Origin of the sequence: Helicobacter salomonis (genome assembly GCF_017979425.1) — a bacterium.
Lineage (GTDB): Bacteria > Campylobacterota > Campylobacteria > Campylobacterales > Helicobacteraceae > Helicobacter > Helicobacter salomonis.
In genome coordinates, this window is record NZ_JAERIS010000001.1 from 1 (window position 1) to 57,671 (window position 57,671).

General features: G+C 45.9%; 57 protein-coding genes (1 of these 57 running past the window's edge). 34 read left to right on the forward strand and 23 right to left on the reverse strand.

What is annotated here, in order from left to right:
- Nucleotides 1–370: 370 nt before the first annotated feature.
- From arsR to KCO92_RS00045, 9 genes are all read left to right on the forward strand, one after another.
- A complete protein-coding gene (arsR, locus tag KCO92_RS00005; protein WP_104695081.1) occupies nucleotides 371–1,054 on the forward strand; it encodes an acid response regulator transcription factor ArsR in 684 nt (227 codons plus the stop codon).
- Between the two features lie 6 nt (nucleotides 1,055–1,060).
- Nucleotides 1,061–2,320, forward strand: coding sequence for an ArsS family sensor histidine kinase (locus tag KCO92_RS00010; protein ID WP_104695080.1), 1,260 nt, complete (start codon nucleotides 1,061–1,063; stop codon nucleotides 2,318–2,320).
- 9 nt (nucleotides 2,321–2,329) lie between these two features.
- Nucleotides 2,330–3,295: a porphobilinogen synthase gene (gene hemB, locus KCO92_RS00015; RefSeq protein ID WP_104695079.1), complete on the forward strand. Its 966-nt coding sequence runs from the start codon at nucleotides 2,330–2,332 to the stop codon at nucleotides 3,293–3,295.
- A 9-nt stretch (nucleotides 3,296–3,304) separates the two neighbouring features.
- Complete coding sequence (locus KCO92_RS00020) at nucleotides 3,305–4,027, forward strand: YebC/PmpR family DNA-binding transcriptional regulator (protein ID WP_104695078.1); 723 nt, start codon at nucleotides 3,305–3,307, stop codon at nucleotides 4,025–4,027.
- A 43-nt stretch (nucleotides 4,028–4,070) separates the two neighbouring features.
- Nucleotides 4,071–5,168: a citrate/2-methylcitrate synthase gene (locus tag KCO92_RS00025; protein ID WP_104695077.1), complete on the forward strand. Its 1,098-nt coding sequence runs from the start codon at nucleotides 4,071–4,073 to the stop codon at nucleotides 5,166–5,168.
- Nucleotides 5,169–5,579: 411 nt separating this feature from the next.
- Nucleotides 5,580–6,377 carry an HrcA family transcriptional regulator gene (locus KCO92_RS00030; RefSeq protein ID WP_104695076.1) on the forward strand — a complete coding sequence of 266 codons (798 nt, stop codon included), beginning with the start codon at nucleotides 5,580–5,582 and terminating at the stop codon, nucleotides 6,375–6,377.
- 13 nt (nucleotides 6,378–6,390) lie between these two features.
- Entirely contained in the window at nucleotides 6,391–6,912 is a 522-nt protein-coding gene (gene grpE, locus KCO92_RS00035) for a nucleotide exchange factor GrpE (RefSeq protein WP_104695075.1), read from the forward strand.
- 21 nt (nucleotides 6,913–6,933) lie between these two features.
- Nucleotides 6,934–8,808, forward strand: coding sequence for a molecular chaperone DnaK (gene dnaK / locus KCO92_RS00040; RefSeq protein WP_104695074.1), 1,875 nt, complete (start codon nucleotides 6,934–6,936; stop codon nucleotides 8,806–8,808).
- Between the two features lie 386 nt (nucleotides 8,809–9,194).
- Entirely contained in the window at nucleotides 9,195–10,310 is a 1,116-nt protein-coding gene (locus KCO92_RS00045; RefSeq protein WP_104695095.1) for a YbfB/YjiJ family MFS transporter, read from the forward strand.
- A 6-nt stretch (nucleotides 10,311–10,316) separates the two neighbouring features.
- Here the strand turns inward: KCO92_RS00045 and gyrB are convergent, their stop codons facing one another.
- Genes gyrB through tig form a run of 7 tightly spaced genes read right to left on the reverse strand, consistent with a single transcriptional unit; the run spans nucleotide 10,317 to nucleotide 19,977 of the window.
- Complete coding sequence (gyrB, locus tag KCO92_RS00050) at nucleotides 10,317–12,620, reverse strand: DNA topoisomerase (ATP-hydrolyzing) subunit B (protein WP_104695073.1); 2,304 nt, start codon at nucleotides 12,618–12,620, stop codon at nucleotides 10,317–10,319.
- A 49-nt stretch (nucleotides 12,621–12,669) separates the two neighbouring features.
- Complete coding sequence (dnaA, locus tag KCO92_RS00055; RefSeq protein ID WP_104695072.1) at nucleotides 12,670–13,965, reverse strand: chromosomal replication initiator protein DnaA; 1,296 nt, start codon at nucleotides 13,963–13,965, stop codon at nucleotides 12,670–12,672.
- Between the two features lie 9 nt (nucleotides 13,966–13,974).
- Nucleotides 13,975–16,020, reverse strand: a complete 2,046-nt coding sequence (locus tag KCO92_RS00060; RefSeq protein WP_104695071.1) for a heavy metal translocating P-type ATPase — start codon at nucleotides 16,018–16,020, stop codon at nucleotides 13,975–13,977.
- Nucleotides 16,021–16,023: 3 nt separating this feature from the next.
- Nucleotides 16,024–17,547, reverse strand: coding sequence for a YifB family Mg chelatase-like AAA ATPase (locus tag KCO92_RS00065; RefSeq protein WP_104695070.1), 1,524 nt, complete (start codon nucleotides 17,545–17,547; stop codon nucleotides 16,024–16,026).
- Nucleotides 17,547–18,068 (reverse strand): peptide deformylase, encoded by a 522-nt coding sequence (gene def / locus KCO92_RS00070; RefSeq protein WP_104695069.1) that lies wholly within the window; start codon nucleotides 18,066–18,068, stop codon nucleotides 17,547–17,549. The genes KCO92_RS00065 and def overlap by 1 nt, the downstream gene beginning before the upstream one ends.
- Nucleotides 18,069–18,662: an ATP-dependent Clp endopeptidase proteolytic subunit ClpP gene (clpP, locus tag KCO92_RS00075; RefSeq protein WP_104695068.1), complete on the reverse strand. Its 594-nt coding sequence runs from the start codon at nucleotides 18,660–18,662 to the stop codon at nucleotides 18,069–18,071.
- A gap of 13 nt (nucleotides 18,663–18,675) precedes the next feature.
- Entirely contained in the window at nucleotides 18,676–19,977 is a 1,302-nt protein-coding gene (tig, locus tag KCO92_RS00080; protein WP_104695067.1) for a trigger factor, read from the reverse strand.
- A gap of 84 nt (nucleotides 19,978–20,061) precedes the next feature.
- Between tig and fliI the strand changes: the two genes are divergently transcribed.
- From fliI to fliY, 14 genes are all read left to right on the forward strand, one after another.
- Entirely contained in the window at nucleotides 20,062–21,375 is a 1,314-nt protein-coding gene (gene fliI, locus KCO92_RS00085) for a flagellar protein export ATPase FliI (protein ID WP_104695066.1), read from the forward strand.
- Nucleotides 21,376–21,462: 87 nt separating this feature from the next.
- The gene (locus tag KCO92_RS00090) at nucleotides 21,463–22,629 is read left to right on the forward strand and encodes a NifS family cysteine desulfurase (RefSeq protein WP_104695065.1); all 1,167 of its coding nucleotides are present in this window, start codon (nucleotides 21,463–21,465) and stop codon (nucleotides 22,627–22,629) included.
- Between the two features lie 15 nt (nucleotides 22,630–22,644).
- Entirely contained in the window at nucleotides 22,645–23,625 is a 981-nt protein-coding gene (locus KCO92_RS00095; protein WP_104695064.1) for an iron-sulfur cluster assembly scaffold protein, read from the forward strand.
- Nucleotides 23,626–23,704: 79 nt separating this feature from the next.
- The gene (locus tag KCO92_RS00100; RefSeq protein WP_104695063.1) at nucleotides 23,705–24,523 is read left to right on the forward strand and encodes an HpaA family protein; all 819 of its coding nucleotides are present in this window, start codon (nucleotides 23,705–23,707) and stop codon (nucleotides 24,521–24,523) included.
- Nucleotides 24,524–24,547: 24 nt separating this feature from the next.
- Nucleotides 24,548–26,188, forward strand: a complete 1,641-nt coding sequence (locus KCO92_RS00105; protein WP_104695062.1) for a methyl-accepting chemotaxis protein — start codon at nucleotides 24,548–24,550, stop codon at nucleotides 26,186–26,188.
- Nucleotides 26,189–26,227: 39 nt separating this feature from the next.
- The gene (aroQ, locus tag KCO92_RS00110; protein WP_104695061.1) at nucleotides 26,228–26,734 is read left to right on the forward strand and encodes a type II 3-dehydroquinate dehydratase; all 507 of its coding nucleotides are present in this window, start codon (nucleotides 26,228–26,230) and stop codon (nucleotides 26,732–26,734) included.
- The gene (locus tag KCO92_RS00115; RefSeq protein WP_104695060.1) at nucleotides 26,731–27,759 is read left to right on the forward strand and encodes an aminopeptidase P family protein; all 1,029 of its coding nucleotides are present in this window, start codon (nucleotides 26,731–26,733) and stop codon (nucleotides 27,757–27,759) included. The genes aroQ and KCO92_RS00115 overlap by 4 nt, the downstream gene beginning before the upstream one ends.
- 7 nt (nucleotides 27,760–27,766) lie before the next feature.
- On the forward strand, nucleotides 27,767–28,249 hold the full coding sequence (gene folK / locus KCO92_RS00120) for a 2-amino-4-hydroxy-6-hydroxymethyldihydropteridine diphosphokinase (protein ID WP_104695059.1): 483 nt from the start codon (nucleotides 27,767–27,769) through the stop codon (nucleotides 28,247–28,249).
- Nucleotides 28,246–29,583 carry a flagellar biosynthesis GTPase FlhF gene (gene flhF / locus KCO92_RS00125; protein ID WP_104695058.1) on the forward strand — a complete coding sequence of 446 codons (1,338 nt, stop codon included), beginning with the start codon at nucleotides 28,246–28,248 and terminating at the stop codon, nucleotides 29,581–29,583. Before folK ends, flhF begins: the two co-directional genes overlap by 4 nt.
- The gene (locus tag KCO92_RS00130) at nucleotides 29,580–30,452 is read left to right on the forward strand and encodes a MinD/ParA family protein (protein ID WP_104695057.1); all 873 of its coding nucleotides are present in this window, start codon (nucleotides 29,580–29,582) and stop codon (nucleotides 30,450–30,452) included. Before flhF ends, KCO92_RS00130 begins: the two co-directional genes overlap by 4 nt.
- A 9-nt stretch (nucleotides 30,453–30,461) precedes the next feature.
- Entirely contained in the window at nucleotides 30,462–30,773 is a 312-nt protein-coding gene (locus KCO92_RS00135) for a hypothetical protein (RefSeq protein ID WP_104695056.1), read from the forward strand.
- Entirely contained in the window at nucleotides 30,763–31,473 is a 711-nt protein-coding gene (locus tag KCO92_RS00140; protein ID WP_104695055.1) for an RNA polymerase sigma factor FliA, read from the forward strand. Before KCO92_RS00135 ends, KCO92_RS00140 begins: the two co-directional genes overlap by 11 nt.
- Nucleotides 31,466–32,527 carry a flagellar motor switch protein FliM gene (gene fliM / locus KCO92_RS00145; protein WP_104695054.1) on the forward strand — a complete coding sequence of 354 codons (1,062 nt, stop codon included), beginning with the start codon at nucleotides 31,466–31,468 and terminating at the stop codon, nucleotides 32,525–32,527. The genes KCO92_RS00140 and fliM overlap by 8 nt, the downstream gene beginning before the upstream one ends.
- Nucleotides 32,524–33,405 (forward strand): flagellar motor switch protein FliY, encoded by an 882-nt coding sequence (gene fliY / locus KCO92_RS00150; RefSeq protein ID WP_104695053.1) that lies wholly within the window; start codon nucleotides 32,524–32,526, stop codon nucleotides 33,403–33,405. Before fliM ends, fliY begins: the two co-directional genes overlap by 4 nt.
- Nucleotides 33,406–33,555: 150 nt before the next feature.
- Here fliY and KCO92_RS00155 read toward each other — a convergent pair whose 3' ends face one another.
- The 4 genes from KCO92_RS00155 to KCO92_RS00170 are packed head-to-tail and all read right to left on the reverse strand — an operon-like array spanning nucleotide 33,556 to nucleotide 36,671.
- Nucleotides 33,556–33,810, reverse strand: coding sequence for a hypothetical protein (locus KCO92_RS00155; RefSeq protein ID WP_104695052.1), 255 nt, complete (start codon nucleotides 33,808–33,810; stop codon nucleotides 33,556–33,558).
- A complete protein-coding gene (gene fliS / locus KCO92_RS00160) occupies nucleotides 33,779–34,162 on the reverse strand; it encodes a flagellar export chaperone FliS (RefSeq protein WP_104695051.1) in 384 nt (127 codons plus the stop codon). Before fliS ends, KCO92_RS00155 begins: the two co-directional genes overlap by 32 nt.
- Nucleotides 34,163–34,191: 29 nt before the next feature.
- Nucleotides 34,192–36,255, reverse strand: a complete 2,064-nt coding sequence (fliD, locus tag KCO92_RS00165) for a flagellar filament capping protein FliD (protein ID WP_104695050.1) — start codon at nucleotides 36,253–36,255, stop codon at nucleotides 34,192–34,194.
- Between the two features lie 26 nt (nucleotides 36,256–36,281).
- Nucleotides 36,282–36,671, reverse strand: coding sequence for a flagellar protein FlaG (locus KCO92_RS00170; protein ID WP_104695049.1), 390 nt, complete (start codon nucleotides 36,669–36,671; stop codon nucleotides 36,282–36,284).
- A gap of 203 nt (nucleotides 36,672–36,874) precedes the next feature.
- Here KCO92_RS00170 and KCO92_RS00175 point away from each other — a divergent pair, with 203 nt between their 5' ends.
- Nucleotides 36,875–38,269, forward strand: a complete 1,395-nt coding sequence (locus KCO92_RS00175) for an outer membrane protein (protein ID WP_104695048.1) — start codon at nucleotides 36,875–36,877, stop codon at nucleotides 38,267–38,269.
- 93 nt (nucleotides 38,270–38,362) lie between these two features.
- Here the strand turns inward: KCO92_RS00175 and KCO92_RS00180 are convergent, their stop codons facing one another.
- The 10 genes from KCO92_RS00180 to fliW form a co-directional block, all read right to left on the reverse strand.
- Nucleotides 38,363–39,163 carry an NYN domain-containing protein gene (locus KCO92_RS00180; protein WP_158653011.1) on the reverse strand — a complete coding sequence of 267 codons (801 nt, stop codon included), beginning with the start codon at nucleotides 39,161–39,163 and terminating at the stop codon, nucleotides 38,363–38,365.
- Nucleotides 39,164–39,174: 11 nt separating this feature from the next.
- Nucleotides 39,175–40,293 carry a molecular chaperone DnaJ gene (dnaJ, locus tag KCO92_RS00185; RefSeq protein WP_104695047.1) on the reverse strand — a complete coding sequence of 373 codons (1,119 nt, stop codon included), beginning with the start codon at nucleotides 40,291–40,293 and terminating at the stop codon, nucleotides 39,175–39,177.
- A 109-nt stretch (nucleotides 40,294–40,402) separates the two neighbouring features.
- Entirely contained in the window at nucleotides 40,403–42,052 is a 1,650-nt protein-coding gene (locus KCO92_RS00190; RefSeq protein WP_104695046.1) for an L-lactate permease, read from the reverse strand.
- 85 nt (nucleotides 42,053–42,137) lie between these two features.
- On the reverse strand, nucleotides 42,138–43,763 hold the full coding sequence (locus KCO92_RS00195; RefSeq protein ID WP_210647440.1) for an outer membrane protein: 1,626 nt from the start codon (nucleotides 43,761–43,763) through the stop codon (nucleotides 42,138–42,140).
- A 9-nt stretch (nucleotides 43,764–43,772) separates the two neighbouring features.
- Nucleotides 43,773–44,006 (reverse strand): hypothetical protein, encoded by a 234-nt coding sequence (locus KCO92_RS00200; protein WP_104695045.1) that lies wholly within the window; start codon nucleotides 44,004–44,006, stop codon nucleotides 43,773–43,775.
- Nucleotides 44,007–44,095: 89 nt separating this feature from the next.
- The gene (locus KCO92_RS00205) at nucleotides 44,096–44,671 is read right to left on the reverse strand and encodes a thiamine phosphate synthase (protein WP_104695044.1); all 576 of its coding nucleotides are present in this window, start codon (nucleotides 44,669–44,671) and stop codon (nucleotides 44,096–44,098) included.
- Nucleotides 44,668–44,889 carry a hypothetical protein gene (locus tag KCO92_RS00210; protein WP_104695043.1) on the reverse strand — a complete coding sequence of 74 codons (222 nt, stop codon included), beginning with the start codon at nucleotides 44,887–44,889 and terminating at the stop codon, nucleotides 44,668–44,670. The genes KCO92_RS00205 and KCO92_RS00210 overlap by 4 nt, the downstream gene beginning before the upstream one ends.
- A 3-nt stretch (nucleotides 44,890–44,892) precedes the next feature.
- Nucleotides 44,893–45,573 carry a F0F1 ATP synthase subunit A gene (locus KCO92_RS00215; RefSeq protein WP_104695042.1) on the reverse strand — a complete coding sequence of 227 codons (681 nt, stop codon included), beginning with the start codon at nucleotides 45,571–45,573 and terminating at the stop codon, nucleotides 44,893–44,895.
- 3 nt (nucleotides 45,574–45,576) lie between these two features.
- Nucleotides 45,577–46,401, reverse strand: a complete 825-nt coding sequence (proC, locus tag KCO92_RS00220; protein WP_233709779.1) for a pyrroline-5-carboxylate reductase — start codon at nucleotides 46,399–46,401, stop codon at nucleotides 45,577–45,579.
- Nucleotides 46,398–46,796 carry a flagellar assembly protein FliW gene (gene fliW / locus KCO92_RS00225; protein ID WP_104695041.1) on the reverse strand — a complete coding sequence of 133 codons (399 nt, stop codon included), beginning with the start codon at nucleotides 46,794–46,796 and terminating at the stop codon, nucleotides 46,398–46,400. The genes proC and fliW overlap by 4 nt, the downstream gene beginning before the upstream one ends.
- A gap of 122 nt (nucleotides 46,797–46,918) precedes the next feature.
- Here fliW and bamD point away from each other — a divergent pair, with 122 nt between their 5' ends.
- The 10 genes from bamD (at nucleotide 46,919) to KCO92_RS00275 (ending at nucleotide 56,694) form a co-directional block, all read left to right on the forward strand.
- Nucleotides 46,919–47,560 (forward strand): outer membrane protein assembly factor BamD, encoded by a 642-nt coding sequence (bamD, locus tag KCO92_RS00230; protein WP_104695040.1) that lies wholly within the window; start codon nucleotides 46,919–46,921, stop codon nucleotides 47,558–47,560.
- Between the two features lie 8 nt (nucleotides 47,561–47,568).
- Nucleotides 47,569–49,995, forward strand: coding sequence for an endopeptidase La (lon, locus tag KCO92_RS00235; protein ID WP_199766149.1), 2,427 nt, complete (start codon nucleotides 47,569–47,571; stop codon nucleotides 49,993–49,995).
- Nucleotides 49,995–50,828, forward strand: coding sequence for a prephenate dehydrogenase (locus KCO92_RS00240; protein WP_104695038.1), 834 nt, complete (start codon nucleotides 49,995–49,997; stop codon nucleotides 50,826–50,828). Before lon ends, KCO92_RS00240 begins: the two co-directional genes overlap by 1 nt.
- Nucleotides 50,829–50,836: 8 nt before the next feature.
- Nucleotides 50,837–51,103: a flagellar biosynthesis protein FliQ gene (gene fliQ / locus KCO92_RS00245; RefSeq protein WP_013469567.1), complete on the forward strand. Its 267-nt coding sequence runs from the start codon at nucleotides 50,837–50,839 to the stop codon at nucleotides 51,101–51,103.
- The gene (locus KCO92_RS00250) at nucleotides 51,104–51,868 is read left to right on the forward strand and encodes a UDP-N-acetylmuramate dehydrogenase (protein WP_104695037.1); all 765 of its coding nucleotides are present in this window, start codon (nucleotides 51,104–51,106) and stop codon (nucleotides 51,866–51,868) included.
- Between the two features lie 182 nt (nucleotides 51,869–52,050).
- Nucleotides 52,051–53,010, forward strand: coding sequence for a glutarate dioxygenase GlaH (gene glaH / locus KCO92_RS00255; RefSeq protein ID WP_104695036.1), 960 nt, complete (start codon nucleotides 52,051–52,053; stop codon nucleotides 53,008–53,010).
- 3 nt (nucleotides 53,011–53,013) lie between these two features.
- Nucleotides 53,014–54,216, forward strand: a complete 1,203-nt coding sequence (gene lhgO, locus KCO92_RS00260; RefSeq protein ID WP_104695035.1) for an L-2-hydroxyglutarate oxidase — start codon at nucleotides 53,014–53,016, stop codon at nucleotides 54,214–54,216.
- A 77-nt stretch (nucleotides 54,217–54,293) separates the two neighbouring features.
- A complete protein-coding gene (locus KCO92_RS00265; protein WP_104695034.1) occupies nucleotides 54,294–54,785 on the forward strand; it encodes a PAS domain-containing protein in 492 nt (163 codons plus the stop codon).
- A gap of 9 nt (nucleotides 54,786–54,794) precedes the next feature.
- Nucleotides 54,795–55,934 carry a methyl-accepting chemotaxis protein gene (locus KCO92_RS00270; protein ID WP_104695033.1) on the forward strand — a complete coding sequence of 380 codons (1,140 nt, stop codon included), beginning with the start codon at nucleotides 54,795–54,797 and terminating at the stop codon, nucleotides 55,932–55,934.
- Between the two features lie 40 nt (nucleotides 55,935–55,974).
- On the forward strand, nucleotides 55,975–56,694 hold the full coding sequence (locus KCO92_RS00275) for a hypothetical protein (protein ID WP_104695032.1): 720 nt from the start codon (nucleotides 55,975–55,977) through the stop codon (nucleotides 56,692–56,694).
- Between the two features lie 93 nt (nucleotides 56,695–56,787).
- On the opposite strand, the gene coaE is transcribed toward KCO92_RS00275, so the two are convergent.
- Together coaE and KCO92_RS00285 are read right to left on the reverse strand one after the other, a co-directional pair.
- The gene (gene coaE, locus KCO92_RS00280) at nucleotides 56,788–57,429 is read right to left on the reverse strand and encodes a dephospho-CoA kinase (RefSeq protein ID WP_411710201.1); all 642 of its coding nucleotides are present in this window, start codon (nucleotides 57,427–57,429) and stop codon (nucleotides 56,788–56,790) included.
- Nucleotides 57,405–57,671 carry the final stretch of a spermine/spermidine synthase domain-containing protein gene (locus tag KCO92_RS00285; RefSeq protein WP_104695031.1) on the reverse strand. Its footprint extends 453 nt past the window's final position, so only the last 267 of its 720 coding nucleotides appear in the window; its start codon lies beyond the right edge, outside the window — the gene reads right to left on this strand; the stop codon is at nucleotides 57,405–57,407. Before KCO92_RS00285 ends, coaE begins: the two co-directional genes overlap by 25 nt.

Sequence of the window (57,671 nt, forward strand, 5' to 3'; positions counted from 1 at the left end):
GTATGGCTACATACTGGATATAGCTAGTTATGGATTGTTGAAACAAGAAGTCCAGTCGTCTTTGGTGGGTGGTTCACAGAATGTAGACCACTGGCAACACCCAACCATGGTTTTGCTGGAGTGATGCGTACATGTTCTAAAACGCAAGTTTTGTGTTATAATCGTGGACAATGGGTTGTGTTGGGAGTGGGTTGACTGGGGTTGCATGGTTCGTGGGTTATGCTTGTTGGATGGTTAGATGTCGGCTTTGTGTTGCAGGTTCTCTCTTGGCGGTGCTGGTGCAGGAGTCTCTTGTTTTGGAGGTTCTCGGAGTGTGTAAGTGGTGTGCGGGTGCGCTGGTAGCCACACCAACTTCCTTAAAGGTGTGTTGATGATCAAAATCCTAATGATAGAAGATGATGTGGAGTTAGCGGAAATTTTAAGCGAGTTTTTCCTCCAGCATGGCATTGAAGTTGTGAATTACGACGAACCTTATACGGGCATTAGCGCAGCTACGACACAGCCCTACGACCTCTTACTCTTAGATTTGACTCTGCCTAATTTAGATGGCCTTGAAGTGTGTAAGAGAATTTCCAAGCAAAAAGACATTCCTATTATTATTTCTTCTGCCCGTAACGATATTGATGACAAGGTCAAGGCCCTAGAGTATGGGGCAGATGATTATATCCCTAAGCCTTATGATCCCAAGGAGCTGTTAGCGCGTATTCAATCTCTTCTGCGCCGTTACAATAAAAAAGTTGCCCATGGAGGTATGGATACACCCAAGAATACCCTTTTTAAAATTGATAAGGACGCGCGTGAGGTTTATATGCGCAATAAAAAGCTCGATCTTACCCGTGCCGAATATGAAATTTTAACCTTGCTCATTAGTAAGAGGGGCTATGTTTTTTCCAGAGAATCCATCGCTATCGAATCAGAGTCGATCAATCCTGAAAGCTCTAATAAGAGCATTGATGTGATCATCGGGCGTTTGCGTGCTAAAATTGAAAAGGATCCTAAAAAACCTCAGCACATTATCTCTGTACGGGGGGTGGGCTACAAATTGGAATACTAGCCCACAATGCCCTTGTCCATTTTCAACAAGATTGTTTCTCTGTTTGTGGTTTCCCTAGCGAGCTTTGGGGCGTTTTCTTATTATTTTATCCGCTCGCAAATCGACCACGAGAACTTTCAAACTCAAATTCGCCACCAGCAATTTGTTACCACGATCAATCAGGTTTTAGCCGACAAACACAACCGCTATTCAGCGGAGGTGTATCTGCATGAATTGGGGTTTAAAGAAATTAGTTCTAAAGAGCTTCGCGAAGTGCTTGCGCCCCAGCAAAGTGAAGATATTGAACGGAATGACAACCCCTTGGCCAACATTCTCAAGGTAGGCAATAAGATTTTTATTTCTCTCAAAAGCAATGGGAATACCATTCTCTACAAAGAAATCCAAAAAACCTCTTATCACAACTATTATTTGGCCATTTTCATAGGGGGGCTTTTGATTGTGATGATCTTTGTCTTCGTGATTCGTGGCTTTATCCCCATTAATGAGCTACGCAAAAAGGTTCATCTTTTTTCCGGAGGTAAGATGGATATCGAATGCAAAATTGATCAACAAGATGAGATTGGGGATTTAGCTGCGGCCTTTGATTCTGCCATTAAAAAAATCAGAGGCTTGAATGAATCGCGTATCTTGTTCTTGCGCGCAATCATGCACGAACTGCGCACACCCATCACTAAGGGCATTATTGTTGCAGAAATGGTAGAAAATCAAATTCAAAAAGAGCGACTACTACGCACTTTTCAAAGACTAAATGCTCTCATCGAACAATTTGCCCGCATCGAGCAACTCTCCTCTAAAAACTACAAAATTGCCAAAGACATGTTCATGATGGATCAATTATTAGAACGCGTAAAAAACATGTTGTTACTAGAACATAACAGCACCTCCATCCATGCCGATGTTCCTAATTGCGCTTTCCATACAGATTTTGATCTCTTCGCCTTAGTGCTTAAAAATCTTCTGGATAACGCTCTCAAATACAGCCCAAACAAACAGGTCCATGTTGAAATCACAGGTAAAAATCTTGTGGTATCCAATCAAGGTGAACCCATGAGAGAAGACCTGGCGCATTATTTCAGACCCTACTTCCAAGATGAAAACCAAAGCGATGGGCATGGCTTTGGCTTGGGGATGTATATCATCAAGAGTGCGCTCGACACCCTGGGTTTTACGCTGGCTTACGCACACCATGACGGGGTGAATTTCTTTAGCATTGAAAATTGTGTTCTCAAAGAATTTTACCCTATATTTTCTACCAAGGACAGCTAAAGGATTTACATGTTTAAACGCCTTAGACGCTTGCGCTCTCATGAAATCTTGCGCGATCTCGTACGCGAGACATGCCTACACCCCCAAGATTTCATCGCTCCCCTCTTTGTGCGCGAAGGTGTGGGGATTGAGCGTCCCATTGCCTCCATGCCTGGGGTGGCACAAATGAGTGTAGATATACTCTTGAAAGAATGCGCAACTCTGCAAGATTTAAGCTTGCAAGCCGTGCTCTTATTTGGGATTCCCAGCCAAAAGGACGCACAGGGGAGCGCAGCCCTAGATGATAACCACCTCATCGCCCAAGCCACACGCGCGATCAAGGACAAATTCCCCCGCATGTGCGTGATCGCCGATCTATGTTACTGTGAATACACCGATCACGGACATTGTGGAGTGCTCAAAGGGGAAAGTGTGGATAACGATGCCACGCTAGAGTTACTCGGGCAACAAGCCCTAGTCCTAGCCCGAAGCGGGGTGGATATGCTCGCTCCCAGTGCGATGATGGATGGGATGGTAGCCAGCTTGCGATATACCCTAGATACGCATGGCTTTAGCATGTTGCCTATCATGAGCTATTCGAGCAAATTTGCTAGCCATTATTATGCTCCCTTTAGGGATGCAGCAGCTAGCGCACCCAGCTTTGGGGATCGCAAGGGGTATCAGATGGATTATGCTAACCGCAGGGAGGCAATTTTAGAGAGTTTAAACGACGCTTCTGAGGGCGCAGACATTCTCATGGTCAAGCCCGCTCTAGCTTATTTAGACATCGTGCGCGCGATCAAGGAGCGCACCCTTTTACCCCTTGCCCTTTACAATGTGAGCGGAGAATATGCCATGTTCAAGCTCGCCCAAGCCCATAACTTGATGGATTACGATCGCCTGCTTTTAGAAACTATGACAGGCTTCAAGCGCGCAGGGGCAGATATCATCATCAGTTACCACGCTAAAGAAGTCGCACGACTTTTACACACCTAAAGGAGAGACATGGGACGCGCTTTTGAATACCGCCGTGCCGCTAAAGAAAAACGCTGGGATAAAATGAGTAAGATTTTCCCCAAACTCGCCAAAGCCATCACCCTAGCAGCTAAAGCAGGGAGCGATCCAAGTAGTAATGCCAAATTGCGCACTGCCATTTTGAACGCCAAAGCCCAAAACATGCCCAAAGATAATATTGACGCGGCCATCAAGCGCGCCAGTAGTAAAGAGGGGCAACTGGTGGAGGTGAGCTATGAGGGCAAGGCAAACCATGGAGTGTTGCTTTTTATAGAGTGCATGACCGACAACCCCACGCGCACCATCGCCAATTTAAAAAGCTATTTCAACAAGAGTCCGGGGGCTAGCATTGTGCAAAATGGATCGTTAGAATTCATGTTTACGCGCAAAAGCGTGCTAGAAGGCACGCTTGCTGATCTACAAACCTTAGGCTTAAGTGTAGAAGATGTGGAGTTAGGCTTGATTGACTATGGTTTAGAAAGCCTAGAGATGGATAGCGAGCGCTTTTTTGTTATTGGGGATTATCAAGATTTCAAACAACTCAGCGATGGGTTTGAGGCTCTCAAATTACCCCTTCATAAAGCTTGCTTGCAACGCCTGCCCACCACCCCTATCCGCTTAAGCCCAGAGGCTCTAGCGGAGACAGAGAAACTCCTCGATCGCATTGAAGAAGATGAAGACGTGATCGCGCTGTATAGCAATATCGAGGATTAAGACAGCTTTGCTATAGTCTGATATTTTAAATGAAGGAGCTAGTATGGAAGGATTGGCGGGTGTTGTAGCGGGGGCTTCAGCTATTTGTAGCGTGGGCACGGGAGAGGGATTGTTGTATCGGGGCTATTCCATTGAAGAGCTCGCGCGTAGAGCGGAGTTTGAAGAGGTGGCGCATTTGCTGGTTGTAGGGCACTTGCCTACAGAGCGCGAATTAGCCCATTTCAAACAAGCTTTACAGGTTTATAGAGAACTACCTCTGATCGTAAAACAGGTTTTGCAAGCTTTACCTGTCAGCACACACCCCATGGATGTGATGAAAGCGGGCGTGGTAGCTTTGGGCTGTGCGTATCCGGAGGAGTTGGATTTCTCCAACCAGGACACTTGTGCCTTGCGTCTATTGGGCGCGCTACCATCCATTCTGATTTATTGGCATAATCTTCATAAGTTGGGCAAGCATGCCGGCCTAAATTCAGACAAAAGCATGGCGCACTACCTTTTAGAAGGTTTGCGTACGGGTACTCCTTTAGAAGAAGAAGTGAAAGCGATGGACGCGATGCTAACTCTCTATGCCGAGCACGAGTTCAACGCCTCCACCTACGCCAACCGCATTACGGCTAGCACACTCTCAGACCTGTATTCTTGCGTTTCCACGGGCATTAACACACTCAAGGGGCGTTTGCATGGGGGGGCTAATGAAGTGGCGATTGCTTTTGTCTTGCGTTTTCATAGTGTGCAAGAGGCCCTGCAAGAAGTCGACGCATTGTTTGCCAAGAAAGAGAAGATCATGGGCTTTGGACACCGCGTTTACAAGAAAGCCGATCCTAGGAGCGCGGTAGGTTTTGAACTTGCCGAACAACTCAAGCATTTAGGCGATCCTAAACTCTTTGAGATTGCCATAGCGATTCGCGACAAAGTCAAGCAAGAAAAAGGCTTACCTGATAACATCGATTTCTTTGGTGGGTTAGTTTATCACTATATGCGCCTTGAGCGACTTTACTACACGCCTTTCTTCGTGATGTCCAGGGCTGTAGGCTGGATGGCACACGCCTTTGAGCAGCGCGCCCATAACCGCATTATCAGACCTACATCCACCTACACTGGCGCATCTAAACGCTCTTTTATCCCACTTCAAGATCGCTAGTTAACATCCAAAAGACCTACCTCTTGTGCGCTAGCATGCCTCAAAGAGGTATCTTAGCGCTCCACAAACAAAAGCACCATCTCTTCTATTGGAAACTTCACAGGCGCTATTTATCCAGCCATTGATCGGCTTGTTTGACAGATAATTTTACCCACAGGTTTCTACATTGTGCTATGTAAAATGGAATTTTAAAGGTCTGTATCCATGGTAGTTTTATATTAATAATTGTCGCTGATAGCAAATTTTATTAGTTAAAAATCTTAGGTAAGTTTATGATACTTATATCAACTTTGGAATTTTTGAGGTAATAGAACCCCCTAAAATGCGTAAAATTTAGCAATATTTTATAAATATTGCTAAATTCTGTAAATTTTATGCTATCATGTGTTCAAATTCAGAGAAAGGATGGCGATGGGTTCTAAAACAGCATGGCTCTTGGAGACTTTGATCAAGACCTATTTGAGAAACCGCGCGCCTGTGGGCTCAGAGAGTTTGCGCCACGCCATCCAAGAGCACCATATGTTGGCTATCTCTTCAGCCACCATCCGCAATCATTTCAAGCGACTAACAGAGCAGGGAGTCTTGTGCCAAAGCCATAGCAGCGCGGGGCGTATACCCACCACCCAAGCTCTCAAGGATTATTGGCGCGCCAGGCTCAATCCCTATGATTGTCTGGAGATCGATTTAGAGCGTTTACAAGAGGCGAGCGCGCGTTATGGAATTTTCAGTGTGGTGGAGTCTTACCAAAGGGCGTGTTTGCAAGCTGTGCATAACCACGCACACAGGTGGCTCATTTTGGACTTTGGAGCACTCCAGATTGCCCTAGATTATCACAGGAAGCTGGAACGCTTTGTGGGGGAGCTGGTGGGGCTGGAATGTCGGGCGATCCGTCAAATAGCACTCTCTGTATGCGCGATGCGACTGGTTACGCAGATTGAGAATTTTTATCAAAAGCGTCTTTACTTTGGCTTGGAGTTTTTAACGCAATTGGGTGCACATTGTGATGAAACATTGCTGTTAAACATCTTGGAGGGGCATATCTTTAGGCATCTCAAGGAAGGCTTGTATTTTGAAAGTCTGTTTCCCTGGGGCTTTTTAGGAATTTTACAGCCTATTAAAGCCCAAGGGGAGGAGACTAAAATGCTGTGTGTAGGAGGCTTAGAGCAGAATTTTGAGGGCTTTTACCACGCGATTGCGCAAGCATCTTAAGAGAAGGGAAGACATGACGACAACTGAACAAGTGCAAGAAAATCCAGAGGAGCGGGGAGCAGAAACCCTCCCAGAGGAGGTAGAGAGCAAACCTGAAATCGATTATCAAATGAAGTTCAAGGAGGCCCAAGACCTCTATGTGCGCACCCATGCGGATTTTGAGAACGCCAAAAAGCGGCTAGAGAAAGACAAGGCTATGGCCTTAGAATACGCCTATGAGAAAATTGCCCAAGACCTTTTGCCTGTGATCGATGCCCTGCATGGAGCTTTAGAGAGCGCACAGAAGGAAGGTGCACAAGCTATTGCCAAAGGCTTAGAGCTCACTTTGCACAAAATGCATGAAGTGCTAGCAAAACACGGGATTGAGTGTGTGGAATGCGCTACAGAATTTGACCCCAATGTGCACAATGCGGTCATGCATGTGGCCACAGAACACAAGGAAGAAGGAGAAATTGTGGAGGTGTTTCAAAGAGGTTATAGGTATAAAGAGCGCTTGTTGCGCCCCGCGATGGTCAGCGTCGCTAAAAATAATTAAATTTAATACAAAGGATTCAGCATGGCAAAAGTAATTGGAATTGACTTAGGGACAACCAATTCAGCAATGGCAGTTTACGAGGGCAATGAGGCAAAGATCATTGCCAATAAAGAGGGTAAGAATACCACCCCCTCCATCGTTGCCTTCACGGATAAAGGTGAAATTCTTGTGGGTGAGAGCGCTAAACGCCAAGCGATCACCAATCCCGAGAAAACCATTTATTCCATTAAGCGCATCATGGGCTTGATGAACAATGAAGACAAGGCTCAGGAGGCTAAAAAACGCCTACCTTACAAAATTGTGGATCGCAATGGGGCATGTGCCATTGAGATTGCAGGCAAAGTCTATACCCCTCAAGAAATTTCGGCTAAGATTTTGATGAAGCTCAAAGAGGATGCGGAAAGCTATTTGGGCGAGGAAGTAAACGAGGCGGTGATCACCGTGCCTGCCTATTTCAATGATAGCCAGCGCAAAGCCACTAAAGAGGCAGGCACTATCGCGGGCCTAAATGTCTTGCGCATCATCAATGAACCCACCTCAGCAGCTCTTGCTTATGGATTGGACAAAAAAAGTTCTGAGAAAATCATGGTTTACGATCTAGGAGGAGGAACCTTTGATGTAACCGTGCTAGAAACTGGGGACAATGTGGTTGAGGTCTTGGCCACAGGCGGGGATGCTTTTCTAGGCGGAGATGACTTTGATAACCGCATCATCGACTTTATTGCCAAAGAATTTGAAGGCGAGAGTGGCATTGACATTAAAAAAGACATCATGGCCTTGCAACGCCTCAAAGAAGCCAGCGAAAATGCCAAAAAAGAATTGAGTTCTGCCAATGAAACAGAAATCAATTTGCCCTTTATCACTGCCGATGCCAGCGGACCTAAACACCTTGTTAGGAAGCTTACGCGCGCCAAATTTGAGAGCCTGATTGAGGACTTGGTGGAGGAAACCATTACCAAGATCGACAGCGTGATTGAAGATGCAGGCTTGCGCAGAGACGACATCGTTGAAGTGGTGTTAGTGGGCGGTTCAACTCGTATCCCCAAAGTACAAGAGAGGGTCAAAAGCTTCATCAACAAAGAGCTCAACAAATCTGTGAACCCTGATGAGGTGGTGGCTGTGGGCGCGAGTATCCAAGCGGGCGTACTCAAGGGAGATGTGAAAGATGTCTTGCTCTTAGATGTGATCCCTTTGAGTCTGGGCATCGAAACCCTTGGGGGTGTGATGACTAAAGTCATTGAAAAGGGGACCACTATCCCAGCCAAAAAAGCCCAAGTGTTTTCCACCGCTGAGGACAACCAACCCGCCGTGTCGATCTTGGTCTTGCAGGGTGAGCGCGAATTTGCTAGGGACAACAAGTCTTTAGGTAAATTTGATCTCACAGGCATTGCGCCTGCACCTCGTGGCATGCCCCAAATTGAGGTGACCTTTGACATCGATGCCAATGGGATTCTCACGGTTTCAGCCAAAGACAAGAACACGGGCAAATCTCAGGAAATCAAAATCTCTGGCTCTAGTGGCTTGAGTGAGAGTGAGATTGAAAAAATGGTCAAAGATGCGGAGTTGCATAAAGAGGAGGATACACGTCGCAAAGCGGTGGTAGAGGCTAAGAATCAGGCTGAGAGTTTAGCCCACCAAACTAAGAAGAGCTTAGAAGAACACAAGGCCAGTTTAGAGCCCAGCGAAGTGGAAAAAATCCAGCAGGCTTTGAGCGACTTAGAGGCCACTCTGAAAGATGAGAGCACCACAAAAGAAAACATCGAGGCAAAAATGAAAGCCTTGGCTGAGGTTTCTGGCAAATTAACCGAAGCCATGATGCAAAAGGATCAAAGTGCGCAACAAAAACAAAAAGACGAAGATGTAATCGACGCAGAGGTCGAAGAAACAGGCAAGTGACAATTATCTAAAGCCCTCTAAGAGGGGGCTAGAAACCCTATCTGCTACCATGGTGCTTTGGGTTGCTGATTTTGGTAGTGAGACGTTGTTGAGTTTATGCTATCGTGAAACATTCCCCCTAAAGAGAACGACTTTCTAACTAAAGCGTCCCTAACGGACACCAACTCGAAAGGCTTTGTATTTTATAGCCCGCGTGGCTATGATGCACGTATCCAACTCTTACCACCCGGGTCTTCACCAGTCTCACTTACTTGTTGCCCTAAAGGACAGAGCTTCACGCGTTGTGGGATAAAATGACTAGCTGCTTACGTCAATTGGATAAAATACACAAGGCGTTTCCCATATAGGGTGCATAAAGTTACTCTCTTAAAGGTCATTCGATGAAAATGCGCATTTTTGCTTGTTTTTTGGCGACTTTTGTGGCTAATGGGTTGGCGCGTTTTGGATATGTGGTGCTTATTCCCATGCTCATTATCTCGGGCAGACTGAGCCAAGATCAAAGCATTCAACTAGGCATCGCAATTTTGGTGGGCTATATCTTTGGAAGCTTTTGGATTGGTATTTTGCAAAGATATATGAGTTTAGAGAATATCGCTAAAATCAGCCTTTTCTTGATTTCCTTGAGCTTTTTTGCCTGCTTCTTAGATTTTTTGCCCTTTATTTGGGCATGGATTTGGCGTTTTATTGCAGGATTAGCTGCTGCAGCATTAATGGTTTTAGCCGCACCCTTGTCTTTAGGTCTTGTACAAGAAAAACAGCGCTCCAGTGTGAGTGGGTTTATATTCAGTGGGATTGGAGTGGGAGCGGTCTTTAGTGGTTTTGTATTGCCCCTCTTTGCATCTTCAGTCCACTGGGCGTGGATTTTATTAGGGACTTTGAGTTTGATAGCTTTTGGCTTTGCATGCGCAACACTCAAAAACCTCCATCCGCCCCGCCCTAACCAAGATCAACAGAGGTTTAGACCTTCTTTTTTCTTTGTCTTATTGCTGGTTAACAACATGCTCAATGCCATTGGGTATTTACCCCACACCCTCTTTTGGGTGGATTATTTAGTGCGCACCCTACATTTTAGCAATGCAAAGGCAGGCGCTTCATGGGCATTTTTTGGATTTGGATCGGCCTGTGGTGCGATTTTAAGCGGGTTATTGGCCAGGTGGATTGGCTTAAAACAAGCTTTTATCGCCGTGCTTGCGATCAAGACTATTGGGTGTCTAATGCCGGTGTATTCTTCTCATCTTACTTGGCTCAATCTCTCTATTTTCTTGATGGGATGCACCACTACGGGCCATATCACACTCATTAATGCCATGGCTTTGCACCTAGTAGGCAAGGATTGCTTTGCGCGCGCCTCCGGCTGGCTCACCTTTAATTTTGCGATCGCTCAAGCTATTTTTTCCTTTGCTTTTAGCATCGCACTGCACTACATCAGCTTTACTAGCTTGTTTATTTTCTGTGGAATTGCCCTGTTTTTGAGTCTTGCCGTGTTGTTGCCCATTAAATAAAATGACTCATACATCTAAGTGTTTGACATCTTTAGCGTGTGCGTGGATATATTCGCGTCTAGGTTCCACCTCGTCGCCCATGAGCAAGTTAAAGGCTTCATCGGCTTTTACCTCATCTTCTAAAGACACTCGCAAAAGGGCGCGGTTTTCTAGTGCCATCGTGGTCTCCCAGAGTTGATCAGGGTTCATCTCGCCCAAGCCCTTATAGCGTTGAATATACGCCCCTGCCCTTGCACTTTGCTCGACCTTGTCCAAAAATCCCAACGCGTCCATGCCTAAAACCTCCGTGTCGATCTCAGCGATCCGTGCAAAGAGAGCTTTAGCTTCTAAAAACAACGCATCTTTAAAAAGCGAATCATCAATCCCCACTTCCACAAGCCCCAAAGAAGTCTGCACAAAGAAATGTGCGCTTTGTTCTGAAATCTGTTGTGTGAGAATGCGGTAATGCAAACTCTCTAAAAGCTCCTCTAGGTGCTCAGCTAGAGTAGGGAAACTCAAGCCCTCTATATCGTGTTCGACTAAGTAGCGCAACACCTCCATTAAAAGGGGGCGTTTTTCTAGCTCCTGCAAGATAGAGCGATACGCGCTTAAAGTTTTAAGTAAATCTAGCAAGTCATTACGCCCTATGCCCTCGATGTCCATGCTGTCGATTCCATGTTCGATCAAGAAGTGGTTGAGCTCCCGCTCATCACGCAGGTATCGCTCGATCTTCTTTTTCTTAAAGCGATACAAAGGAGGCTGGGCAATATAGACATGCCCATTTTCAATCAAGGGCTTTAAATGGCGAAAGAAAAAGGTCATTAACAAGGTTTGGATATGACTTCCATCCACATCCGCATCGGTCATGATGATAATCTTGTGGTAGCGTAACTTCTCTAAATTAAATTCCTTGCCCACCCCGCACCCAAAGGCGGTGATCATGTTCTTGATCTCCTCAGATTTGAGGATTTTGCCCAAATGCGCTTTTTCGACATTGAGGATTTTGCCCCGCAGAGGCAAAATCGCCTGAAAGGCGCGATCTCTGCCCTGTTTGGCTGACCCACCCGCGCTATCCCCTTCCACCAAATAAAGCTCAGATTCTCTGGGGTCCTTACTCTGACAATCGGCTAGTTTGCCCGGTAAAGTCCCCACACTCAAGGAATCTTTTTTACGCGTGATCTCGCGCGCCTTTTTGGCTGCCTCGCGTCCGCGTGCAGCTAAGAGCACTTTTTGCACAATCGCCTTAGCGATGCTAGGATTCTCCTCAAAGTATTTAGCCACCTTTTCATAGACAAGTTTAGCCACGATAGGACGCACAAAAGAGCTTCCTAGCTTAGACTTAGTCTGCCCCTCAAATTGAGGGTCTAAGAGTTTAAGGCTAATGATCGCGCTTAAGCCCTCCCTAACATCCTCTTGTACCACGCTAGCACTCTCTCTAGAAGAGCCACTCTCTTGGATATAGTTCAAAATAGCCTTGCTCAAACCCATCTTAAATCCGCTCTCATGCGTGCCCCCTTCGGTGGTGCGGATATTATTCACAAAACTAAAGGTCTGTTCTTCGTAACTCTCATTATAGGCCAAAGCCACCTCCACCTCCATGCCCTCCACTTGCGCGTTGAAAGCGATGATCTCAGAGATGAGTGGGGTTTTTTGACTATCTATAATGAATTGTTTCAGGCCGTCTTGATAGTGGTAGCTTTCATGCACTTGGGCGGGCTGGTCGTGAAACTCTAAAGTAATCTTGTTGTTCAGATACGCCATTTCTTGAAAACGGCGTTTGAGTATCGCACTATCAAAAGCTACCACTTCCATAATTTGGGGATCGGGGAAAAACTCGATCGTGGTCCCGCGCTTTTTAGTTGTGCCCACCACTTCTAGGGGGGTGGTGGGGATTCCCTTTTCAAATTCTTGTCGGTAAATCTGTCCCTCTCGATAAATGGTCATAATAAGCTTGATAGAGAGCGCATTGACCACGCTCACCCCCACGCCATGCAACCCTCCAGAGACCTTATAGCTCTCTTGATCGAATTTGCCCCCCGCGTGTAAAATGGTGAGCACCACCGTGGCGGCTGGAATGCCTTCTGTGGGGTGGATGTCCACAGGAATCCCCCGCCCATTGTCCTCCACAATGCACGAGCCATATTGACTTAAAGTTACTTTGATGTGATCGCAAAAGCCGGCCATACTCTCATCGACCGCATTATCCACCACTTCATAGACCATGTGGTGTAAACCATTGACTCCCGTGTCGCCAATATACATGCCCGGGCGTTTTCTGACCGCTTCTAAACCTTTGAGAACCTTGATTTTATCGCCCATGTAAGAGTGCATCATCTGCCTTATTTGAGAATTAAAGATGAGAAAGCCTATTATAACATAGCTAGTTATGGGTTTGGAGCTTGTGTGCCATCTCTTCTAAGAGGAGTTTAATCTGTGTGTCTTCTAGCATAGCATCTTGGATGAGGCGCAGGGATTTGCTCACCGCGCTATGGTCTTTGAGCCCCAGAAACTGCGCGATCACGCTCGAGGAATTGGGGGTGAGCTGGCGGGCTAGGTAAATCACGCTTTTTTTAGCCAAACTGACCTGACGCGTGCGCGCGTTGCTTTGAATTTGAGAGGATTTGAGATTGAGAGTGGAGGCGACCACGCGTAAAATGCGCTCTAAACTGATCTCTTGGGCGCGCTCTTTACAAGTCTCTTGCACTATGCTTTGTGCCATTTGCAAGGTGATAGGCTGGTGGCTGAGGGTAGCGCTGGCATTCAGGCGTAAAAGCGTGCCCTCAATTTGGCGGATATTCTCATTTAAATGGCTAGCCAGATAGTGCAATACCTCTTGGGGGAGAGTGATACTATCTTGGGCGCATTTTTGCTCAATAATGGCGATCTTGGTCTCTAGGGTAGGGGGGTGCACGCTGGCCAACATGCCCATCTCAAAGCGCGAGAGAAGTCGTTCGGCTAAACCTTTAATATCCTTAGGAGGTTTGTCCGAGGTCATCACAATCTGTTTGTTTTGGGCGTGCAAAGCGTTAAAGGTGTGGAAAAACTCCTCTTGGACTTTCTCTTTGCCGGCGAAAAATTGTACATCGTCAATCAAGAGATAATCACAAGAGCGGTATTTTTCTTGGAATTTGTCCATGCTCCGACTATTAAGCCCAGACACATAGTCATTAAGAAATTGCTCGGCTGTAACATAGAGCACGCTTTTGAGCTGATCGCAGGTGTGGTTGCCTATGGCGTTGAGCAAATGGGTTTTACCCAAACCCACCCCCCCAAAGAAGAGCACAGGATTATATACCCCTGCTTGGCGTGCCACTTGGGTGGCAATTTTGACCGCCATTTGGTTACACGCCCCCACTACTAAGGTATCAAAGCGGAAAACGGGGTTCAGGGTGGGGTTATTTTTGGCTAAAATGAGGGGCTTGGGAGGGGTAGTTTGTTGTTGGCTTTTAGGGCGCACTTGTACCTGCACCTTATAGCCCTTGTGCGCGCCGATGGTAGTTTCTAAAAGCGTGCGGTATTTGGCACTGATATAGTGGCATAGCAACACATTGGGCGCGTAAAAGACAAAAAGATCGGCTTTAGAGGCATGCGCGTCGTAGTGTAAAAGCTGCATGTAAGTCTTGAACTCATATTCGCTCATGTTCAATTTTACAGCCTCCCAAATCTGCTCGATCAAGCTCACTCTTTAAATACGCATGGTACGCATAGAATTAGCCAGCGCAATCAAAGTTACGCCCACATCCCCAAAAACTGCTTCCCAAAGGGTTGCAATCCCAAAAAAGCCCAGGACAATAAACATCGCTTTGATCCCCAGCGCAAAAACAATATTTTCAATGATGATTCGCTTGGTTTTCTTGGCGATCTTAAAGACTTTGAGCACGGATTCTAAAGAGTTATTGGTGATTACAATGTCCGCGCTCTCCTTGCTAATTTGGCTCGCCGAGCCCATGCTCATGCTCACATCTGCGCGCGCTAAAGTGGGCGCATCGTTGATTCCATCGCCCACAAACACGCTTTTATGCGCGTGTTTAGCTTGAAACTCTTCAAAAGCCTTGAGTTTGTCTTCAGGCAGGAGATTAGCGTAATAAGGGCAATCTAATTCTTCAGCCACGCGCTTGGTGCTGTATTCATTATCCCCGCTCAAAATACACATGTGCTCAACACCCGCATGTTTGAGTCCATCTAGGCATTCCTTGGCATTGTCTTTGAGCATGTCTGCTACCACAATATAGCCCACATGCTGCCCATTGGCAGCCACATGCACAACGGTGCCCTCTAAACTGCAGGTGTCATGAGGGATATTGTATTTGTGCAACATCTTATCATTGCCTGCGATGATGAGATGAGCGTGGCAACTAGCCTGCACACCCAGCCCGCCGATCTCTTGATAGTCTTTGACCTCGTGTTGGCATTGGCGTTTGTAGGCTTTTTGGATGGAAATGGCGATGGGATGGGTGGAGAGAACTTGCGCACAAGCAGCGTGGGTGAGTACATCTTCTTTAGAAAAAGGGGCAATGGGCACAACATCCACAACATTAAACTCTCCCTTGCTCAAAGTGCCCGTCTTGTCAAAGGCGATATTTTTCACCTGACTAAGTGCCTCCAAAGTTTGCACGCTCTTAATCAAAATCCCCGCACGGCTAGCCGCCCCCACACCTCCAAAATACCCCAAAGGCACAGAGATCACCAGCGCACAAGGGCAACTTACCATCAAGGCAAAGAGTCCGCGATAAATCCAAGTGTCAAAGTCCCCATGTCCTAGCAAGGGGGGGACAAGGGCGATCAAAAGAGCAATTACAAACACCGCAGGGGTGTAGTAGCGCGCAAAAGTGGTGATAAATTTCTCGGTTTGAGATTTCTGACTCACCGCATTAGAGACTAAATCTACGATCTTAGCCACCGAAGAGTCTGCATAAAGCTTGCTTACTTGGATTTCTAGCACGCCCTTAAGATTGATACTTCCCCCTAAAACGGGGCTATTTTCCTTGACATTCACGGGCAAGGATTCACCGGTAAGGGCTTTTTGATCTAGCAAACTCTCTCCACTGAGCACCACGCCGTCCGTGGGGATTTTCTCCCCCACCTTGACCACGACTATATCCCCAATGGCTAGCACGCTAGGCTCGACCTCTTGCATTTCCTGCCCTACTTTGCGCACCGCACGATTAGGCGCGACATCTAGGAGCGCGTGCAGGGATTGTTTGGAGCGCGCGATGGCCAGCTGCTGTAAAAACTCCCCTGCGGAGTAAAAAACCATGATGGAGACAGCCTCTTCATGTGCGCCCACACCAAAGGCGGCAATGGTGGCACTGAGCATGAGCGTGTTTTCATCAAAAAATTGCTTATTTTTAATGGCACGCAGTGCGCCCAAGAATACATCTTTGCCCGCAACTACATACACCCCGGCTAAAACCACATAGCTTAAATAAAGTGCCCAATTTTGGGTGCTAAAATGGATGGTGGCTATCGCTATTAAGTAGAGCGCGATGCTAACGAGTAAGGGTGTCGCGCTGGGTTTGGACTCGCTTTGAGCTTCAGCGGAGAGCTCCATCTCAGGTTCTAGTTGTTTAATGAGGGCTAGGGCTTTGGGCATGTCTTGGGTTTTAAGATAGAGCGTATTGGTGTTGAAAACCACACGCGCCTCTTGGACATAGCTTTGTTTGTTGAGTGCGCTCTCTAGTTTATTGGCGCAATCGGGGCAATCTAGCCCGGTGAAGTGGTATTTTTGCATCGCTCAAACCTTTCTAAATTGGAGTGCCTGTAAGATGTGCGCTTTTTGGATTGCCACACAGCTCGCTAAATCGGCGATGGTGCGCGCAACCTTTTTAGTGCGCTCAATCACACGCTCAGAGAATCCATAGCGTAAAATTGCTTGTTCTAAAATATATTGCGCCTGTGAATCTAAAGGACAATATTGAGCGATCTCTTGCTCAGAGAGTTTGCCATTTAAGCAGGTTTGCCCTCTGGATTTTTGCATCTTAAAGGCTTCTAAGACTTGTTGGTGCATGTGTGCGGAAGTCTGCGTGCTTTTAGCTTGCACATCTGTAGGAGTCATCTGTACGAAGAGGTCGATGCGTTCTAAAAAAGGCGCGCTTAGGCGGTTTTTATACGCGATAATGTCTTTTTCTAAACAACGGCAGACCTTAAAACTATCCATCAAATTGCCACAAGGGCAGGGATTCATTGCCCCCACAAAGAGAAATGAAGTATCATAAGCGATCTTGCTAGCCACCCTAGAGATTACAAGCTGGTTATTTTCCATCGGCTCTCTTAGAGCTTCTAAAATGTCCTTTTTGAAATGGGGCAATTCATCAAAGAATAAAACCCCATTGTGGGCGAGCGCAATCTCCCCGGGTTTAGGGTTGTTGGCTTGTGTCGAGCCTAAAATGCTAGACTTAGACGCACTTTGGTGCGGGTTTCTAAAACTTCTTAAGGGCGTGTAGGTGCCCTCTTGATGGCTCAAAATGCGCAATTTTGTAGAGGTGATCATTTCATCTAGGGTGCTGGGGGGTAAAATGTAGCGCATGCGCTTGGCAATCATGCTTTTTCCACAACCCGGGCTACCCTCAAAGATAATATTGTGCATCCCCGCAGCAGCAACAAGCGCGGCTTGTTTGGCGCGCTCTTGTCCCTTGACATCGCTAAAATCTAGGGAAAAATCTCGTGTATAGTAGTAAGGCATATCACCAATGTGCAAATACTCAAAGGGGAGTTTAGGGGTATGGGTACGCGGGACTTGGCTGTTCTGAGTGACAATTTCTAAAGCTTGCTTCAAGTGCTCTACAAAGTGCAAATGCAGGTTGGGGATCAAACTAAAGAGTTCTTGCCCAGCCTGGGGCAGGATCACATGGGCATTGGGGGCTTGCAGGGCAATATCCAAGAGCATGGGAAAAATTGCATCACTATGCTTGATTCTACCATCTAAACCTAATTCCCCAAAGGCAAACCAAGTATGTTTAAGGGGGTTTCTCTGTAAAGCGATCAAGAGCGCCATGGGTAGGTCAAAATGACTTCCACTTTTAGGCAGATCGGAGGGAGAAAGATTGATGGTGATTTTCAAGGGTGGGAAGGCAAAACCGTTATTTTGCAGCGCCCCCTGTACGCGCTGCCTAGATTCCTGGATTGCATTATTGGCAAGACCAGTAATCACAAAGGCAGGCAGGGCACGCGTAAAACTCCCCTCTACCTCTACAATTTTAGCGCTTGCGCCATGCATCGTAGAGCAATAAAGGGTATTGACATGCACTTGTGCGTGCATTAACTCTCGCTCTTGAGGGCTTTTTTAAATTCCTTTTCAAATTTTTTACGCTTGAGCATAGAGAGTTTATCCACAAATAAAACCCCATTGAGGTGATCCATCTCATGCTGAATTGCTACGCTTAAAAGCTCGCTGGCTTGCAACATTTTAGGCGTGCCGTGGCGATCTTGATAGGCTAGAGTGAGGTTAGCATGTCTTTCGATTTCCTCGTAAAATTCAGGTACGGACAAACACCCCTCCCGCCATAAAACACTCCCCTCTGTATGCGTGATCACGGGGTTGATGATCTCTAGGCAATCCTCGGGGTGCTGCGTCTCCTCCTCTCCCTGGGGTAAGTTGATGATGAGGATGCGCTTGGGCACACCTACCTGAATAGCTGCTAAACCAATGCCTTTACGGGCTAGCATGGTTTCGTGCATGTTGTCCAAGAGTGTATGCAACTCCGCATCAAACACACGCACCTCGCTAGAGCGCATACGCAACTTCTTATTAGGATATTGTAAAACTTCTAAAATCGCCATCTAAGCCTGCTTAGAACTTTTGACTAACACTTCATCTACAAGCCCATATTCCTTAGCTTCTAGCGCACTCATGAAAAAATCGCGATCGGTATCTTGTTCGATCTTTTCTAGGGGTTGTCCGGTGTTGGTTGCCATGATTTGATTGAGTAAATCTTTGAGGCGCAAAATCTCCTTGGTGTAAATGGCGATATTGGCAGCTTGACCGTGTGTACCCCCTAGGGGTTGGTGGATCATAATCCTAGAGTGGGGCAGAGAAAAGCGTTTGCCCTTAGCTCCACAACTGAGCAAGAACGCGCCCATCGAAGCAGCCTGACCAACGCAGATGGTGCAAATATCTGGATGGATGTAGTTCATGGTGTCATAAATACTAAAGCCACTGGTAACAGAACCCCCGGGGGAATTGATATAGAGATTAATATCTTTCTCGGGGTCTTCGGCCTCTAAAAAAAGCAATTGGGCGACTATTACCGACGCTACAGCATCATTGATTTCTCCGCTGAGCAAGACAATGCGATCTTTGAGAAGACGCGAATAAATGTCGTAACTGCGCTCCCCACGCCCTGTTTTTTCAACAACAATGGGAACATAATTCAAGAAACCCTCCTTTTTAAGCTTTGGCTAGATGCTTGTCGAGCAAGAAAGTGAGCACACGATCCTCGACCATCGCCATTTTAACAGCGGGAAGCATGTTGTTTTTTTGATAGTGTTCGATGAACTGCTGGGGGTTTTGATTAGTGGCCATCGCCTCATAATAGAGGGTTTGGAACACCTCATTGTCCTGCACCTCAATCTTTTCTTGTTTAGCCAAAGCATCGATGATGAAAGTTACCTTGACGCTTTTGAGTGCATTTTCTCTGAAACTCTCGCGTTTTTTTTGCACCTTGGCAGGATTTTCCTGAAGTCTTTTAATTTCTTCTGCAGGCATGCCCTGTAAAGACTGACGCAAAGACAGATCCATTTCCTGCTCTACAATTGTGCTGGGTAGATCAAAGGAGAGTGCATTATCCAAATTGTCGATGAGGCGTTCCTTCAACTCCTGATTATAGAGCTTGGTTTTAGCCTCTAAGAAAAGTTGATCTTTAATTCTTTGCTGGAGCAATTCTAAAGTGGGTTCCTTTTCTTGATTGAGCACGGCCTTGACAAACTCTTCATCAATTTCTGGAATTTTGCGCACTTGAATCTGGTGGAGCTTGACACGGAAAGAAACCTCCTTGTCTGCTAAAGTGGTGTTGGCATAATCTTTGGGAAAATGCACTGAAAAATATTTTTCATCCCCCACTTTCATCCCTACCAACTCTTTCTCAAAACCCTCTACAAGTCTACCTTCTCCCACGATGAGAGCAAAATTCTGTGCCCGATTGCCTTCAAAGGGCTGATTATCCAGTAGGCCCTCAAAATCTACAACTACCCCATGCCCTTTGCTTACAGCGCTCCCTTCTGGAGCGTCTGAAAAAGTAGATCGTTCTTTGGCTAAGAGATCCAAACGCTCTTGCACCTGAGCTTGAGTAATCTCCTCTACGGAAAAACTGGGAATACACGCCTCTACGCCAGAGAGATCAATAGTGGGTCTAAGCCCAATGCCCAATTCAATTTCAAAGTGCGTGTCCTCCCTGCTAAATTTGAGAATAGCTGGATTCCCAATCATTTCTTGCGGAGCGAGTTCCAAGGCTTCCACACCCGCACGCAAGACGGAATCGAGCAATTCTTTTTGCGATTCTTGTTCAATATGCCCTTGATAGCGCTGTCTGACAATGTCTAGAGGAACTTTACCTTTTCTAAAACCATCTAATTTAGTGCTTTTGGCGATCTTCTGGGCAATCTTTTTGGATTTTTCTTCAAAATCCTGCATAGAAGGCTTGGCATGGATGCGTGCGTTAGCTCCATCTAGCCTTTTAGTCTCTAAATCCATCCACAACTCCTTGAGGTTTGAGTATAATAAAGGGGTCATTCTAACTAAATATGCGTTAATCCACAATAAAATCTTGGGAGGATCATGTCTTCTTTAGAAGCACTTAAAGCCCGTCTACAACTCGCGCGCGATCTCTCACCTCGCTATGGCATGGTTTGCAAAATTTTGCCCAATATGGTGTTTGTGCAGGGGTTTTTACCTTCCGTGGGAGATGTGGTTAAAGTGGAACGGGGTGATGGCAAGGAATGCCTAGGAATGGTGGTGGTGGTTGAACAACATCAATTTGGCTTCACACCCTTTTCCTTTGTAGAGGGGTGTAAGGTGGGAGATCGGGTGCTCTTTGCCAAGGAGGGGTTGAGCTTTCCTGTGGGAGAGGGCTTACTAGGGCGCGTGCTCGATCCTTTGGGTAATCCCCTAGATGGACTAGGTTTTGTGCGCGCCAGCAGCTTTGCACCCGTGATGGTAGAGCCGATGAAGCCTTTAGATCGAGGTGTGATCGATGAACCCTTTGGGGTAGGGGTTAAGAGCATTGATGCTTTGCTCACCTGTGGCAAGGGACAGAAATTAGGTATTTTTGCGGGGAGCGGAGTGGGTAAATCCACACTCATGGGCATGGTGGTGCGCGGATGCAACGCTCCCATTAAGGTTATCGCGCTCATTGGAGAGAGGGGGCGTGAAATTCCCGAATTTATCCACAAAAACTTACAGGGCAATTTGGATAACACCGTGCTTGTGGTTGCTACCAGCGACGATTCGCCCTTGATGCGCAAATACGGCGCGTTCTGTGCGATGAGTGTAGCGGAGTATTTCAAAAATCAAGGCCATGATGTGCTATTTCTCATGGACTCCATTACCCGCTTTGCGATGGCCCAGCGCGAGATTGGACTGGCAATGGGCGAACCCCCCACGAGCAAAGGCTACCCTCCTTCTGCTCTCACCCTATTGCCCCAACTGATGGAGCGCGCGGGCAAGGAGAAAAACAAGGGGAGTATCACGGCATTTTTTACCGTGTTAGTAGAAGGTGATGATCTCTCTGACCCCATCGCTGATCAAGCGCGCAGTATCCTAGATGGGCATATTGTGCTCAGCCGTGAACTCACCGATCATGGTATTTACCCGCCCATCAATATCTTAAACTCTGCTTCTAGGGTGAGCAAGGAAGTGAGTGCGCCAGCACACATGCTAGCCGCGCGCAAATTTCGTAAACTTTACGCCCTGCTTAAGGAAAACGAAGTATTAGTCCGTATTGGCTCCTACCAACAGGGTTTTGATGCAGATTTAGACGAGGCGATCGCCAAAAAGGCAAGTATGGAAGCGTTCATGTTACAAGAAGAGGAGGAAATTGTGCATAGTAACACCAGTATCCAGCAGTTAATCGCGCTCATGCAAGAATCTTAAGATTGGCTAAAGGATAGCGTGGTATACCATTTTCATCATGAAAATGACCATTATACATACAAACTCTACTTCAATTAGGATTTTTCGATGGAACGTATTTATTTAGACAACAATGCAACAACTAAAGTTGACCCTGCGGTTCAGGCCTTGATGCAACCTTATTTTGGGGCACAGTATGGTAACCCAAATTCCCTGCATAAATTTGGGACAGAGACTCATCCGGCTATCTTAGAGGCATTCGACAAGCTCTACGCAGGGGTGGGAGCGCGCAATGAAGATGACATTATCATCACTTCTTGTGCTACAGAGAGTAATAACTGGGTGCTCAAATCCATGTACTTTGATGCCTATCTCAAGCATGGGAAGAGCCACATTGTTACCACAGAGGTCGAGCACCCGGCCGTGCATGCTACATGCGAATTTCTGGAAAGTGTGGGGATGGAGGTTACCTATTTACCCATTAACGCACAGGGCACCATTAGCGCAGAACAGGTCAGAGAAGCCATCACCGATAAAACCGCTTTGGTGAGTGTGATGTGGGCAAACAATGAAACCGGGCTTATCTTCCCCATTGAAGAAATTGGAGCAGTGTGTAAAGAGAAGGGTGTATTGTTTCACAGCGATGCGGTGCAGGCTATTGGCAAGATTCCCGTGGATATGCGCCGAGTACATGTGGATTTTCTCTCCTTCTCGGCCCATAAATTTCATGGACCCAAGGGCATTGGGGGGCTTTACATCCGCTCTGGTGTGGAGCTCACTCCCCTGTTACACGGCGGAGAGCACATGCATGGACGGCGTAGTGGCACTCTGAATGTGCCCTACATCATAGGGATGGGTGAGGCGATGCGTCTAGCTCAAGAGCATTTAGAGTATGAAAAAAAGGTGGTTGGGGAATTGCGCGATAAGCTCGAGGATGCGTTGTTAGACATTCAAGATGTTTTTGTGATCGGGGATCGCACACACCGCGTGCCCAATACGACTTTAGTCAGTGTGCGTGGAATCGAAGGCGAGGCGATGCTTTGGGATTTGAATCGCGCCAATATTGCTGCTTCTACGGGGAGTGCGTGTGCGAGTGAGGATTTGCAGGCCAACCCAGTGATGGTAGCCATTGGTGCAGATAAGGAGCTTGCCCACACCGCAATTCGCTTTTCTCTGAGTCGTTTTAATAAGACGGAGGAGATTGATTATACCATCCAAGCTTTCCAAAAAGCGGTGAAGCGTTTGCGCAATATTTCTAGCTCTTATGGCTTATAAAAGAAAGGAGATCGCATGGCAAAGAAGAATTTACTCGGTGGCGCTTTGTGGGATGCTTATTCTAAAGAAGTGAGCAGACGCATGGATAACCCCACACATTTGGGGGTTATTACAGAGGAGGAGGCACAGGTTAAAGGGGGGAAGCTCATTGTTGCAGACTATGGTGCAGAGGCTTGCGGGGACGCGGTGCGCCTTTATTGGTTGGTAGACCCCAAGACGGACGTGATTGTGGATGCTAAGTTTAAAAGTTTTGGGTGTGGCACAGCCATTGCGAGCTCGGACATGATGGTTGAACTTTGCTTGGGTAAGCGGGTGCAGGATGCCGTCAAGATCACAAATTTGGATGTGGAGCATAGCCTGCGCGATCATCCCGATGTGCCTGCTGTGCCTGGGCAAAAAATGCACTGCTCTGTGATGGCTTACGATGTGATTAAACAAGCCGCCGGGCAGTATTTAGGCAAGAACCCCGAAGACTTTGAGAGCGAGATTATTGTGTGTGAATGTGCACGGGTAAGTTTGGGAACGCTCAAGGAGGTGATCGCACTCAATGATCTCAAGAGTGTGGAGGAGATCACCCAATATACTAAGGCGGGGGGTTTTTGCAAGAGTTGCGTACAGCCGGGCGGGCACGAAGCTAGGGAGCATTACTTAGTGGATATCTTAAGAGATGTGCACGCCGAAATGCAGACGGAAGCACTCAAGCAGAATGCACAAAAATCCTTGAGTGGGGATTTGGCTTTTGTAGACATGACGATGGTGCAAAAAGTCAAGGCCATCGACCAGACCATTGATGTGCATATTCGCCCCATGCTCATGATGGACGGAGGTAACTTGGAAATCTTAGATATTAAAGAGGGCGGAGGGTTTGTGGATGTGTATATCCGCTACATGGGTGCGTGTGATGGGTGCGCGAGCGCATCTACAGGAACCTTATATGCCATCGAAGGAGTGTTGCAACAGTATTTAGACGAACACATCCGCGTGTTGCCTATTTAAGTAAGAGGGGGGCCTGATTATCAATTTTGTGCTATAATGAGGCTTGCCAATTTCAACGATGTATTTGAGGTGTTTTTAGATGCAAAGAATGAAACAAGGGGTTATGCTTGTGGGAGCTACACTGACTTTTTCGGGCTGTCTCTTCATGGCCAAACAACCCTCAGAAACGCAAGTCCCAATGAACGAACCTAGCGCCGAGCCTGTCGCTAAATCCACGCAAAAATTCGCCAACAAAAATAAACTAGGTCGGACTACCGGCGATACTCTCCTAGATTTTAACTACCCAATCAATATCGTTCAAGAACCCATTAATAATCGTTTCGTCGGCATTCTTGCGCCACATATGCAGGTGAGTGATAATCTCAAACCCTATATTGCGCAGTTTCAGGAAGCACTGCTCAGTCAAATTCAAGAGATTTTCCAAAAACGAGGTTATCAGGTTCTGCATTTCACTACAAGAGAGGCACTAACACCGGCACAGAGACACAAAACATGGGCTGTTTTAGACTTGAATGCTTGGGTGGGTGTCTTAGAAGATATCAAAATGCAGACAAGCGATCCAGCTAAACAAAACCTAGATGTCATGGTGGATCAGAGCTCGGGTTCGCTTTGGTTTAATTTCTTTGAACCGGAAACGGGCAGGGTAATTCACAACTTTGGTGTCGATGTGAGCAATTATCAAGCAGTTACTCATACCTACAGCTACCGCAGCACTAACTCGGGGGGATTTTATGCCCCCGGTGTTACTAACAAAGTCCAACTCATTAAGGATAAGGACGATGCGATTCGCAGGATTCTCAATGAGATGTATGTGAAAGTGATGCGATCGTTGGTGGCCGAGCTTACGGATTCCAATGTCAATCGCTATAGCAACGCCATAGAAAAAATTAAAAGGTAGGTTTCCGCCCTCGTAAGGTGTACTATGAACAAGCTGAGTATATCTCAGAAGCTCTATGGAGGTTTTGGGATTGTAATCATTCTAATGATAGTTCTGAGTATTGTGGGTGTGACTCGAGTGCGCACTATCAATGATATTTTAACTGAAATTACTAATTACAATGCTGTCAAACAGCGCTATGCCATCAATATGCGCGGGAGTGTGCACGATCGTTCTATTGCCGTGCGCGATGTGGTAATCACCCAAGATCCCCAAGTTTTGGAGTCCCGTGTCAAGATGATTGCCAAACTTTATGCAGACTACCAAGGTGCCAAAAAGTCCATGGACGATCTCTTTGCAAATCTGGGCGAGCGTTACATTAGTTCGGAGGAGCGCAGGCTATACGCTCAGATCAATACGATTGAAACAGCCACTGTCGCACAGATCAATCAGATTATCGCCTTGAAAGAGGAAAACACACAACGCGCAGCAGATTTTTTAAACCAGGGTCTAGCGCAGAATTTTGTCAAGTGGCTTGCAGCCATCAACGCCTTTATCGATCACGAAGAAGGTCTTAATAAGGAATTGACCTCGCTTGCCATGCACATTGCCGATGGTTTTAGTCGCCTCATGATCACCTTGACACTCATTGTGCTGGTCATTGGGGTTGTCGTGGCCATTGCTATTGTGCGTTACATACAGGCTTCTCTAGGTGCAGAACCCATTGCAATCAAAAAGGTTGTGTGCACCATTGCGGAAGGTAATCTCTCTAATACGATCCGAGCGAGCTCTGAGGGTAGCGCACTGGATGCCATTAGGGAGATGCAGACTTCTATGACGGATATTATCAGACAGATTAGCCAGTCTTCTGACGATGTTTCTGTGAAATCTGCCTTGGTATCTAATCTCTCGCGCATTTCTCAAGAAAATGCCAATAAGCAAGTGAACATGACCACAGAACTCATTAAAAATATGGGGCATGTACAAGATAGCATTCAGGGCGTGAGTAATATCATTGCCCAAACAGAGGAGAATTCCTTGCAAAGCGTGACATTAAGCCAAAGAGGCAAAGAGGCTGTGTATAATACCGCGCAGAGCATGGTAGGTATCACCCAAAGCGCGCGCGCTGGAGCAGCACAAATCCAATCTTTGGACAAATATGTCCAGAACATCGGCCAAAGTGCTGAGATCATTCAGGGTATTGCCGATCAAACCAATTTACTTGCGCTTAATGCAGCGATTGAAGCAGCCAGAGCGGGTGAACATGGGCGTGGTTTCGCCGTGGTAGCCGATGAAATCCGCAAATTAGCCGAACACACTAGCGGGGCCACTCAGGAGATCGGCTGTATTATCCAGATGATTCAAGAGGAAACCAAAAAGTCTGTGGCCAGCATAGAGAATATGGTGCTTGAGATTACTAAGAGTCAAGAACATGCCAACCAAGCTTCTAATGCCTTAGAGGCCATTTACAATAAGGCTACCAGTTCCCTAGAAGATGCCAAGAATGTAGTGATGCACTCTGAAAACCAGTACCACAATATTGCCAACATTGCCAATCAAATCAGACAGATTGCTCAAATTGCCCGTGAGGTCGCTACCTCCATGAGTGGGAATACTCAAGAAATCCGTGTATTGGAGCGTACAGCGCAAGACCTGCAAAAAATCGTGCATAATTTTACACTTTAGTTGTGCTATAATCCCGCATATTTATACCAAGGAGTTTCGATGAAGATTTTAGTGATTCAAGGACCCAATTTGAACATGTTAGGACACCGCGATCCTAGACTTTATGGGCCTGTTACCCTTGATCAGATTCACGAGAACATGGAGAATCTCGCCAAGCAAAATAATGTGGAGCTGGAGTTCTTCCAAACCAATTTTGAAGGGGAAATCATCGATCGCATCCAGGAATGTGTAGGGAGTGATTTTGAGGGGATTATTATTAATCCCGGAGCGTTTTCGCACACTTCCATTGCGATTGCCGATGCCATCATGCTTGCGGACATACCCGTCATTGAAGTGCATTTGAGCAATATCTTTGCCCGCGAAGAGTTTAGGAAAACTAGCTATACGGGTGCGGCAAGCGCAGGTGTTGTAACTGGCTTTGGGGCTTTTGGTTACCATGTGGCACTGATTGCCATGATGCAGTTTGTAGCCGAAATCAAAGCCATGAAAGAGAATCAAGCGCAGGCGGGCTCTGCTCCCAAAGAGTTGGATGAGGTGAAGTCTTGAGTGTAACCTCCCATTTCACCACAGACGAGAACGCCCAATACTTTGCATGCGGTTATAGCTGCGATCATGGGGTGTTTTTGCAGTTAGAGGAAAGGGCATTTTTCATCACCGATGCACGTTATACCTTGGAGGCGCGTGAGGGAGTACGCGCGGGTGTAGAGGTGGTGGAAAGTGCTGATTTATGGGGCAAGGCGATTGAGCTGGCTCACAAGACTCCTCGACTTTATTTTGACAGTGCCCAGATCAGTGTGCAGGTTCATCAGCGGCTTTTGGCTGGTTTGAAAAGTTGTGAGCTAGTAGGGGAAGTGGATTATCACAGAAAGCAGCGCGTTACAAAGAGTGAAGAGGAGATTGCGCTACTCAAACGTGCGCAGGCGCTGAATGTAGAAGCGTTTGAAAGTTTTGCGCGGCATGTGGAAAGTGCGCAGGGGCATGTGGAGCAGGCCTTGCAGTTTAAGAGTAAGGAATTTTTAACGCATGGAGGGAGTTACGATCTGAGTTTCGAACCCATTGTAGCCATCAATGCCAATGCCGCTAAACCCCATGCGCTCCCCAGTCAAGAGCGTTTGCGAAAAGGTGATTTGCTCCTAGCTGATATGGGGATGAAATATCAACGCTATTGTGCTGATCGCACACGCACAGCCTTTTTCAATGGAGAAAACTTTAGTTTTGGTAGGGATCAGCGTTTCAAAGACCCGGAGTTGCAAAAGATTTACGATGTGGTGCGCAAGGCGCAGGAAAGCGTCATCGAAAACTTGCGTGCAGGCATGACGGGCAAAGAAATCGATGCGCTCGCCAGAGAGGTAATTACGGAGAACGGGTATGGAGCGTTTTTTGCGCACGGCACTGGGCATGGTATCGGGCTAGACATCCATGAATTACCCTTTATTTCGCCTAGAAGCGAGATGGTGATTGAAGATGGCATGGTGTTCTCTGTAGAACCCGGAATTTATATCCCAGGACGGTATGGGGTGCGTATCGAAGACTTGGTAGTGGTGAGGCATTCTAGGGCCGAGGTTCTTTGATGGAGTGATGTGCGCACTGGTCTGTACGCGTTTTTTTCCTTGTAGGGGTGTGCGCACGCACTCTTTGAGGAATGTAGCAACTTTGGGTATAGGGAGCAATGTGGGCGATTCTAAGAAAGTTTTTGAGGCGTTGTGGGTGTGGTTTACACGCCATAGCGCATTTTCACGAGTGTGTTCCTCACCTCTGTATATCAATCCCGCTTTTGGCTACACAGAACAGAGGGATTTTACAAACGCCACCTTGTCTTTTCACACAACTTTAAGTGTACTGGAACTCTTCGCACTCGTCTTTTATTTGGAAAGACGCTGGGGGAGAGAACGCAAGCGTTCTTTCAAGAATGCACCTAGAACACTTGATATCGACATTCTTTTTTTTAACAATGTCGTGTATAAACAGTCTTATTTGACATTACCCCATCCTAAGTGGGATCAGCGCACCTCCGTGCTTGTGCCTTTGATTTTGCAACATGCGGTATGGAGACAAATATGAAACTCTACACCTATAGCGGTGAGACAACCGCTGAGGCGCTCAAACGCGCCCAAAGTGAACACGGGCATAATGCTCTAGTGGTGAAGGCACAAGAAATCCGTAAGAAAAGTTTGACAGAACCCGGACTCTACGAAGTTGTGGTGGCGGTGGATAAACCCAAGGAAGACAGCAAACCTAAAAGCAATAATATGCAGGAACGCCTAGAAAGCGCGTTGCAGGCCGCTCCACGCTCTAAAGAACCCCCACCTCCTCCTGAAGAGGAGGTGAGCATTGACCTCTCAAAAACCTTGGAAGAGATGCGTAAGCTTGCTGGGGTGAGTCCTCTTCCCCCTCCTGCTCCTACCCAAGCAAGTGTGTCCGATGCAGATGCAAATGTTCCTAAAGAGGTCGCCTCTCCAAAGAAGGATGTGGATGGGGTAGGCCTGCATTCTATCAAGGGTGAACTCAATAAAATCAACGATAATCTTAAACTCATCCAGAACATGGTGTGGAATGATAGCAAGGAACCCGACTTCATCATTCCTCAAGAGTTTGCCGAAATTTATCGTTTGGCGAAAAATAGTGGCATGCACAAGACACACCTAGATGAGATCATGCGTTTGAGTTTGGAACTCATGCCTGTGAAAATGCGTGAAAATTCGGTTACTGTGAAGCGTTATTTTAGAGAGGTCTTGCGCAAAATGATCTACTGTCGCCATGAGAGCTTAGATCCCAATTATAAGAAAATTCTCATGTTAGTAGGACCTACTGGTGTGGGCAAGACTACCACTCTAGCTAAATTGGCTGCGCGTTATTCTAAGCTACTAGACAAAAAATACAAGGTGGGAATTTTGACCTTGGATACTTATCGTATCGGCGCTGTAGAGCAGTTAATGTGGTATGCCAAAAAGATGAAAATCAGCATTGAAACCGTGATGGACTCGGAGGACTTCACCAAGGAGATGAGCACATTGGAATATTGTGATGTGGTGCTCATCGACACAACGGGGCACTCTCAGCACGATAAAAAGAAAATCGAAGCCTTGAAGAAGTTCACTGCTAGTGGGTATAAGATTGACACAACTTTGGTGCTCTCACTCACTACAAAGTACGAGGATCTGAAGGACATTTATAACGCTTTTGGTCCCTTAGAGATTGATAGCTTGATTTTCACTAAACTAGATGAAAGTCGTGGGTTTGGAAATTTATTTTCTCTAGTTTATGAGAGTAAAAAACCCATTAGTTACCTATGCATCGGGCAGGAAGTACCCATGGACCTATTGGTAGCCAGTAATGATTACTTGGTGGATTGCATGCTCGATGGGTTTGTACACCCTGATAGGAAAAAAGCATGACGCATAACCAAGCAAGCGGTTTGGAACATATCATGGAGCCTAGAAGTATTTTTAATAAAAATGGCAAGACTAAATTCATCGCCATCACCAGTGGTAAGGGGGGCGTGGGTAAGTCGACCATCAGCGCTAATCTAGGCTATAGTCTATTCAAGAATGGGTATAAGGTGGGGGTATTGGATGCAGATATTGGGCTGGCTAATTTGGATATTATCTTTGGAATCAAGACCAATAAGAATATCTTGCACGCGCTCAGAGGTGAGGCGCGCTTTAATGATGTCATCTACCCCATTGAGGAAGGGTTTTATTTAGTGCCCGGGGATAGTGGAGAAGAGATTTTTAAATATGTAAGTCAAGAAATTTTAGATAGTTTCGTGGATGAAGAAAATGCGCTAGACGATCTAGATTACATGATTATTGACACGGGGGCGGGAATTGGGGAATTTACCCAGGCTTTCTTGCGCGCGAGCGATTGCGTGGTGGTGATCACCACTTCTGATCCAGCGGCTATTACCGATGCCTACACAACCATCAAAGTCAACTCTAAAACAAAAGATGATGTGTTTGTTTTGGTCAACATGGTAGACTCCGCAGACAAGGCTATGCAAATTTTTACGGGTATCCAACGCGTGGCCCGAGAAAATATCCCTCACATGACCTTGAATTATTTGGGCTATATCCAAAATAGCAATGCTCTCAAACAAGCCATTAAAAATCGTAAACTCTTGTGCAAGAGTGAACCTTTTAACACTTTTTCCTTTTCCATAGGTCAGGTTTCTAAAATTTTGACCATGAAGATGGAACACAATGTGATAGAAACGCCTAGAGATAATTTTGTCGGGTTCTTTAAGCGCTTACTAAAATATTTATGAGGTGGTGCCATGAGAGTGGATAACTTTGTAAACTTTGCCATCGTGGGGGGCTTTTTTATCGGGTTGATTCTCTCACTCATCAAGTTCGACCAGCCTGAGTACATGCTTTTTGGGACTTTAGTAGCCACAGCGGGCTTTTACATGATCATGCTCTTGTTCGCGTCCATCTTCATGAATTTTGTCTACCCACGCAAGCGTTTCTTAAACAAGGTGGATTTGGAGCGCAAGTTGAGTTCTTTTAACAAAGAGTTTGTGGAAAGAGAGAGAGAGATAGATAGTCTTTTGAAGTACGTGCATAATTATGAATTCGATGAGAAATAAAGTGCTCAAAAAATCTAGTTACGACGCACAAATCCAAAGTTCTCAGGATGCCTTGGCGATTCAATACTTGCCCGCTGTGCGTGCCATGGCATTTCGTTTAAAAGAACGCTTGCCTAGTTGCGTTGATTCCAATGACCTAGTGTCCGTAGGCACTGAGGAGCTGATTAAGCTCGCACGCCGTTATGACACTGCGCTCAACGATTCCTTTTGGGGTTATGCTAAAACCCGAGTCAATGGTGCCATGCTGGATTATTTACGCTCACTGGATATAGTTTCGCGCACTTCTAGGAAGCTTATCAAGAGAATTGATCATGAGGTGTCTAAATATTATAATGAACATGGGCAGGAGCCCGATGATCTCTATTTGGCTCAGACTCTACAAGAGAGTATTGAAAAAATTAGAGAAGCCAAGGTGGCCTCTGACATCTATACTAATGTGCCCATAGATGAGCAATTTAACGCGATTGAACAGGACACTGTTGGTGTTAAGTTAGAGTTGGAAGAACTGATGGCGCACATCTACGATATCTTAAAGACTATGTCTGAGCGCGAACAATTAATCATCCAACTCTATTTTTTTGAAGAGCTTAACCTGAGTGAGATTAGGGAGGTTCTAGGGGTTACAGAATCTAGGATTTCCCAAATCATTAAGGAAGTAATCCGCAAAATCCGTATGAGCTTAGGAGGTGCGCATGGCTGATATTTTAAGCCAAGAAGAAATTGATGCGCTCCTAGAAGTAGTCGATGAATCTGAGGATGTCAACACACTTCAAAAAAAGGAGATCATGCCTCAAAAGCAGATCACCCTTTATGACTTCAAACGCCCTAATCGGGTCAGTAAGGAGCAATTGCGTTCTTTTAGAAGTATCCACGACAAAATGGCCCGCAGTCTTTCGAGCCAGATTTCAGCCATTATGCGTAGCATTGTAGAGATTCAATTGCACAGCGTGGATCAAATGACCTATGGGGAATTTTTGATGAGTTTGCCCAGCCCTACCAGCTTCAATGTGTTTTCCATGAAACCGGTTGGAGGCACGGGGGTTTTGGAGGTCAATCCTAGCATTGTGTTTCCAATGATCGATCGTCTGTTAGGAGGCAAGGGGAGTTCCTATGATCAAACTCGCGAATTTAGCGATATTGAGCTCAATTTGCTAGATACAATTTTAAAACAGGTGATGCAAATCCTCAAGGACATTTGGAATCCCGTCACTGAGTTTTTTCCCACCATTGATGCCAAAGAATCGAGCGCAAATGTGGTGCAAATTGTGGCGCAGAACGAAATCGTGATCATGGTAGTGATGGAGATTTTGATTGGACATAGCCGGGGCATGATGAATTTGTGCTACCCTGTGATCTCCATTGAGGGGATTTTATCCAAAATGGGTAATCGCGATGTTATGCTCACTGAAACAAGCTCCAAGAAGAGTCGTAATAAGGAACTCCAAGCCCTCGTGGGTGGGGCTAGTGTGGATGTGTCGGCATTTTTAGGAGGGGTCAAGCTCACACTTAAAGAGGTTTTGGATCTCGTGGTGGGAGATACAATTCGCCTTAATAAAGTCGCCAATGACACTGTGGTGGTCAACATCGACAAAAAAGAGCGCTATTTAGCTACAGTGGGCTATCAGGGCTATCGCAAAACCATTAAAATCAAGGAAGTCATCTATACGGAAAAAGATAGAGTGAAAGAGGTGTTAGAGGTATTAGAAAATCAGCGTAAAATCAAGATTGGTAATATCAAGAAGGAAGAAGAATGATTGAGGATTTTTTAAAACTCTTTGTCCAAGAATGCACTTCGACTTTGAGTGGACTGCTGGGCAAGAGTCCAGCTGTAGAACTCAAAAATGAAATTTCTGTGGGGGATTTCATTTTTATCGAGCATGCCTCTATTGTAACGCACGTCAAGCCTGAAACCAATGTTACAATTACCTTAGCTGTTCCTGTCCCTATGGCAAGTGCGCTAGCAGACCTGATGATAGGGGGTGAAGGAACTAGCAAAGAAACTTTAGAAACAGATGACTTAGATGCTGTTAAAGAAATCGGTTCTAATATCTTTGGGGCTCTTACCACTGCTTTGCAAGCTCAAGAGGTGCTTCCTAAGCTTTCTTTTGAAGTGAGTGAAGCAATTGATGCCCAGGATGCCTCTTTGCTCGATCCCTATAGCGATGGCTTTGAATTTGGTTTTGAGCTCGATACGATTAAATCCAGCTTCTTCATTTTCTGCGGAGGGGTCTTTTTAGACCTTTTCAAGAAAAAAGTTATTCCTCAAAATACTTCTAAAATTAGACATTCTCCCTCAATGCCTAATTTGCCCGTTGTACCCAAAAGTGAGCGTGCAGAGGGAGATAACCATCTTGAACAGTTGGAAGTGCGCAATATCAATATGCTCTTGGACATCAAGCTCAATGTGAAAGTGCGTATTGGACAAAAGAAAATGATCCTAAAAGATGTCGTTTCTATGGATATTGGAAGCGTCATTGAACTCAATCAGATGGTTAATGATCCACTAGAAATTTTAGTGGACGACAAGGTAATTGCCAAAGGAGAGGTTGTGATTGTGGATGGGAACTTTGGAATCCAGATCACAGACATTGGCACCAAAAAAGAGCGCTTAGAACAACTCAAAGATAGTTGATACGCACTCGCGTCCTCAAACCCCTTTTCAGATATCAAACTCACAAGGTGTCACAAGGAGGTTGCCTCGCGCGTCTAAAGCCCACAAACAGCCAAACCACATGAGAAGCGTCAAACCCCGCCGTACGCGGTGCACACGATCCAGACTGACTCAATGTGCAGAAATTTCTAAAAACCTTTGGGCAGCTCTGAGTTGGCGCATTTGCACGCCAAGGGCCTGTTGCTCGTCCTTAAGCTTCTGAAGGGTTTGCAAAATTAGTTCCCGGGCAACTTGAAGAGTTTCTAAATCCGTGCCATCCCCCTCCTCGAAAGGAAAAGCCTCCACTAGAACAGAAGCTTTGGGAAGATCGTCTTCCAAGAGTGCAATCTTAAGCTTATCGACCCAATTCGTGTTGGTGAATCTCACGCCACGCCTCCAAGAGTCCTCGAGCTACACGCATCACCAATCCAATTTTCTCACTATCATTTTCTAAATTCGCTTGAGTGAGCACTTTAATTTGGTGGGTGTAAAGTCCGGTTAGATAAACAGCCACTTCACCTCCGCGTTCATAATCCAAGACATTCAGGAGCTCGGTAAAGATGTCGGTCACTTTATTCAAGTAAAGAATCTTCTTTTCAATGTCTCCTGCTTCAATATAGCGCTGCGCCTGTGCGCAAAACTTCAAAATACCCTCATAGAGCATCTCAATGAGTCTAGCCGGAGACTCTACGGTCACAGAATTTTGTTGGTAAATATTGTATGCATTCGCCCTAAACATCTCTTCCCTTTTCAAGCGTGGTATTGGCGCTAATTCTTCTTAGCGGCAGCCTGATCGATCATCATCTGCACGGTATTGAAAGACTTATTCGCCTTAGAAATCTGCTCATCATAGGCGGCAAAACGCTCCGCCATGGTGTCATAGCGCGTTTTTAAAAGCTCCATGGCGTTCTCCTTATCCTTTTTCAAGGCTCTGACATCCTGGTTTAAAGAGTCCTCATAGAGTTTCAAACGCGCATTACCACCATCGACTAAATTCGCCAAAACTTTATCTACGCGTTCAAAAATTCCATCTTGGTGAATTTCTTTACCTCCGATGGTCTTATTATCACTTCCATAGAAAAAGTCCTGTGTGCCTTGAGGATCAGCACTGATTGCACTAGAGAGGCGATTTTCATCAAGACTCATTTTGCCATGTTCATCGAGCATGATTCCGTATTTCATCAGGCTATCCACCCCTTTACTGGTAGTGAGCGTAAATGTAACTGCATTGGTTAAGGACGAGCGAATGGTGCGGATATCACTCACTCCATTGAAAATCCCCGCGATTTTAGTGTCGGGATCGTAACGGGTTGTCTCATCTAATTTAGGGATGAGTTCATTATAGGCTTTGACAAACTCTTTTACATTATCCACAATCGCCTTATCATCTCTAGTAATGCTCACAATGGCAGGCTTGCCCGCCTCCGTTGTGCCCAGCAAGCTTAAAGATACCCCATTGATCACATCATTCACTTCATTGGTGGGGCGGGTGATAGTCGCGCCATTATAGGTAAATCTAGCATCCTCAGCACTTTGGAGGTTTTTGATGGCGAAGAGTTCTTGAGCATTAGCATAGGAACGACTGAAACCCTCAGAAAGGCCCAAAGCGCTGAGTCCTAGCTTGCCCTGCGCATCTGCCCCATTCAGGCGCAACTGCCCACTAGCACTATTGAGAACAAGCTTGCCATCATTGCCCACGGAGGCACTGACACCTTCTAACTTACTCAGGGCCTGCGCGATAGCTTGGGCATTTTGCTCGCTAGAATTGCCAGACTTAGTGATCGCCCCCAAGTCCAGGCTTTGACCATTGACACTGATAGTCCCCTTGATTGTCCCTGATTTAGGAGCGGTTACTGCCTTGAGTAAATCCCCCTCCGCTTGGGATTTCTCTTGGATAAAACCCAGTTCACGCGCCTTGTCCCCTCCCACCTCCACAGCCAACCCTCTTTTATCGTTGATGACTAAAGACTTGCCATCATTAATCACCCCCACATTTAGCTGCCCATCCTCCACAAGAGCCTTCGTAGCAGGATTGTCCTCTAAGGCTTTTTGGATCGCCCCACGTAAAGCTCTATTCTTGCTTTCTATAGAATTCTGTGCACTTAACTCTAGGGCAATGGGAATTTCAAGTGCATTATTGTGTTCATCATAAACTCTGATAAAAAAGTCGTCCTCGGGCTTGGTTTCACTTTTGAGTGCCAAACTGATGGGGGCATCACTACTCAGATGAGAAATCACGTTTGAACCAAAATAGATGCGGTTGTCCGCACCCGTATTTTTGCCATTGATCATCAGCTGATAGGGTTTGTTCCCCCCAGTTTTCATGACAATCCCCATGACATTACCATCAGTGGCATCTGTGATAGCTTGTGCGACATCTCCCACACTCATACCTGCTTTGATGTTTACATCGTAATCTTGATGGTTGGTGTAAAAATGCAAAGTGGTATCGAATTGACTGAAAGCGTCATCGCGAGAGCTAAAATGCGTTCCAACTTCATTGATATCCCCCTGTGCCAAACTCTCCACATCTACTCTAATGTTTTGAATGGGAATGCCAGGACTTACATTTGCCTTGAGCGCGTCGCCAGTTACATTGCTATTGCGCGCAGTGTAAGTAGAATAGTCGCTCAAGGCCTTGGTGGGGGCTCTGAGATTGGAAATGAGGGTCTCAATCTCTATAAGGGCTTTTTGCTTCTCTAGGTTAGCTTCCATTTTTTTCTCAATGGGCTTAACCATCATATTTTCGTCTGCTTTTTTAAGCTTATCAATCACATCATAATTTAGGACCTTACTCCCAAGCCCCAAGGAACTCAACTGTCCTATCGCCATGCTTCACTTCCCATTCTAAGCTCTCTTTAGCCCTTTTTGTCGAAGAGAATCCCTACAATGTCACGCATTTTCTTAGTCAATTTGATCGCTTCCTGCGGAGGAATTTCGCGAATCACTTTACTACCACTATCATTCTTGATCACCACCACCAAACCCTCGATGTCCTCGTTATAGCTGAAGGTGATGTCTGAATGCATGCGTTTCATCTTCTCATTGAGGTCTTTGCTAATCTTCTGCAAATCCTGTTCCCTCAGTTCATGAGCCTGTAGATCATGTGCTTGTGTGATGGGATCATCATCTGGCTTTTTGGCTATCTCGTGCTTGAGTGCCTCTGCACCTAAATCACGCTTGCTTGCTGGGTTAACAGGCAAGACATGGGGTTTTATCTCAGAGATGCTAGCGATACCGCTTGACATAGACTCTCCTTAAATACCACTACATCGACACTACCCTTTTATTTTTTAATGATATTTGATGCGATGGCGTGCTAAAAAGGCTTATGGTAAAATTGCAGTATAATGTGATCGCTGGGGTTCCTCTTGGAACATTGTGACAACCGGTTATAGTTGCTGGGGATATTGATAATGCTCCACAGCGCTTTGCATTGGAGGGAAGCGCGATGAATAAAACTACCTTAAATGCCCTGTCTTGGATTGGCATTGGTTTAGGGTCTTTAGGTGCGGAGAGCAATGGCTTTTATACTGATATTGGGTTTGAGTTCTCACGCGTGCAAACCATTGAGCGTTCCAACACCCCTGCCTCTCTTGCGTCATTAGACTCTAATACCAAGACTTCCATTCTTTATAGCCTCTTTAAACCCGGCGCAAGCAAGGAAAGTATTGCTGCAGCTGCGCACCAAATTGGCATAGTAGAAGGGCTTGTTAAAAATAGTGGGTGTGCCTCGAAGGGATGCCTAGTGAGCAATGCGCAAATGCAAAATTTCCTCGACGCAACGACAGATGCTGCCTCGATGAGTTTGGCAATCTCTGCTCTTTTGGCGGTTTTAAAGGATGTGGGTGCTACATACAATGGAGCTGCTATTTCTTCAGAGAATATTGGAAATGTTTTGTACGACTATATGTCTCGCAATGGAGTAACTGATGGCACCCTACACTCCATCAGAATACCATTTTCTAGCATTATTGATGTTCCTAGAAGACTGACCCCAAGGGAGATTAGGCCTATACGCAGCAGCCTTTACTGGCTCTTTTCTCCCATAGGTCGTGCCAATGCCTCTAGTCTCATGAATAATTTTGCCGGCCATCTTTATGAACAAGATTCCTTTGCGAATCCGACAGTATTTAAGGCCATGCTTGCGAGTGCAGCGCGTATACAACAGGCACAAACAGCTCTTAATGGTGTATTAAAGAGCGATCTGAATAACATGAAAACTTCTGAACCTCAAAAGCTAAGAGAGTTGTTGAGCTATTATCAAGAACTCGACATTAGTCCTGCCACCCCCACTCTTGGGATTTTAAAGCAGTTCATCAATATGGGCAGCAACGATGGTAACATGTATGGTGTGAATGTCCAGTTTGGATTTAAGCATTTTTTTGGTGCTAAACGGCGTTTTGGCTTGCGTTACTATGAATATTTTAGTTACCAACATGGCAATAACCATCTGAATGGTGCGCTCAATAATTTTATCTATGGAGTGGGGATTGATATGCTGTGGAATTTCTTTGAGAGTGCCAATGAAACCTTTACCACAGGCTTTTTCACAGGATTGATTTTTGCAGGGAGCTCATGGCTGGTGCAGGGATCGAATAATTGGCAGGTTCTCGCGGACAATGTCGAGGATTTAGGAGGGAGTGCACACCTTCGTAAAACTTTTTTTCAATTACCCATCAATGTAGGTTTGCGCACCAACATCGGCAAAGAAGGATTTGAGATTGGAATGCGTTTTCCTGTGATTAATAACACCTATTTTAGAGGCACTATTGGCGGGTTCTCGGAAACTTTGACTTATAAAACTCAGATGAGTGTTTTCTTCAACTGGGTGCACAATTTCTAGGGTAACACAAAGCTTCCGACTATGGGATCTGTGCAAGTGAGCCTTGATAACACTAAACCTCCTAGCTTTAGCTGCGGAGAGTATGTCGATAAACTATTTAAACGCGTCTTTAAGTGGGTTATTAAAAAGCATGAGGCGGTTAGACTTCTCCAAAGATGACTTGGAAAACCCCTTGGGAATCCGAGTTAAAATTTCCTTGATACTTCTGTGGCGCACCCCCGTATTCCCGATTACCTCTTTGAGCGCATTGGGCACAAAGTGATTGCTCTCTGTAATGTGTGCCACAAAAACCTTGCACCCCTCCTGTTTAGCATATTCTAAAGGGGGTACCATATCCGTATCTTTGCTAAAAAGCAAAATGCGATCAGCTAACTCCTTGCAACTTACACGTACCATGTCAGCAGTCAAATAGGTATCCGCTTGCTTTTGCTTCAATCTTGGTTTGATCTTGATAGTTCTGACACTTTTACCAATATCTTTAACATATTCTTCACTATTGCGCTCTTCAAATTCTACCTTGAGCTTTACCTGCCGCACCTCAAAGAATCCAGATAGGCGCATCTCTTGGTTAAAAATTTTAGTGATATCAGACTTACGCCTGGCTAGCTTATATTCCTCAGGATTTTCCTGTTTGTAACTCTCCAACTTGTAGCCATCTTGGCTATGATCTAAGATCTGCCCTTCCCATTCTTTCAGAGGAGTGGAAACATACAGAAAAATCTTATGATCCATTAATTCTTCATCTTCTTCCATGAAAGCTTCGCAAAAGGCACGCAGATGATCCTGATCATTGAAGCGAAAAAACTGCTCTCCAAATTCTTTATGATACCGTTGGATACTCTCCAATTCAATACGCAAATTCTCCCAATCCACAAAAATGGCTAATTTCTCCATCAAATTCCTCGCTATTTTTTCACTAAATCCTGCCACCATCGTTTGACCTTGCCATAGCAAACCTCAAACACACTTTTATAGGGTTCACTTTGATAGCCAAAGCTCTCATGCAATTTGAGCAATAGTTCTCTTTGTTTGTCATCCAAGCGTTCAGGATAGACAATCTTAATCACCGCGATTAAATCACCATGGCGCGCGCTATTCACATCCTTCACCCCTTGGTTTTTAAAAATAAATTGCGCGCGATTAGCAGTATTGGGCGGAATCTGAAGTTCTAATTCTTGTTTAAGAGAGGGCACCATAATCGTGCTTCCTAAGGGAATAGAAGTAAAGAACACAGGCACTTCAATGAACACATGCATGCCTTCACGCACAAAATGCTCATCGGCACCCACGAGCGCCTCTAAGTACAAATCTCCGCGCTTTCCAGCTTGGTATTCATTGCCTCGTTGCGCTACACGGATTCGATTGCCTGCATCAATGCCTTCAGGCACATCCAGGCTAAATTCCTCGCTAGCCATCACGAAGCCCTCTCCCTTACAAGACATGCACTTATCTGTCGCAATCTGTCCACGACCTTGGCATCTGGAGCAGGTACTGCTCAAAGTCATAAAACCCTGTTGCACATAGGTTTGTCCCTTACCCTTGCATAGCCCACAAGTACTGAGCTTCCCCTCTTTTGCTCCACTTCCCGAACAATCTTTACATAGAGTTTTATAAATATTTTTAATCGATTTCTTACACCCAAAAACCGCCTCTTTAAAGCTCAGTTCTAAAGACAACAATGTATCCTTGGGAATCTTGAAACGAGTCTCTGGTTTGCTAAAGCCAAAAGCATTTCCAAAGATAGAATCCTCACCAAAAAAACTCGAAAAAATATCATTAAGATCGCTAAAGCTAGATCCTGCGCGCCCTTCTAACCCCTCTTTCCCATAACGATCGTAAATTTGGCGTTTCTGCTCATCTCCTAAAACACCGTATGCCTCATTAATTTCCTTAAATTTTTCCTCTGCTTCTTTATCACCCAAATTACGATCGGGATGGTATTTTAGGGCGAGCTTTTTATAGGCCTTTTTGAGCGTTTCCTTGTCTGCTCTCTTGTCTACGCCCAAGACTTCGTAATAATCCACGACAACCCTTCATGTGTATTGTAGGAATCCATTCTAGCTCAAAACCCTTAAGCTTCTCGTTAAAGCCCTCCTAGCTCATAACAAGCAGAAAACAATGCCTTAGTTATCCTCAAACATGGGGCACAATTTGGGGAAACATGTAGGCGATAACGCTAATGGCAATTCCCATAAGAACGATAAAGAGAATGGAGTATTTAACCGTGAATTTGAAGAGATCGGATTCCTTGCCCGTTAGTCCCACCGCTGCGCAGGCGATGGCAATGCTCTGAGGACTGATCATCTTGCCCAAGGTTCCACCTACAGTATTAGCAGTGAGGGTCAACACTTCGGGAATTTTAAGGTGATGGGCTGTGAGTTGTTGCAGAGAGCCAAAGAGTAAGTTAGAACTCGTATCGCTCCCTGTCAGGAAAACTCCTACCCAGCCAATGAGGGGAGAGAAGAAAGTAAAGGCCGGACCGGTGTGAGTGAGTGCTAAGGCCATGGTGGCGGAGATTCCGCTGTAATTAGAAACGAAAGCAAAACTGAGCACCAAACCAATGGTGAGAATGGGATAACGCATCTCTTTAAGCGTATCGCCAAAGACATGCACAGCCTCGCTCACCTTAACGCGCAGCACAAAAATACTTAGGATGCCGGCCACAAAAATTGCTGTGCCTACAGTGTTAAGGAGAGGAAGTTTGTAGATGACACCAAAATCCGCGCTTTTACCCTCTATCACAAAGGGCGTGCTTTTAAAAATTTTATGGCTAATGCTTTCAAATTCAAAGTAAAAACTAGAAAAGGCAAGGGGTCCACCCTTGGCAAAAAGGGATTTAAACCAGGGTTGAGTCCAAACGATGATGGCTATAATCAAGATCAAAAATGGAGCCCACGCTACAAAGACTTTGCAAATATGGTGTTGTTGGGTTGTGGGTTGCACTGGTTTGCCATCACTTCTAAAAATGTGCTTGGGTTGCCAAAATTTCAAGAATATCCCGGTGAGCACCAAAGAAACCACGGCTGATAAAATGTCAGGTAATTCAGGGCCTAAATGATTAGAGCTAAAATATTGCGTGATCGCAAAACTCCCAGCAGCGACAAGCACGGCTGGGAAAGTTTCTCTAATCCCGCGCATGCCATCCATCAAAAAGACGATGAAAAAAGGCATCCCTAAACTCACCAGCCATAACACTTTGCCCGTCATGGCCGAAATCGCTGTGGCTGGCACACCCACTGCTCCAGCCATTGCCGTGATGGGGATGCCCACCGCTCCAAAGGCCACTGGTGCGGTGTTAGCAATTAAACATAACCCGGCCGCATAAAGAGGCGTGAGACCCAAACCCACTAAAATAGCTGCCGTGATCGCCACAGGTCCCCCAAAACCAATAGCTCCCTCTAAGAATGCCCCAAAACAAAAGCCTACCAAGATCACCAGAATGCGATGATCAGGGGTGATGGATTGCACACTTTCCTTGAGAATCTCAAAATATCCAGATTTTACGCTGAGCTTGTAGAGGAAGATGGCGGCGATAATAATCCATGCGATGGGCCAGAGACCATATAAGAAGCCATAGACAAAACTAGCGCCCACCATCATTACTGGCATTTTGTAGATCGTGAGCGCAATCAGCACGGAGAGTGCTACACTCAAAAATGCCGCGACATATCCTTTGAGCTTGAACACGATCAAGGAGACAAAAAACAGCGCAATAGGCAAAACCGCTACCAGTGCGCTCAACCATATACTACCCCCTATAGGGGCATAAGTCTGGTGCCACATACAATACTCCTAGAGAAATTACCCTAAGTATAGCATGGGGTTCAGGGGGGAGGGGGGCGAGCGCCCCCCTTAGAGCGACACTTCCCTAGAGACTGTAAACATAATTCACAAAGACGGACACATTGCGCTTGTAGCTAATATCAAGACTCTGTTCACCTCTTGTACCTTTAAGATAGCTGTCCATCAATAGGGGAATGCGCAGACCCACTTCAAAGCCGTGGTGTTTGCTCAGATTACTTCGAAAGCCAATATTTAAGGGGATTTGAAAATAGGTAGTGTGCTGGCTTACCTGCCAGTTCTGATCTTTCATGAAGCGGGCAAGGGTTTGGTAGGCGTGGGCGTTTTTGAGAAGCCAAGTGCTACCCGCCAACATAAAGCCCACGAACACCCCCGTGGTGTAGTGCCCCTTAGCACTTTCATAGAAGTTATAGAGCGCATCCATCCCTGCGCCATAGACAACATTGCTCAAAGGCGTGCTACCTATGAGTGCGCCGTATTGGTAGCTAAAACTTCCATAATAACGCAACCCTACGCGTTTTTTCTTACCAAAGAATTGTTTATAGCCCAGTTGAGCGTTCACTCCATACAAATTTCCATTGACCTGACCACTCCGCATGGTGCTCAGAGTAGTGGCAACAGATGAGAGCGCAAGCAAGCTGGGGTTGTTGCTGGCATAGGTCTTGAGCTTGCTTTGTGTGGCTTGTAGATAGGCTAATAGTGTACCTAAGTCTTGAATCGCTTTGCCCTTAGCTTGCCGGCTTTGCGGACTTAGATTCTCTGGGGGTGTTGAGGCGAGCAAGCCATCTGGTCTTTGAGCATGGATGGCAGTGGTCGCAAGAGTGTTGAGCAAGCTCCGTTGTAACTGCTCCACTTGCGCGATGAGTTGGCTTAAATTAGCCTGTAGACCGGCTACATCATGGCTTGTGGTGGAGGCCAAGCTATAAAAGCCCTTGAATGTGTCTTTGAGGTTTTGAGTGATATTAGGATTGCCTGATACCTCGCTAAAGAATTTGTTTGTCCCAGCCACCAAAGAGCTCACCGCCGCAGCGTCATCTGCACCGCTGTTTTTCACAAGGGTTAAAAGCGCGCGGGTGTTGACTTGTAGAGTGTTTTCTTGATCGGCTTGATAGCCCCCTACAGCTCCCTGCACGCTGTCCCCATCTATCAAAGCCTGTAGGTAGGTTTTAGAAGCGAGAGAGGGGGCGCTATTGCCCGTTTGTGGGCCTGTGTTTTGGGCACTATTGTCCCCTGCGCCCTTGTTCCCTATGCTGGGTTGTTGGGGTGGCATTTTTCCTTGTGCACTAGGATTGTGCGGGACTTTCCCTTGTGCGGCATTTCCTCCTGTATTGGGCTGGGGGGCTGTAGCTGTGGTGTTAGGATTTGAGGGCGTTTGCACGCTGGGGGGCATGGGGTTTTGAGGCTTAGGAACTTGGATGATTGGAGGCTTGGGGGTGTTTTGAGTGCTGGGATTTTGGGGCAGAAATGTGGGGGTTTTTTGGGGCTTTTGCACATTGGGTTTATTGGGCGTGGGGTTAAAATCTGGGCGTGCCCAAATGGGGGGTTTGGGAAAAGATTTCCCATCTGGAGTGCAGCAGTAGATTACATCGGTACGCTGAAAACCATCCTTATCCACATCCGGGACATCGGCGTTTAAAAAGGGCGCGCTAAGAGCTGTGCTTAAACTGAACGCGAAGTGTTTGTAAGAAGACATGGCGCTCCCTTAGCTCCCCGCTTTATTTTGGGGGACTTGGGGATTTTGTAAGATCAGGGGTGTGGCATTTCGCACATTAAAAAGTGGGGCTTGTTTGATGAGCTCGGGGGCTTTATTCTGTGTGCTCTGCGTGATGTTAGAGTATTGGAAGCCCACAGCTCCATAAAAACCATTGTTTTCTGCTCCTAAAAACGAGCCATAACCTAGAATTGCTGTGATTAAAGCTAATTGTAAAAATCGCATGAAACTCCTTTATATTTGTGTAAGTTGCTAAGTAAACCCAGCAGCTTATTTTATCATGTATTAGATAAAAACAAGAAAGTTTAAATATTTTAAGTAGTTTGTATTGTATTCAAAAAATATTGGATACCCGCAAAACCTCTAATATTGAGATTGTCTAACAACTCTCTGTTTTGAGAGGTGATTCCACCCAAGGCAAAGACATGGGATTTGAGCGCAAGGCTGAGGGTTTTAAAGTAGTCTAAGCCCAAAGGAGGGGGTTTGTTGGGGGTGGAAAAAATGGGGCTCAGAGTGATAAAATGCGCGCCTTCCTCTAGGGCTTCTTGCACCTCTGAAACACCATGTGCGCTATAAAAACTTGAGAGCGTGGGAGGGATGATTTTTAGCTCGCCTAGCGCCGACCCCTTAGCATGCACTCCCATAAACCCATGTTCTAGGGCCTTTTGGATGCTTATTTGTAAATGTGCTAAGTTGAGATAAGTGATAACGCCAAATTCTTGGCAAGTAGAGACAAAACAAGCTAGTAAGGTATCACTGGCGTGAGTGGCGCGCAAACACGCACGAGTGGGGTGATGCGTGCGCAAGATACGCGATAGAGCGATCTTAAAATCCCAAGGATTAAGCGTGCTAAAAAAGGATGGGGTGATACAATAAGATTCTAAGTTCAAATACGCTCGCGCACACTATCTTTCAGCAAGGCGGCGATGGACTTGGAGAGTAGGGCAAAGAAAGCAAAGAGGCCAAAAACAAAAAGAGCAAAGAAAATCGCCACCATCAGACCCAACTCCCTGAAGATAAAAATACTCAGTCCTCCGCAGGCAAGCGCAATCCCCGCGAAGAGACCTGCGAAAAAATCTAAAAAGGCGATGAGAGTGGCTTTTTTCATTGACTAATGATCTTCATCTACAAGAACTGCACCTGCCAAGTAGACATAGGTCAAGATCATGAATACAAAAGCCTGCAAGATACCCATAAAAAAGAGCACCATAAAGGGAGCAATGGGGATAACCCATGGCACGAGCAAGAGCATGATGAGCAAGAACATATCATCTCCCTTGATATTCCCAAAGAGACGGAAAGAGAGCGAGATAATCCTAGAGAGGTGAGAGACAATTTCCACAGGCAACATAATGGGGATGAGCCACTTCACAGGCCCTAGAAAATGGCTAAAGTACTTGATCAGACCTTGGGTGCGAATACCCTCAAAATGGTAGTAGAAAAAGACAATGAGAGCCAATACGAGAGTAAAACTCCAGTTAGCCGTAGGGGCTTCAAATCCTGGAATAATTCCAATCATGTTGCAATAAAAGACAAAAAGCGCAATTGTGCCCGCTAAGGGGAAATATTTACGGGCTAATTCCTCTCCAATGACATCTTTAGCTACATGTAAAATCCCTTCGATAGTGGCTTCATAGACATTCTGCAAGCCGAAAGGCACCATTTGCAATTTACTCGCGGCAATCTTGCCAATCAAGAGAGTGGCAAGCGCACACACGATCGTGTAAAACCCAATGATAAAGCTATGATCTGAACTCAATAATCCTGCAAAAGTAAATAACCGATGCTCCATGTCCTACTCCTCAGATTTAGATTTGGTGCGCCCTTTGCGCACAGCTGCATGGCATGCCTGCATTAAAATGCCTTTAAAAGCCTTCTCTTCGAGCACGCTCAAACCCGTGATGGTTGCACCCCCGGGGGTGCAAATGCTATCGATGATCTCTTGAGGACTCTGCTCTTCTAAGAGTTTAGCAAATCCTTTAAAGCTTTGCTTAACCAAGCTTGAGGCCTGATCTACACTTAGCCCCTCTCGCACGCCCGCACTCACTAGGGCTTGGGCTACCATGCTTAAAAAGGCTAGAGAGCTCCCACTTGTGGCCAGCGAGGCATCGATAAGATTCTCTTGAGCCACCTCCACCACACTCCCTAGGCACTCTAAAAGGGTGTGGGCTTGCTGTTTGATATGCTCGCTTTCATGGGGCATCTTCAACAAACATGAGAAATCTACATACATACTGGTCGCAGAAAGGTGGTGTTGAGCGGCAATATTGGGCATGCAACGCACATATACACTACTTTCAAGATGTTCTTTTAGTGTGTCTACGCCAACCCCTGCCAAGACACTCAACACCATGCACGCCCTTCCCTTGTAGGAGAAATTCCCCAAAGCATAAGGTTTCACAGCTAAGAGCACATTTGCATTATCTATATCAAGTGTGTGCGATGGGGGCAAAGTTTCCATCTCAAGGGGCAAAGATTTTAAGAAATCGTGGACTTTGTTGGGATTACGCCCCGTGATTTGGATTTGATAACTCTCTAATTTATGGGCGTTTTGGGCAAAGCCCTTCAACATGGCCTGCGCCATGCGCCCATAGCCAACAATGAGCAAGCGCGTTTTCATGGACACTCCTGCTCTTGGTAAAAGTTAGCAATCTTTTCAGAGATATGATAGTGGGGATATTGGGAGCTATCCAGCACCACTTGCGCCATGAGTTGGTGATCGAAGTTAAATACTAAAGGGGCTAGAAAATTAATCGTGGATTCTTTGAGGGGGTTTTGAATAACCATGATATTGGCAATCAAAATATTTTGGGCCTGATCGAGGTTGAGCAAAACCTGCAGGGCAATGGGAATATTAAATTCATAATTGCGTAGGGCAAAGGGATTGACTAAAGTAAAGGTGGGGGCGATGTCATCAGCGTTGCGCAAGCGCATAAAAATCTCATCAATTTTTTCTAGCTCCATTTTAGAGACCTGCTCAAACCCTAAAATGGGGGATTTGACACTAAACAACATTCCAGCCCTTGCGCATAATGTAAAAGTCCTGATTTTACTACAATCCACTCTAAAAATCAATTCTAGGGCTTAGTGAGTGGGTTTTTTGGTATAATGAGAGTTTTAGAGAATAAGGAATCTGTATGCGTGTGTTGTGGCTCTCGTTAGCGTGTGCGGTGCTGTGGCTAGGTTGTGCCAAGAAAGGCAAGGATGCAATTTACAACCGCCCAGCAATCTTTTGGTATAAAGGGATTTTGCGCGAAATTTTGTTCATGAATCTAGAAACTGCAGACAATTACTACTCTTCCCTGCAGAGCGAACACATCAATTCGCCCCTTGTGCCTATAGCCATGCTTGCTCTAGGACAGGCGCATTTAAAGAAAAAAGAGTTCGTTTTGGCAGAATACTATTTTGATGAGTATATCAAGCGATTTGGCAATGAGGATAATATCGACTACCTCAAATACCTCAAGCTTCAGGCGCGTTATTACTCCTTTAAAAACCACAGCAAGGATCAGGAGTTTATGTCTAACACTATTGGCATGCTCAATGACTTTGTAGACAAATACCCTAATAGTCGCTTTATCAACCAGGTGGAGTATATGCAGGTCAAATTCATTCTAGGGCAAAACGAATTAAATCGCGCCATCGCCAATGTTTACAAAAAACGCCACCAGAAAGAAGGAGTAAAGCGTTATTTAGAGCGCGTGGACGAAGTATTAGAAAAAGAGACTCATCCCAAGAAATCCTATATGCCTTGGTATGTAGCGATATTTAACTGGTAAGGGACAAAATGACAGAAAAATTTCCAAGTGTAGTGCCCGTGATTGTCGATGAAGAGAATTTTATGTATCCCTTCATGATCGCGCCCATTTTTATCAATAGCGAAGCCAATATCAAGGCAGCCAATAAGGCTACTCAGGATAAAAACGATCTGATTTTCGTGAGTTGTGCCAAAAATGGGACAGATAGTGGGACAGAAAAGTTCTACGATGTAGGTGTGATTGGGAGCATTGTGCGCAAGGTAGTGTTACCTGATAACCGCATGAAAATCCTCTTTCAAGGGATTTGCAAGGGTAGGGTTTTGAACATTCAATCGCATGATCCGTTAGAGGCTATGGTGGAGGTGATTACCTACAAGGATTACGATCACGATAAGACCCACGCCATTTTAGAGATTCTCAAAGAAAAAGTGGGTAATCTAGCTAATATTAGCCAGTTTTTCCCCCCCGATCTCTTGCGCGCCATTGATGATAATAGCGATCCTAACCGCATAGTTGACCTGATCGCTTCCGCGTTGCGCCTCAAAAAAGAGCAATCCTATAAACTCTTTGCCAACGACAACACCGAAGAAAGACTCTTGGACCTCATCGATTTGGTGATGGAAGAAATCAAAACCCAGAAATTGCAAAAAGAGATCAAGAGCAAGGTCCATAGCAAAATGGAGCAGGTAAATAAGGAATACTTCCTCAAGGAGCAGCTCAAACAGATTCAAAAGGAATTGGGCATTGATAAGCAGCGCGATGAGGAAATCCAAGAATATACCCAAAAGCTCAAGGCGATTGAACCTTTCATCACGCAAGAAATCCACAAGGAGATCAAGAAGCAGATTGAGCGTTTAAGCCGTATCCACCAGGATAGCTCAGATGTAGGAATTTTACAAAATTACATCGAATGGGTGTTAGATATTCCCTTTGGGCAATATAGCGAAAAACAGCTCTCTATTAAGGATGTCGAAAAACAACTCGATGTCGACCACTATAGCTTAGAAAAGCCTAAAGAGCGTATTGTCGAGTATTTCGCCACAATGGAGTTAATGCGCTTGCGCAAACAGGAGAATAAAGAAACTAAGGGCACAATTCTATGTTTTTATGGTCCTCCTGGAGTAGGTAAAACCAGCTTAGCTAACTCCATTGCTAAGGCAATTAGCCGTCCGCTTGTGCGCATTGCTCTAGGAGGATTAGAGGATGTCAACGAGTTAAGGGGACATCGGCGCACTTATTTAGGTTCTATGCCCGGGCGCATCGTGCAGGGCTTGATTGAGGCTAAGAAAATGGATTGCGTGATGGTGCTTGATGAGATCGATAAGGTGGATAAAAGCATGCGTGGCGATCCCGCCAGCGCACTTTTAGAAATCCTTGATCCTGAACAAAACACCAGTTTTAGAGATTACTACACTAACTTTAACATTGACCTTTCTAAGATCATCTTCATCGCCACTGCCAACGACACAGCAACCATTCCCCCACCCTTGAGGGATCGCATGGAATTTATCAGTGTATCTAGCTACACCCCCCAAGAAAAGGAACAAATCGCGCTCAATTACCTCATCCCTCAGGAGCTCAAAAAGCACGCCCTCAAACCTGCTGAGGTCGTGTTTGCTCCCGAAGCAGTGAAACTCATCATTGAAAAATACACCCGCGAGGCAGGGGTGCGTGGGCTTAGACGCTCCATTGCGACTATCATGCGTAAATGTGCTAAGAAAATCCTGCACGATCAAGAGGAAAAAGCTCCTAAAAGCTCTTCTGAAGACCAAATAGGCGTGCGTAAACGAGGCCGTCCCAGCCGCAAAATCCACATCACTCCCCAGAATATCCCTGCTTTCTTAGACAAAATTGTCTTTGAAATCGATCCGATCGATCAAAAGGACGCTTTGGGAATCGTCAATGGTCTGGCATGGACGAGTGTAGGCGGAGATGTGCTCAAAATCGAGGCAATCAAACTCAAGGGCAAAGGGACTTTAAAGCTTACTGGAAGCTTAGGTGAGGTGATGAAGGAGTCTGCCCAAATCGCCCACTCTGTGGTGAAAGTGCTCATCGATGAAGACGCACTCACTCCCAAAAAGAAAAAGAGTAAAGAGGGCAAGATTTACAATCTTTACGACATCCACCTGCATGTGCCAGAGGGGGCTACCCCCAAAGATGGTCCTAGTGCGGGGATTACGATGGCCACGAGCATTGCCTCTATTCTATGTGATAAGAAGGTGCGTGCAGATGTGGCAATGACGGGCGAGCTCACTTTAAGTGGGCGGGTTTTGCCCATTGGTGGGTTAAAAGAAAAACTCATTGCCAGTTTCAAGGCAGGCATTAAGACTGCTTTAATCCCCGAAAAAAACTACCAACGAGATTTAAAAGACATTCCTCAGGAAGTGCAAGAAAATATGGAAATTAAAGCCGTGTGCCATATTGAAGATGTGCTAGAAATAGCCTTGGTGCCTTAATGCGTCTTGGCATTATTGGGTTAGGTTTGATGGGAGGTTCAATGGGGTTAGCCTTGCAGGAAGTACGCACCCAGTTAGGGATTAGAAGCCTTGTGGGCTTTGATCGTAACCCCGTACACGCCCAAATGGCCTTGAGTTTGGGACTTGTGGAGGAGTGTGTAGAACTGGCTCAAATTCAAGAGTGCGATCTCATCATTTTGGCCACTCCCATAGAGGGTATGATTGAGATTTTAACCCACCTCAAACCTGCGCCCACGAGCACTATCATCGAGTTAGGTGGAGCAAAAATGCAGATGATTCGTGCCATTCCCCAAGCCATCCGCCCCCAAGTGGTCGCAACCCACCCAATGTGTGGCACAGAATTTCATGGTCCCAAAGCTGCCCTGAAAGATTTGTATAAACATAAAATTGTGGTGTTGGTGGATAGCGACAGAAGCGCGCCCCTCCACCTACAACGCGCTAAGGAGCTCTTTAGCGCCATTGGCATGCAGATGGTCAAAATGGGCGCATCAGAGCATGATCGTCATGTCGCCTTTGTAAGCCACTTGCCCCATGCGATTAGTTATGCTTTAGCCAATGTGGTTTTAGCCCAAGAGAGCCCGCAAAATATTCTCTCTTTAGCCGCTGGAGGGTTTAGGGACATGAGCAGACTTTCTAAGAGTTCCCCTGACATGTGGCGGGGGATTTTTGTGCAAAATCAGGGGCATATTTTGGAGGCCTTGGAGCTCTTTATTGCAGAGATACAGCAGGTGAAGGGCTGGCTGGAAGCCCAGGAGTGGGACAAACTCCGAGCGTGGATGCAACAAGCTAACCGCCTACAAGAATTCATGTGAGGACGCGCATGGAAGCCCAGCTCATGAAACTTGCCATTGAAACTTATAAGATCACCTTAATGATCTCTTTGCCCGTGCTCTTGGTGGGTTTGGTGGTGGGGCTCTTGGTGAGCATTTTTCAGGCAACCACGCAAATTAACGAGATGACCCTATCCTTTGTGCCTAAAATCTTGGCTGTGATCGCCGTGATTGTAATTACCATGCCTTGGATGCTTAACATGCTTTTAGATTACACCAGCATGCTGTTTAAATTGATTCCTAAACTCGTATCTTAAATGGTCTTGGATTTTTCTAAATATTCCAGTGTGAAAATCGGGGGCAGAGTGGAGGTGGCGTTGTTGCGCGCTTGCGGGAGCTATGAGGTGCAGATGGTAGGCTTGGGCAATAATCTCTTAGTTTCCCCCCATGCGCGCAATCTAGCGATTCTAGATCGTTGCTTTGACTATATAGAGGATATGGGAAGTTTTGTAGAGGTGGGGGCGAGGACGAGCGCGCAAAAACTCTTTGGCTATTTTAGAGATCACAATTTAGGAGGACTAGAATTTTTAAGCGCGTTGCCTGGAAGTGTGGGCGGATTGCTTAAGATGAATGCAGGGATGAAAGCCCACCAAATGAGCGATGTCGTGTTACAAGCCAATATCAATGGGACATGGGTGGACACAGAAGCGTTAGGTTTGGCGTATCGTACTAGTGCGTTTGAGGGCGTGGTCTTTGGGGTACGCTTGCAAAAGAAGCGTGGTTTTAGAGAAGGGATTTTACAAGAATGTAAACAAATGCGCGCCTACCACCCCAAGAAGCCCAGTTTTGGGAGCTGTTTTAAAAACCCGCCCGGGGATTTTGCCGGCAGGCTATTAGAGGCGGCGGGGCTTAAGGGGTTTAGCTTGGGACGGGTGGGCTTTTCTAGTGCGCATGCCAATTTTCTCATCAATATAGGGGGCGCGCACTTTGAGGAAGCCCTAGATTTGATTGCCCTAGCTAAAGAACAGGTTTTTGAATCTTTTGGGATTTTATTACAAGAGGAGGTATGTATTCTCACTTAAAAGTTCCAAAAAGTCTACACAAGTAACAAGAGATCTCAAATCATCATTCGATTCTTGCCAATATCTTAACAAAATTTGCAATTATTACGATGTAGGTACTAGCCACTATCCGCGTTCTTTCAGGGTGTTGTGGATCGTTGGCTGGAGCCTCAAAAATTTTAGTCTAATATAAAGGAGAGTAGATGGCCTATCATATAGAAACAAAAGCTTTTAGCGTAGAACCCACTTCTTATTCCCAACGGCTCTTACAAGTTACTTTAAGCCAAGACACTATCGAGAAATTCCTCGAAGAAATTGCAGTGTATCCCGTGCAAGCTTTGGAATATAAATCCTTCTTGCGTTTCAGGGTAGCGCAAATTTTAGACGCGCTTTGCGAGCACAAACTCAAACCTTTCTTAGAAAAATCTCTGGGGGATCGCAACACGGGTGCGTTATTGGTCAACCCACAGGGAGTTGATCGTGTTGAACAGGGCGATGAAATGGTCAAAATTGCCACGGCTTTTGTGCATCTGATTGGACGCTCTAATTTTGACTTGATGACCGGGCAGTTCTACGCCCGTTGGGCCGTGCTCAACACCGACAATTCAGATAGCTATCTGAGAAAGCCTGATAGGCCTTTGGAATTACACAACGACGGGACTTTCGTCAACGAGGTGACCGACTATGTGTTGATGTATAAGATTGACGAACAAAACATGGAGGGGGGAGATTCGCAACTTCTACACCTAGATGATTGGGAGGAGCTAGACAAATTCTACAATCACCATTTGGCTAAGAGAGTGATGCGCTGGTCTGCGCCTCCTAGCAAGAATGTTACCAGCGATGTTTATCATCCCGTCTTTGAAGCCGATAGCCATGCCAACCCCGTCATGCTCTACATCGATCAGTTTGCACAGCCCAAAGATTACGAGGAGGGCGTGTATTTGGCTGACTTGGGCGATTCCTTGGAAAACTCCAAGGCTAAGTTATCTTTTCCGGTCCCAGTGGGGCAGTTCTTACTCATCAACAACCTTTTTTGGTTACACGGGCGGGATAGGTTTCAGGCGCATCCAAATTTGCGGCGGGAGTTGATGCGTCAAAGAGGCTACTTTTCTTTTAGCACCAATCCTTTCAGCCGCTATAAAGACTTTAAAAACTTCTAAAGCATGGCTGTGATTTACGATTGCGCCATCGTGGGGGGGGGAATCTTGGGGCACTCTGTCGCGATGCAGTTGCTGGAGAGATACCCCGACTTCAAGGTAGTGCTCTTGGAAAAGGAATCCCAAAGTGCCATGCACCAAACAGGGCGCAATAGTGGCGTGATCCATGCCGGCGTATACTACACCCCTGGCACGCTCAAAGCCCGTTTTTGCTACGAAGGCAATAGGGCGACTAAAGAGTTTTGCGCCAATCACGCCATCCCTTACGAAGAATGTGGCAAGTTATTGGTAGCTAGTGATGAATTAGAGATGCGTAGAATGCAGGACCTCTTGGAGCGCACAAAAGAGAACGGATTAGAGAGAGTGTGCTTAGATGCCCAAGAGCTCAGAGAAATGGAAAAAAACATCGTGGGTTTGGGAGGCATATTTTTTCCTACAAGTGGTATTGTAAGCTATGTAGAAGTTACACAGACAATGGCCAGGTGCTTTAAAGAGAGAGGTGGAGAGGTCATTTACAATGCCCAAGTGGTGGGTCTTAGCGAGCACGCTAGAGGGGTTAAGATCAGCACATCAAATGGGGTATTCGAGAGTAATTATCTCATTTCGTGTTGTGGTCTGCATAGCGATCGCTTAGTGCGCATGTTGGGCATTGTGCCAGATTTCACCATTTGTCCCTTTAGAGGAGAGTATTTCAAGCTTATTAGTCAGCATAATCAAATCGTCAAGCACTTAATCTATCCCATTCCCGATCCGAGTATGCCTTTTTTAGGAGTGCATTTGACAAAGATGATTGATGGGAGTGTAACCGTTGGCCCTAATGCAGTGTTGGCCTTTAAAAGAGAGGGATATTTAAAGAGTGATGTGGGTTTGCAGGATTTGAAAGAGATGATCATGCATAGAGGGGTGAGAAAGGTAATTGCCAAATATTTCAGTGCGGGTCTCTTAGAGCTCAAGCACTCCTTTTGTAAGAAGAGTTATCTATCTTTGGTGCAAAAATATTGCCCCTCTTTGCGCTTAGAGGATTTGCAACCCCACCCAGCTGGAGTGCGTGCGCAAGCGGTGAGCAATGAGGGGGAGCTCATTGAAGATTTTCTCTTCTGCAATACGGAACGCAGTGTAAATGTATGCAATGCCCCTAGCCCAGCAGCCACTTCGGCATTGCCCATTGGCCGTCACATTGTGCAACAACTGGAAAATCTTTTAGCGTGATATTTTTTTGAGGCAGTATACGATATATTTGACGAGATTTGTTATAAGTGTCTTAGAATGAGCCCTAGGGAGTGTTGATGGAGAAGTTTGTAGATAAGAATTACTTTTTGGTGACTAAAACCAACACCAAAGGTGTGATCACCTACGCTAACAAACCTTTTATAGACATTGTAGGAGGAAATGGAGAAAAGGATTTGTTACACAAGCCACACAATGTGGTGCGCCATCCTGACATGCCTAAGTTAATCTTCAAGATGATGTGGGGGGCTATCAAGCAGAAACAGGAAATTTTTGCCTATGTCAAGAATAAAACTTTCAACGGAGATTTCTACTGGGTTTTTGCAAATGTGACGGTGTCCGTGGATGCCAATGGTATGGTGGTGGGCTATTACTCCGTGCGCCGTGCACCTAATAGGAAAGCTGTGAGTATTGTAAGTGCCTTGTATAAAAATTTGTTAGATGCGGAAAAGCGTGGAGGGATACAAGCGAGCACAACGCTCTTGGAAGATACTCTGCAAGAAGAGGGCTGTGACTACCATGCTTGGGTCAATAGATTACAACGACTATAGGGAGCGTATATGCTGGGTTGGTTGACAGCGAAGAAGGATGATTCTCTGCGAAAAATCGCAGATTGTGTGATGGCTGTGCGCGATGGTCACTTGGAGCACCGCATTACAGAAATTGATGAAAAAAGCCCTTATGCAGCGATCGCGCATGGCCTCAATGATTTGCTTGATCAAATCGAATCGGTGTTTAGAGAAATGGATGCCTGCGTCAAAGCAGCGCACGAAGGTAGGGATTATCGCAATATTTTCCATGAAGGTTATCGTGGGGTGTTTAAGCAGTACGCACAGCATGTAGAGACTCATGTTAAAGGAATCACGGCAATTAACAATAGCGAGATTGTGTCGAAATTAGCGAACATGGACGGGGGAGCTAAGGGAATCAGGGATGTGCTCGCCAAGCTTGATGATAAAGTCAAGCAGTCTGCACAAAACAAAGAGTTGGTGCAACACATTGAAGAAAACTCTTTGACAAGTCAGAAGCAAATTGAAACCATTCGTGCAGATTTGGCACATTTCAGTGATAATTGCAATAATGTGAATGTGGTCATGGATGATTTACGCAATAAGATGGACTTTGTCATGCAGGTTACTAATGTGATCAGCGACATCGCTGATCAGACCAATTTATTGTCCCTAAATGCAGCCATTGAAGCGGCTAGAAGCGGGGAGCACGGGCGCGGGTTTGCCGTCGTGGCTGATGAAATCCGCAAATTAGCTGAAAAAGTGACCAAGGAAGTGAGCAGTATTAAGGCGAGCTTTAGTCACTTTCAAGAGGATATTGTCAAGTTGGGCAAGGAATTTAGCGAAGTGAGTTCTCTGAGCTCAGGCATCCAACAGCACTTTGAGGAATTTCTAAAAGTGCTCAAAACCTTTGTGGATAATAGCCATGAGAGTTTGGATAAATCCAAAGAGCTGGAGAGTGGGCTAGAGCACATCATGCGCCATATCGAGTGGATTGTGTTAAAAATGAATGTCTACCGAAGTGTGGTTACCAATAGTAAAGACAATATTGAGCTGGAAAAAGCTTTGGGATCGGAAAGTTTGGTGCTCATTCACGAAATTTTGGACAGCCTCAAAGACCATTACAATCTTGGAGAAGTGAATACTATGGTGACGCGCCTGCAGACCTTAGATGCCATAGAAGTTCCCTAGAACTTCATAGACATGTTAGAATGGTATAAAAAGGACGCGTATGAAATATGTGAAATTGGCGGTGGCTGTGATTGTAACCCTGGGATTGTTCATCGGGGGGTTGGCATTTGAGCGTTTCGTGTTGGGAAGGCATAGCGTTAGAGCTCCGGCTAGTCAGATCAACTTAGAGCTTAAAGAAAGCCAACAGGTTACTCCCAAAGCTTACAGCGTGCAGTTGCTTTTTAGCAGTGGGAGCGCGCTGTTGAATGCACAGAATTTGAGCGTTGAACAAGAAGAGAGCATTAAAAATGCCTTCAAGCAGATCAACCTTTTGGCCAAGGAGAGCAAGTTATGTCAAGAGACCAGTTATAGCTTGCGTCCTAGTTATAATTTTGTCGAGCACAAACAGGCATTGTCAGGCTATCGGCTGTATGCTGGTATGGCTTGCGAGTTTGATGTGACAAAGGCAGGAGCCTATGAAAAATTGCGCGATCAGATCGCTAGGATTGCTGCAGAAAACACTTTTTTTGTGCTCAACACACCCGCCCTGCACCTGCGAGTCGACGCAAAAGATCGTGCCGGTCTGCAAACTTTGCTCTTAAATAAAGCGCAACAAGAGCGCGATCTCTTTGCAAAGACTTTAGGTAAGCAATGCCTCATCAGAGACCTCAGCTTTTACTCTGCTGAAGATAACTTCACCCGTTTTGCTCTAGCCCATGAGAGTGCGCCACGCCGCATGCAACTTAGCTTGAGCGCTAAACTTACTCTGCGTTGTTTTTAAAGGTTTGATCGCCGGGCAGAATTCCGCTCTGCAAGCGTGTGGCTTGTGTTTGAGCGGGTGTGGGTTCTCAGCGCACCTGGTGGTAGCGCGCAATCACGATCTAGATTCTTTATCGTTAGTGGCGGTGTGTTTTAACTCTACAAGCAGTTTTTCTACTTCTTGTTGGAGATGTCTAAGGTCTTTGGAATTGTCCAAAATAAAAGAACTAAGAGCCTTTTTGGTTTCAATATCCATCTGCGCGTTAAGGCGCTCCAAAATTTGATCCAGATTGAGTTTATCGCGCTTGGCTACACGCTGGATTTGCAAAGCTCTAGGAGCATAGACTAACACCACATCAGAGATGCCGTAACTTTCTGGTCCCTTTACTTCAAAGTAAAGAGGAATGTCCAAAAAGTAGAGTTGGCGGTGGGCTTCTAGCTGTTGGGCTTGATCGAGTATTGCCGCACGCACTTTGGGGTGAAGCAGAGCTTCCAGTTTAGCACGCGCTGCCCCGTCGCTAAAGATAAGGGGAGCTAGGGCTTGACGCGTGATGGTGTCTTTGATTGCCACTTGAGGAAAGAGATGCGCAATTTCTGCATTATGTTTTTCAAAGAGGTCGTGGGCGATCTGATCCGCATCTAGCACGTGGTAGCCATGCAAGCGCAAGAGGTTGGCTACAGTGCTCTTGCCTGTGCCAATCCCCCCGGTGAGCACGAGCGCATTTTGTAGATTCAATTTTTGAGCAATCTTGCGCACGCACCCTTGAGCCACTGAGGTTGAGCAAAGGCAGCGTGGTGGATTTCAGCATTGTAATAACGCAATCCATCGAGCATGTCGATTTTTTGGAGCAACATGTCGGCCAAGGGGTGATAGTGCTTGGAGATGAAGAGATAAATTTGAGGAGTAGGCGCATAAGGAGTATTAAAGGGCATTAAAATCTGCGCACACGCCTGTAGATCCTTCAAAGTGTCTTTAAAGGCTTCTTGTTCCAGAAGAGG

Bases quoted from the DNA above. Each gene is read 5' to 3' on its own strand.
- KCO92_RS00135 (WP_104695056.1), top strand. From the start codon at position 30,462: ATGAGAGTGGATAACTTTGTAAACTTTGCCATCGTGGGGGGCTTTTTT.
- KCO92_RS00175 (WP_104695048.1), top strand. From the start codon at position 36,875: ATGAATAAAACTACCTTAAATGCCCTGTCTTGGATTGGCATTGGTTTA.
- KCO92_RS00170 (WP_104695049.1), bottom strand. From the start codon at position 36,671: ATGTCAAGCGGTATCGCTAGCATCTCTGAGATAAAACCCCATGTCTTG.
- KCO92_RS00025 (WP_104695077.1), top strand. From the start codon at position 4,071: ATGGAAGGATTGGCGGGTGTTGTAGCGGGGGCTTCAGCTATTTGTAGC.
- KCO92_RS00130 (WP_104695057.1), top strand. From the start codon at position 29,580: ATGACGCATAACCAAGCAAGCGGTTTGGAACATATCATGGAGCCTAGA.
- KCO92_RS00065 (WP_104695070.1), bottom strand. From the start codon at position 17,547: ATGCACGCACAAGTGCATGTCAATACCCTTTATTGCTCTACGATGCAT.
- KCO92_RS00180 (WP_158653011.1), bottom strand. From the start codon at position 39,163: ATGGAGAAATTAGCCATTTTTGTGGATTGGGAGAATTTGCGTATTGAA.
- proC (WP_233709779.1), bottom strand. From the start codon at position 46,401: ATGAAAACGCGCTTGCTCATTGTTGGCTATGGGCGCATGGCGCAGGCC.
- aroQ (WP_104695061.1), top strand. From the start codon at position 26,228: ATGAAGATTTTAGTGATTCAAGGACCCAATTTGAACATGTTAGGACAC.
- fliS (WP_104695051.1), bottom strand. From the start codon at position 34,162: ATGTTTAGGGCGAATGCATACAATATTTACCAACAAAATTCTGTGACC.
- lon (WP_199766149.1), top strand. From the start codon at position 47,569: ATGACAGAAAAATTTCCAAGTGTAGTGCCCGTGATTGTCGATGAAGAG.
- fliQ (WP_013469567.1), top strand. From the start codon at position 50,837: ATGGAAGCCCAGCTCATGAAACTTGCCATTGAAACTTATAAGATCACC.
- folK (WP_104695059.1), top strand. From the start codon at position 27,767: ATGTGCGCACTGGTCTGTACGCGTTTTTTTCCTTGTAGGGGTGTGCGC.
- KCO92_RS00240 (WP_104695038.1), top strand. From the start codon at position 49,995: ATGCGTCTTGGCATTATTGGGTTAGGTTTGATGGGAGGTTCAATGGGG.
- gyrB (WP_104695073.1), bottom strand. From the start codon at position 12,620: ATGCACTCTTACATGGGCGATAAAATCAAGGTTCTCAAAGGTTTAGAA.
- KCO92_RS00200 (WP_104695045.1), bottom strand. From the start codon at position 44,006: ATGCGATTTTTACAATTAGCTTTAATCACAGCAATTCTAGGTTATGGC.
- flhF (WP_104695058.1), top strand. From the start codon at position 28,246: ATGAAACTCTACACCTATAGCGGTGAGACAACCGCTGAGGCGCTCAAA.
- bamD (WP_104695040.1), top strand. From the start codon at position 46,919: ATGCGTGTGTTGTGGCTCTCGTTAGCGTGTGCGGTGCTGTGGCTAGGT.
- lhgO (WP_104695035.1), top strand. From the start codon at position 53,014: ATGGCTGTGATTTACGATTGCGCCATCGTGGGGGGGGGAATCTTGGGG.
- KCO92_RS00010 (WP_104695080.1), top strand. From the start codon at position 1,061: ATGCCCTTGTCCATTTTCAACAAGATTGTTTCTCTGTTTGTGGTTTCC.
- KCO92_RS00020 (WP_104695078.1), top strand. From the start codon at position 3,305: ATGGGACGCGCTTTTGAATACCGCCGTGCCGCTAAAGAAAAACGCTGG.
- fliY (WP_104695053.1), top strand. From the start codon at position 32,524: ATGATTGAGGATTTTTTAAAACTCTTTGTCCAAGAATGCACTTCGACT.
- KCO92_RS00030 (WP_104695076.1), top strand. From the start codon at position 5,580: ATGGGTTCTAAAACAGCATGGCTCTTGGAGACTTTGATCAAGACCTAT.
- KCO92_RS00215 (WP_104695042.1), bottom strand. From the start codon at position 45,573: ATGGAGCATCGGTTATTTACTTTTGCAGGATTATTGAGTTCAGATCAT.
- fliM (WP_104695054.1), top strand. From the start codon at position 31,466: ATGGCTGATATTTTAAGCCAAGAAGAAATTGATGCGCTCCTAGAAGTA.
- fliI (WP_104695066.1), top strand. From the start codon at position 20,062: ATGTCTTCTTTAGAAGCACTTAAAGCCCGTCTACAACTCGCGCGCGAT.
- fliD (WP_104695050.1), bottom strand. From the start codon at position 36,255: ATGGCGATAGGACAGTTGAGTTCCTTGGGGCTTGGGAGTAAGGTCCTA.
- KCO92_RS00265 (WP_104695034.1), top strand. From the start codon at position 54,294: ATGGAGAAGTTTGTAGATAAGAATTACTTTTTGGTGACTAAAACCAAC.
- arsR (WP_104695081.1), top strand. From the start codon at position 371: ATGATCAAAATCCTAATGATAGAAGATGATGTGGAGTTAGCGGAAATT.
- hemB (WP_104695079.1), top strand. From the start codon at position 2,330: ATGTTTAAACGCCTTAGACGCTTGCGCTCTCATGAAATCTTGCGCGAT.
- KCO92_RS00190 (WP_104695046.1), bottom strand. From the start codon at position 42,052: ATGTGGCACCAGACTTATGCCCCTATAGGGGGTAGTATATGGTTGAGC.
- KCO92_RS00105 (WP_104695062.1), top strand. From the start codon at position 24,548: ATGAACAAGCTGAGTATATCTCAGAAGCTCTATGGAGGTTTTGGGATT.
- dnaK (WP_104695074.1), top strand. From the start codon at position 6,934: ATGGCAAAAGTAATTGGAATTGACTTAGGGACAACCAATTCAGCAATG.
- KCO92_RS00270 (WP_104695033.1), top strand. From the start codon at position 54,795: ATGCTGGGTTGGTTGACAGCGAAGAAGGATGATTCTCTGCGAAAAATC.
- KCO92_RS00195 (WP_210647440.1), bottom strand. From the start codon at position 43,763: ATGTCTTCTTACAAACACTTCGCGTTCAGTTTAAGCACAGCTCTTAGC.
- def (WP_104695069.1), bottom strand. From the start codon at position 18,068: ATGGCGATTTTAGAAGTTTTACAATATCCTAATAAGAAGTTGCGTATG.
- tig (WP_104695067.1), bottom strand. From the start codon at position 19,977: ATGGATTTAGAGACTAAAAGGCTAGATGGAGCTAACGCACGCATCCAT.
- KCO92_RS00250 (WP_104695037.1), top strand. From the start codon at position 51,104: ATGGTCTTGGATTTTTCTAAATATTCCAGTGTGAAAATCGGGGGCAGA.
- fliW (WP_104695041.1), bottom strand. From the start codon at position 46,796: ATGTTGTTTAGTGTCAAATCCCCCATTTTAGGGTTTGAGCAGGTCTCT.
- KCO92_RS00095 (WP_104695064.1), top strand. From the start codon at position 22,645: ATGGCAAAGAAGAATTTACTCGGTGGCGCTTTGTGGGATGCTTATTCT.
- KCO92_RS00140 (WP_104695055.1), top strand. From the start codon at position 30,763: ATGAGAAATAAAGTGCTCAAAAAATCTAGTTACGACGCACAAATCCAA.
- KCO92_RS00045 (WP_104695095.1), top strand. From the start codon at position 9,195: ATGCGCATTTTTGCTTGTTTTTTGGCGACTTTTGTGGCTAATGGGTTG.
- grpE (WP_104695075.1), top strand. From the start codon at position 6,391: ATGACGACAACTGAACAAGTGCAAGAAAATCCAGAGGAGCGGGGAGCA.
- KCO92_RS00060 (WP_104695071.1), bottom strand. From the start codon at position 16,020: ATGCAAAAATACCACTTCACCGGGCTAGATTGCCCCGATTGCGCCAAT.
- KCO92_RS00210 (WP_104695043.1), bottom strand. From the start codon at position 44,889: ATGAAAAAAGCCACTCTCATCGCCTTTTTAGATTTTTTCGCAGGTCTC.
- KCO92_RS00090 (WP_104695065.1), top strand. From the start codon at position 21,463: ATGGAACGTATTTATTTAGACAACAATGCAACAACTAAAGTTGACCCT.
- glaH (WP_104695036.1), top strand. From the start codon at position 52,051: ATGGCCTATCATATAGAAACAAAAGCTTTTAGCGTAGAACCCACTTCT.
- KCO92_RS00100 (WP_104695063.1), top strand. From the start codon at position 23,705: ATGCAAAGAATGAAACAAGGGGTTATGCTTGTGGGAGCTACACTGACT.
- KCO92_RS00275 (WP_104695032.1), top strand. From the start codon at position 55,975: ATGAAATATGTGAAATTGGCGGTGGCTGTGATTGTAACCCTGGGATTG.